This is a genomic window from Streptomyces sp. NPDC052016 (genome assembly GCF_044548445.1).
Lineage (GTDB): Bacteria > Actinomycetota > Actinomycetes > Streptomycetales > Streptomycetaceae > Streptomyces.
Genome location: NZ_JBIUBX010000012.1, coordinates 108334 through 165471 on the forward strand (window position 1 = coordinate 108334; position 57138 = coordinate 165471).

The 57138-nt window shown below is 73.5% G+C and carries 51 protein-coding genes (1 of these 51 only partly in view); 26 read left to right on the forward strand and 25 right to left on the reverse strand.

All coding sequences use genetic code 11. The features are described from left to right. Window positions 1–265 precede the first annotated feature (265 nt). The gene (locus ACIHAR_RS16915) at window positions 266–1516 is read left to right on the forward strand and encodes a M14 family zinc carboxypeptidase (RefSeq protein ID WP_400020049.1); all 1251 of its coding nucleotides are present in this window, start codon (window positions 266–268) and stop codon (window positions 1514–1516) included. Between the two features lie 79 nt (window positions 1517–1595). Here ACIHAR_RS16915 and ACIHAR_RS16920 read toward each other — a convergent pair whose 3' ends face one another. The 3 genes from ACIHAR_RS16920 to ACIHAR_RS16930 all read right to left on the reverse strand — a co-directional run bounded on the left by ACIHAR_RS16920 (window position 1596) and on the right by ACIHAR_RS16930 (window position 4061). Further along, the gene (locus tag ACIHAR_RS16920) at window positions 1596–2045 is read right to left on the reverse strand and encodes an SSI family serine proteinase inhibitor (RefSeq protein ID WP_365470782.1); all 450 of its coding nucleotides are present in this window, start codon (window positions 2043–2045) and stop codon (window positions 1596–1598) included. Next, entirely contained in the window at window positions 2042–3364 is a 1323-nt protein-coding gene (locus tag ACIHAR_RS16925) for a M14 family zinc carboxypeptidase (protein WP_400020051.1), read from the reverse strand. Before ACIHAR_RS16925 ends, ACIHAR_RS16920 begins: the two co-directional genes overlap by 4 nt. Before the next feature lie 145 nt (window positions 3365–3509). Continuing rightward, window positions 3510–4061: a DUF1707 and FHA domain-containing protein gene (locus ACIHAR_RS16930; protein ID WP_365470776.1), complete on the reverse strand. Its 552-nt coding sequence runs from the start codon at window positions 4059–4061 to the stop codon at window positions 3510–3512. Window positions 4062–4216: 155 nt separating this feature from the next. Between ACIHAR_RS16930 and treZ the strand changes: the two genes are divergently transcribed. Further along, a complete protein-coding gene (treZ, locus tag ACIHAR_RS16935) occupies window positions 4217–5962 on the forward strand; it encodes a malto-oligosyltrehalose trehalohydrolase (protein WP_400020053.1) in 1746 nt (581 codons plus the stop codon). A 21-nt stretch (window positions 5963–5983) separates the two neighbouring features. On the opposite strand, the gene ACIHAR_RS16940 is transcribed toward treZ, so the two are convergent. Together ACIHAR_RS16940 and ACIHAR_RS16945 are read right to left on the reverse strand one after the other, a co-directional pair. Next, complete coding sequence (locus tag ACIHAR_RS16940) at window positions 5984–6955, reverse strand: aminoglycoside phosphotransferase family protein (RefSeq protein WP_400020055.1); 972 nt, start codon at window positions 6953–6955, stop codon at window positions 5984–5986. A gap of 48 nt (window positions 6956–7003) precedes the next feature. Further along, window positions 7004–8131 (reverse strand): M24 family metallopeptidase, encoded by a 1128-nt coding sequence (locus tag ACIHAR_RS16945; RefSeq protein ID WP_400020057.1) that lies wholly within the window; start codon window positions 8129–8131, stop codon window positions 7004–7006. Between the two features lie 178 nt (window positions 8132–8309). Here ACIHAR_RS16945 and ACIHAR_RS16950 point away from each other — a divergent pair, with 178 nt between their 5' ends. Further along, window positions 8310–9065, forward strand: coding sequence for a metallophosphoesterase (locus ACIHAR_RS16950; protein ID WP_365470764.1), 756 nt, complete (start codon window positions 8310–8312; stop codon window positions 9063–9065). Between the two features lie 9 nt (window positions 9066–9074). Here ACIHAR_RS16950 and ACIHAR_RS16955 read toward each other — a convergent pair whose 3' ends face one another. Both ACIHAR_RS16955 and ACIHAR_RS16960 read right to left on the reverse strand, forming a co-directional pair. Then, the gene (locus ACIHAR_RS16955) at window positions 9075–9638 is read right to left on the reverse strand and encodes a PDZ domain-containing protein (protein WP_400020059.1); all 564 of its coding nucleotides are present in this window, start codon (window positions 9636–9638) and stop codon (window positions 9075–9077) included. A 538-nt stretch (window positions 9639–10176) separates the two neighbouring features. Continuing rightward, entirely contained in the window at window positions 10177–11043 is an 867-nt protein-coding gene (locus tag ACIHAR_RS16960; RefSeq protein WP_400020061.1) for a LysR family transcriptional regulator, read from the reverse strand. A 93-nt stretch (window positions 11044–11136) separates the two neighbouring features. Between ACIHAR_RS16960 and ACIHAR_RS16965 the strand changes: the two genes are divergently transcribed. After that, on the forward strand, window positions 11137–11871 hold the full coding sequence (locus ACIHAR_RS16965; protein WP_365472783.1) for a hypothetical protein: 735 nt from the start codon (window positions 11137–11139) through the stop codon (window positions 11869–11871). A gap of 4 nt (window positions 11872–11875) precedes the next feature. On the opposite strand, the gene cyc2 is transcribed toward ACIHAR_RS16965, so the two are convergent. Next, entirely contained in the window at window positions 11876–14200 is a 2325-nt protein-coding gene (gene cyc2 / locus ACIHAR_RS16970) for a germacradienol/geosmin synthase Cyc2 (RefSeq protein ID WP_400020064.1), read from the reverse strand. A gap of 152 nt (window positions 14201–14352) precedes the next feature. Between cyc2 and ACIHAR_RS16975 the strand changes: the two genes are divergently transcribed. After that, complete coding sequence (locus ACIHAR_RS16975; protein WP_400020066.1) at window positions 14353–15138, forward strand: alpha/beta fold hydrolase; 786 nt, start codon at window positions 14353–14355, stop codon at window positions 15136–15138. Then, entirely contained in the window at window positions 15135–16397 is a 1263-nt protein-coding gene (locus ACIHAR_RS16980; protein WP_400020068.1) for a cytochrome P450, read from the forward strand. Before ACIHAR_RS16975 ends, ACIHAR_RS16980 begins: the two co-directional genes overlap by 4 nt. 7 nt (window positions 16398–16404) lie before the next feature. Here ACIHAR_RS16980 and ACIHAR_RS16985 read toward each other — a convergent pair whose 3' ends face one another. From ACIHAR_RS16985 to ACIHAR_RS16995, 3 genes are all read right to left on the reverse strand, one after another. Continuing rightward, the gene (locus tag ACIHAR_RS16985; RefSeq protein ID WP_400020070.1) at window positions 16405–17589 is read right to left on the reverse strand and encodes a damage-control phosphatase ARMT1 family protein; all 1185 of its coding nucleotides are present in this window, start codon (window positions 17587–17589) and stop codon (window positions 16405–16407) included. 106 nt (window positions 17590–17695) lie between these two features. Next, complete coding sequence (locus tag ACIHAR_RS16990; protein WP_365472768.1) at window positions 17696–18346, reverse strand: ScbR family autoregulator-binding transcription factor; 651 nt, start codon at window positions 18344–18346, stop codon at window positions 17696–17698. A 76-nt stretch (window positions 18347–18422) separates the two neighbouring features. Continuing rightward, a complete protein-coding gene (locus ACIHAR_RS16995; protein WP_400020073.1) occupies window positions 18423–19319 on the reverse strand; it encodes a ScbA/BarX family gamma-butyrolactone biosynthesis protein in 897 nt (298 codons plus the stop codon). A gap of 180 nt (window positions 19320–19499) precedes the next feature. Here ACIHAR_RS16995 and ACIHAR_RS17000 point away from each other — a divergent pair, with 180 nt between their 5' ends. Then, a complete protein-coding gene (locus ACIHAR_RS17000; protein ID WP_365472762.1) occupies window positions 19500–20147 on the forward strand; it encodes a ScbR family autoregulator-binding transcription factor in 648 nt (215 codons plus the stop codon). A gap of 117 nt (window positions 20148–20264) precedes the next feature. Here ACIHAR_RS17000 and ACIHAR_RS17005 read toward each other — a convergent pair whose 3' ends face one another. Then, entirely contained in the window at window positions 20265–22073 is a 1809-nt protein-coding gene (locus tag ACIHAR_RS17005) for a S8 family serine peptidase (RefSeq protein ID WP_365472759.1), read from the reverse strand. 365 nt (window positions 22074–22438) lie between these two features. On the opposite strand from ACIHAR_RS17005, the gene ACIHAR_RS17010 reads away from it, so the two are divergent. After that, complete coding sequence (locus ACIHAR_RS17010; protein WP_400020076.1) at window positions 22439–23389, forward strand: lytic polysaccharide monooxygenase; 951 nt, start codon at window positions 22439–22441, stop codon at window positions 23387–23389. 37 nt (window positions 23390–23426) lie between these two features. Here the strand turns inward: ACIHAR_RS17010 and ACIHAR_RS17015 are convergent, their stop codons facing one another. After that, window positions 23427–24065, reverse strand: coding sequence for a Tat pathway signal sequence domain protein (locus ACIHAR_RS17015; protein ID WP_400020078.1), 639 nt, complete (start codon window positions 24063–24065; stop codon window positions 23427–23429). A 739-nt stretch (window positions 24066–24804) separates the two neighbouring features. On the opposite strand from ACIHAR_RS17015, the gene ACIHAR_RS17020 reads away from it, so the two are divergent. The 7 genes from ACIHAR_RS17020 (at window position 24805) to ACIHAR_RS17050 (ending at window position 31721) form a co-directional block, all read left to right on the forward strand. After that, window positions 24805–25473, forward strand: coding sequence for a DUF6230 family protein (locus ACIHAR_RS17020; protein WP_365463334.1), 669 nt, complete (start codon window positions 24805–24807; stop codon window positions 25471–25473). Continuing rightward, the gene (locus ACIHAR_RS17025) at window positions 25470–25895 is read left to right on the forward strand and encodes a DUF6114 domain-containing protein (RefSeq protein ID WP_365463331.1); all 426 of its coding nucleotides are present in this window, start codon (window positions 25470–25472) and stop codon (window positions 25893–25895) included. Before ACIHAR_RS17020 ends, ACIHAR_RS17025 begins: the two co-directional genes overlap by 4 nt. 524 nt (window positions 25896–26419) lie before the next feature. Further along, entirely contained in the window at window positions 26420–27436 is a 1017-nt protein-coding gene (locus tag ACIHAR_RS17030; RefSeq protein WP_365463328.1) for a substrate-binding domain-containing protein, read from the forward strand. 120 nt (window positions 27437–27556) lie between these two features. Next, entirely contained in the window at window positions 27557–30349 is a 2793-nt protein-coding gene (locus tag ACIHAR_RS17035) for a nitrate- and nitrite sensing domain-containing protein (protein WP_400020082.1), read from the forward strand. 11 nt (window positions 30350–30360) lie between these two features. After that, window positions 30361–30795, forward strand: coding sequence for a roadblock/LC7 domain-containing protein (locus tag ACIHAR_RS17040; protein WP_400020084.1), 435 nt, complete (start codon window positions 30361–30363; stop codon window positions 30793–30795). A 1-nt stretch (window position 30796) separates the two neighbouring features. Then, entirely contained in the window at window positions 30797–31153 is a 357-nt protein-coding gene (locus tag ACIHAR_RS17045; protein ID WP_400020086.1) for a DUF742 domain-containing protein, read from the forward strand. Then, entirely contained in the window at window positions 31140–31721 is a 582-nt protein-coding gene (locus ACIHAR_RS17050) for an ATP/GTP-binding protein (RefSeq protein ID WP_365463316.1), read from the forward strand. Before ACIHAR_RS17045 ends, ACIHAR_RS17050 begins: the two co-directional genes overlap by 14 nt. 8 nt (window positions 31722–31729) lie before the next feature. On the opposite strand, the gene ACIHAR_RS17055 is transcribed toward ACIHAR_RS17050, so the two are convergent. Next, window positions 31730–32146, reverse strand: a complete 417-nt coding sequence (locus ACIHAR_RS17055) for an ankyrin repeat domain-containing protein (RefSeq protein ID WP_400020089.1) — start codon at window positions 32144–32146, stop codon at window positions 31730–31732. A 224-nt stretch (window positions 32147–32370) separates the two neighbouring features. On the opposite strand from ACIHAR_RS17055, the gene ACIHAR_RS17060 reads away from it, so the two are divergent. Beyond that, window positions 32371–33741, forward strand: a complete 1371-nt coding sequence (locus ACIHAR_RS17060) for an AbfB domain-containing protein (protein WP_400020091.1) — start codon at window positions 32371–32373, stop codon at window positions 33739–33741. 14 nt (window positions 33742–33755) lie between these two features. Here the strand turns inward: ACIHAR_RS17060 and ACIHAR_RS17065 are convergent, their stop codons facing one another. Further along, complete coding sequence (locus tag ACIHAR_RS17065; protein ID WP_400020093.1) at window positions 33756–35633, reverse strand: aromatic amino acid ammonia-lyase; 1878 nt, start codon at window positions 35631–35633, stop codon at window positions 33756–33758. A gap of 10 nt (window positions 35634–35643) precedes the next feature. Beyond that, complete coding sequence (locus ACIHAR_RS17070) at window positions 35644–36600, reverse strand: ABC transporter substrate-binding protein (protein ID WP_365463304.1); 957 nt, start codon at window positions 36598–36600, stop codon at window positions 35644–35646. Between the two features lie 292 nt (window positions 36601–36892). On the opposite strand from ACIHAR_RS17070, the gene ACIHAR_RS17075 reads away from it, so the two are divergent. The 6 genes from ACIHAR_RS17075 to ACIHAR_RS17100 all read left to right on the forward strand — a co-directional run bounded on the left by ACIHAR_RS17075 (window position 36893) and on the right by ACIHAR_RS17100 (window position 43900). Then, complete coding sequence (locus tag ACIHAR_RS17075) at window positions 36893–39985, forward strand: ATP-binding protein (protein WP_400020096.1); 3093 nt, start codon at window positions 36893–36895, stop codon at window positions 39983–39985. After that, window positions 39982–40458, forward strand: a complete 477-nt coding sequence (locus ACIHAR_RS17080; RefSeq protein ID WP_365463298.1) for a roadblock/LC7 domain-containing protein — start codon at window positions 39982–39984, stop codon at window positions 40456–40458. The genes ACIHAR_RS17075 and ACIHAR_RS17080 overlap by 4 nt, the downstream gene beginning before the upstream one ends. Before the next feature lie 48 nt (window positions 40459–40506). Continuing rightward, on the forward strand, window positions 40507–40947 hold the full coding sequence (locus ACIHAR_RS17085) for a DUF742 domain-containing protein (protein ID WP_365463295.1): 441 nt from the start codon (window positions 40507–40509) through the stop codon (window positions 40945–40947). Beyond that, entirely contained in the window at window positions 40934–41533 is a 600-nt protein-coding gene (locus tag ACIHAR_RS17090) for an ATP/GTP-binding protein (RefSeq protein ID WP_365463292.1), read from the forward strand. The genes ACIHAR_RS17085 and ACIHAR_RS17090 overlap by 14 nt, the downstream gene beginning before the upstream one ends. Before the next feature lie 108 nt (window positions 41534–41641). Then, window positions 41642–42055, forward strand: a complete 414-nt coding sequence (locus ACIHAR_RS17095) for a RidA family protein (protein WP_388748564.1) — start codon at window positions 41642–41644, stop codon at window positions 42053–42055. A 213-nt stretch (window positions 42056–42268) separates the two neighbouring features. After that, a complete protein-coding gene (locus ACIHAR_RS17100; protein WP_400020099.1) occupies window positions 42269–43900 on the forward strand; it encodes an alpha/beta hydrolase in 1632 nt (543 codons plus the stop codon). Between the two features lie 43 nt (window positions 43901–43943). Here ACIHAR_RS17100 and ACIHAR_RS17105 read toward each other — a convergent pair whose 3' ends face one another. The 7 genes from ACIHAR_RS17105 to ACIHAR_RS17135 form a co-directional block, all read right to left on the reverse strand. Then, on the reverse strand, window positions 43944–44612 hold the full coding sequence (locus tag ACIHAR_RS17105) for an ABC transporter permease (RefSeq protein WP_365463283.1): 669 nt from the start codon (window positions 44610–44612) through the stop codon (window positions 43944–43946). Then, a complete protein-coding gene (locus ACIHAR_RS17110; protein ID WP_365463280.1) occupies window positions 44609–45298 on the reverse strand; it encodes an ABC transporter permease subunit in 690 nt (229 codons plus the stop codon). The genes ACIHAR_RS17105 and ACIHAR_RS17110 overlap by 4 nt, the downstream gene beginning before the upstream one ends. Further along, window positions 45295–46425, reverse strand: a complete 1131-nt coding sequence (locus ACIHAR_RS17115; protein ID WP_365463349.1) for an ABC transporter ATP-binding protein — start codon at window positions 46423–46425, stop codon at window positions 45295–45297. The genes ACIHAR_RS17110 and ACIHAR_RS17115 overlap by 4 nt, the downstream gene beginning before the upstream one ends. Before the next feature lie 135 nt (window positions 46426–46560). Beyond that, on the reverse strand, window positions 46561–46959 hold the full coding sequence (locus ACIHAR_RS17120; RefSeq protein WP_400020102.1) for a hypothetical protein: 399 nt from the start codon (window positions 46957–46959) through the stop codon (window positions 46561–46563). A 510-nt stretch (window positions 46960–47469) separates the two neighbouring features. Beyond that, a complete protein-coding gene (locus ACIHAR_RS17125) occupies window positions 47470–48189 on the reverse strand; it encodes an FAD:protein FMN transferase (protein WP_400020104.1) in 720 nt (239 codons plus the stop codon). Between the two features lie 22 nt (window positions 48190–48211). Further along, the gene (locus tag ACIHAR_RS17130; protein ID WP_400020106.1) at window positions 48212–48913 is read right to left on the reverse strand and encodes an FMN-binding protein; all 702 of its coding nucleotides are present in this window, start codon (window positions 48911–48913) and stop codon (window positions 48212–48214) included. A 19-nt stretch (window positions 48914–48932) separates the two neighbouring features. Further along, a complete protein-coding gene (locus ACIHAR_RS17135) occupies window positions 48933–50270 on the reverse strand; it encodes a ferric reductase-like transmembrane domain-containing protein (protein ID WP_400020108.1) in 1338 nt (445 codons plus the stop codon). Between the two features lie 152 nt (window positions 50271–50422). Between ACIHAR_RS17135 and ACIHAR_RS17140 the strand changes: the two genes are divergently transcribed. The 4 genes from ACIHAR_RS17140 to ACIHAR_RS17155 all read left to right on the forward strand — a co-directional run bounded on the left by ACIHAR_RS17140 (window position 50423) and on the right by ACIHAR_RS17155 (window position 55568). Then, complete coding sequence (locus ACIHAR_RS17140) at window positions 50423–51112, forward strand: response regulator transcription factor (RefSeq protein WP_365463265.1); 690 nt, start codon at window positions 50423–50425, stop codon at window positions 51110–51112. Continuing rightward, window positions 51109–52557, forward strand: coding sequence for an ATP-binding protein (locus ACIHAR_RS17145; RefSeq protein WP_400020111.1), 1449 nt, complete (start codon window positions 51109–51111; stop codon window positions 52555–52557). Before ACIHAR_RS17140 ends, ACIHAR_RS17145 begins: the two co-directional genes overlap by 4 nt. 689 nt (window positions 52558–53246) lie before the next feature. Beyond that, window positions 53247–54317: a serine hydrolase gene (locus ACIHAR_RS17150; RefSeq protein ID WP_365463259.1), complete on the forward strand. Its 1071-nt coding sequence runs from the start codon at window positions 53247–53249 to the stop codon at window positions 54315–54317. Window positions 54318–54539: 222 nt separating this feature from the next. After that, a complete protein-coding gene (locus tag ACIHAR_RS17155) occupies window positions 54540–55568 on the forward strand; it encodes a YbhN family protein (protein WP_400020113.1) in 1029 nt (342 codons plus the stop codon). 21 nt (window positions 55569–55589) lie between these two features. On the opposite strand, the gene msrB is transcribed toward ACIHAR_RS17155, so the two are convergent. Further along, complete coding sequence (gene msrB / locus ACIHAR_RS17160) at window positions 55590–55997, reverse strand: peptide-methionine (R)-S-oxide reductase MsrB (RefSeq protein ID WP_365463253.1); 408 nt, start codon at window positions 55995–55997, stop codon at window positions 55590–55592. A 22-nt stretch (window positions 55998–56019) separates the two neighbouring features. Further along, window positions 56020–57138 carry the 3' portion of a UDP-N-acetylmuramate--L-alanine ligase gene (gene murC, locus ACIHAR_RS17165; protein ID WP_400020115.1) on the reverse strand. The gene runs 270 nt beyond the window's last position, so only the last 1119 of its 1389 coding nucleotides appear in the window; its start codon lies off the right edge, out of view; it ends in the stop codon at window positions 56020–56022.

Here is a 57138-nt window from a genome sequence, read left to right on the forward strand (position 1 = left end):
CCGGCGGGACGGTGGAGAACCGCTCGAGGACGCGGCGAACCGATCGGAGTCCGTGTCCTTGCCGCACGGCGGCACCATGGCGCCCGGGCCCGAGCCGGAGGCTCGCCCGAGCCTGCGCCTGGGCAGCTCCGGCGGGTGGTCACGCGGACGGGGTCCGTCGTGGGTGCTTCCGGGCGCCCCCGGAAGGCTCCCCCAGCGCGTTCTTGACAGGGCGTGGCGTCCGTGGGGTACTGCGGATTGCGAAGGCCGGGCGGACATGACGGGGGTGAGTCTCCTGCCTGAGCAGCGCTACCCCACGGTGACCGAACTGACCGTCTCCGCGCGGGCATTGACGGCAGTGCAACCCGGTCTGTGCGCGCTGCGGCAGGTGGGGCTCTCCCGTGCGGGGCGGCCTCTCCACCTGCTGTCCGTGGGCCGGGCCCGCCGTGCCGTGCTGGTGGTCGCCGGGGCCCACGCGAACGAACCGGCCGGCGGTCCGACGCTGCTCGCGCTCGCGGAACGGGTCGTGCACGAGCGGGAGTTGAGGGACGGCGTGTCCTGGCACTTCCTGCTGTGCGCGGATCCCGACGGCGCGAGCCTGCACAGGGCGCCTGCGCCGCGCAGCCTGCTCGACTACCACCTCGGCTTCTTCCGCCCCGCGGGCCCGGAGCAGCCGGAGTGGTCGCCCGCCGTCCTGCCGCCGGACCGTCTGCCGCCCGAGACGCGCGCGCTGACCCGCGTCATCGACGAGTTGCGGCCCTACCTCCAGGTGACCCTGCACGGCACCGACCTCGGCGGCAGCTGGGTGCAGTTGACGAAGGACATACCGGGTCTCGCCGAGCCGTTCGCCAAGTCCGCGGCACAGCTGCACATCCCCGTGGAGACGGGTGCCTCGGACGCGGCGGGCTGGCCGGCGTCCGGTCCCGGTGTGCACGTGATGCCGGAGCCGGGGGCCGGGGCTGCGTACCCGAGCATGCCGGACGACGCACGGCACAGCACCTGGTACCACGCCCACCGCTACGGCGGGCTGACCGCGGTCGTCGAGGTGCCGATGTGGGCGAGCGACATGGTGGACGACCCGGCCCCGCACCCCGCCCCGGCGGCGGCGATGCGTCGCCTGGCGCACCGGCTGGTGCGGGACACGAGGGAGGTGGAGCGGGTGCTGACGGAGGCGCTGCCACGCCTGGAGGGGGTCGACGGGCCGCTGCTGAGAGCGGCCCGGTGGGGGCTGGAGCTGGTGCCGGGCCTGGCCGCGGACCTGACCCGCACCCCGCCGGCCGACACCACGATGGCGTACGTCGGCAGCGTGGACGCCTTCGCCCGGCGGGTGCCGCTGCGGGCGGCGGCGATGCTGCGGCGGGTCCTGCAGGAGTGCGACGACCACGCGGCTCCCCGTCTGGAGCACCTCGTCGAAGTCTGGAGCGAGGCCTTCGCGGAACGTTTCCGCGCCCGCTGGGTGCCCGTGGAGCACCAGGTGGAGCACCAGTCCCGCACGGTCGTGGCGGCGGCACTGCACGCGCGCGAGGAGACGGCCTGAGCGTGCCGTACGGCGGCGTACGACGGCCTACGACGGCTTCGGGCACGCCCGGGCGTGCCCGAAGCCGCACCGCCGGGGCTCAGCCCGCGGGCTGGGCGGGCGGCCGCGCGTCGTCGAGGGCGAACACGGCGCCCGTCTCCGCGCGCATCACGCAGGGGTTGGCGAAGGTCTTCGTGTACTCGACGAGGCGGCCGTTCCACTTGCCGCTCGCCTGGGCGGTGACCGGGGCGTACACCAGGGAGCAGATGCCGCCCTTCGGGGAGATGGCACCGATGTCGCCGCCCGCCGCCGTGAGGTCCGCGCAGGCCTCGGCGGCGCGGGCGTGGCCCTGGGGCGGGTCGCACAGAAGCAGGATGCCGCGGGTGACGCCGGAACGGGCCTCGCCCTCGGTGACCGTGATCCCGAGCCAGTTGCCGGGCAGGGCGCTCCGGGGCGCGGTGGCCTGGGCGGGGGTGACGGCGGCGGCGAGGACGAGGGCGGTCGCGGCGGGCAGGACGCCGAGAAGATGAGGTGTGGGGAAATGTCTCATTCCCGGTGCATCGGCACGGCGGGCTGGGTTCCCCAGTCCGACTCACCCGATCGTGCGGGTCCGGACGGGTGCCGTCCGGCGAGCTCGAAGGCGGCGAGCACGACGCGCGCCTGGTACTCCACCTGGCGGGCGACGGGGATCCAGCGGGCTCCGCAGCCGTCCTCGTAGTCGGCGCACCAGGTGTCGATGAGCCCGTCCAGCTCCGGCAGCGCGCCGGCCGGGTCGCGGCCGGCGCCGGAGACGAGCTGGTGCAGCAGGCCGGCCGTCCGGACGGCGATACGGCGGCCGGCGATGCGCAGGGCGGCCAGGTGGGCGGTGCTCAGCGGCGGCAGCGGGTGGGCGGGGTCGCCGGCGTCCGGGTCCCAGGCGTCGGCGAGGCCGGGGCACACCAGCAGGTAGTCGTCGACCGGGGCGAGCAGGTGCGCCGCGTCGGGGGCGCCGGCGAGATGGGGACGCACGCGCGCGAGGACGCGTTCGAGGACGTGGGTGTCGTGCCGCAGGGTCTGACTGACCGTGCGCAGCGCCGTGTCCCGGTCGTCGGGCGGGGATCCGTCCTCGACGGCGGCGACGCCCCACATCGGCGCCTCGACGACGGCGGTGACCGTGCCGTGCCGGTGCGGGTGGTACCAGGTGGACTCGACGGCGGCCTCGGTGATGGCGGCGGCCAGGTCGCGCGGGCGCGGCGGCGGGATCCGGTAGACGGCGGGTCCGAGCCGGGGCCAGTACAGGGTGTCGTAGGGGCCGAGTTCGCGGGGGATGCCGAGGCGGGCCGCGGCGTGGGCCATGCGCTGGTCGAGTCCGGGCAGGTCACGGGTGAGTTCCACGAAGCCGCCGCCGACGTCGACGCCATGCAGCGAGCACTGGAAGAAAGGTTTCAGTTCGTCCAGGAGGCCGAGCAGCGCCCGGGTCTCCGGCAGTGCGGCGGCCGCCGCGCCCTCGGGCAGCCATTCGGGCTGTTCGAGGAAGCCGGGGCGGAAGAACCGCCGGAAGTAGCGGCCGAGGGTGTACGGACCGGACAGCCAGCCCTCGTTGCGGCGCAGGCCGTCGGGGTCGAGGCACAGCAGCAGGTTCCAGGTGGCGTCGGCGCCCTCGGTGAGGCGGGGGTCGTCGAGGAGCCGTTCGGCCAGCCGCAGGACGGTGGCGCCGCCCACCGGCTCGTTGGCGTGCGGCCCGGCGACGACGAGGGCCTGGCGGGTGCCGTGGCCGACGGAGAGCAGCCACAGGGGCGTGCCCGCGCGGGAGGACCCGACGCGGCGCAGACGGGCGTCCCCGGGCCGGCGGGCGACGAGCGCGGCCGCGCGGGCCACGAGTTCGTCCACGGTCGGGTAGCGCAGGAGTGGCGTCAGAGCACACCTCCGCGTCGAAGGCGCCGTCGGTTCACCAGGTGTGTGCGGTGTACGCACAGTGAGTCATGGCGCGGGAGGTACGTCAACACCGCCACGGACGGCGCGACTTGGCCCGTGATCAGTTCTCGGAGAGACGGAACGCCATCCGCCCGAAGGCGACCTGGTCGCCCTCGCGGACGACCGCGGCGCCGATCACGCGACGCCCGTTCACGGTCGTGCCGTTGGTGGAGCCGAGGTCGCGCAGCACCCACATGCCGCCCTGGCGGCTGAGTTCGGCGTGCACGCGCGAGACGCTCTCGTGGGTCAGCCTGAGGCCGCTCGCGGGGTCCCGGCCGATGCGCAGGGCGTGCTCGGTGCCGGGGTGCGGCAGCATCAGCTTGGGCAGCCGCTCGGCCTGCCAGGCGCGCCGCAGCCGGACGGTGAAGCCGGAGACCGCCTCGACGGTGCCGAAGACGGCACGGGAGAAGCGGCTTTCCCTGGGCAGGTCGGCCGTGAGCACGGCGAGTTCGTCGGAACGGCGCGCGGCGAGCGCCAGCTCCATGCGCCGGATGAACGTGTCGTGCGACAGGCGGCCCATGGCGACGCCGTCACGGAGCACCTTCAGCGCCCTGTCGCGCTCCGCGTCCGACAACCGCGCGGGGTACGTGTTGAACTCGAAAGACGACGTCACGCTCGTGATTGTCGGTCAGTGAACCCCGGGTGTCCAGAAAACGGGAAATCCGTGCTCCTTCCCGCGCGTGCCCGGGTGTTCACCGGCACATCGATCCGGTTTGGAGCACGATGGGACGGACTACGTCACGGTGAGCAGACGAAGGGGAACCGTCCGTGCAGTTCGAGGTGTGGGCACCGCAGGCCGAACGAGTGACGCTCCAGTGCGACGGCACCACATGCGCGTTGGAGCGTGACGGCGAGCGGGAGGGATGGTGGACCGGCGAGGCCGAGGCCGCGGACGGCTCGCGGTACGGCTTCGCGGTGGACGACGGCCCGGTCCTGCCCGACCCGCGCTCGCGCCGCCAGCCGGACGGCCCCGACGGTCTGAGCGCGGTCGTCGACCAGAGCCGGTACGCGTGGCGCGCCGAGTGGTCCGGGCGCCCGTTGCAGGGCGCGGTCCTGTACGAGCTGCACGTAGGCACGTACACGCCCGAGGGCACCCTGGACGCGGCGGCCGGGCGGCTCGGGCACCTCGTGGAACTCGGCGTGACGCACGTGGAGTTGATGCCCCTGTGCCCCTTCCCCGGGCGGCACGGCTGGGGCTACGAGGGTGTGTCGCTGTGGGCGGTGCACGAGCCGTACGGCGGGCCGGAGGCCCTGAAGCGTTTCGTCGACCGGGCCCATGAACTGGGGCTCGGGGTCGTCCTGGACGTCGTGCACAACCACTTGGGCCCGTCCGGCAACTACCTGCCCGCCTTCGGCCCGTACTTCACGGACACGCACCACACGCCGTGGGGCTCCGCCGTCAACCTGGACGCGCCCGGCTCGGACGAGGTGCGCGCGTACCTGCTGGAGAGCGCGCTGGCGTGGCTGCGTGACTACCGGCTGGACGGGCTGCGCCTGGACGCGGTGCACGCGCTGGCCGACACGCGCGCGTACCCCTTCCTGGAGGAGCTGTCGGCGGCCGTGGACGCCCTCGCCGTCGAGACGGGCCGGCCGCTGTTCCTGATCGCCGAGTCCGACCTGAACGACCCGCGGCTCATCACGCCCCGCCGGGAGGGCGGCCTCGGTCTGCACGCGCAGTGGAACGACGACTTCCACCACGCCCTGCACACCGCGCTCACCGGCGAGTCCCAGGGCTACTACGCCGACTTCGCGCGCGATCCGTTCGCCGCGCTCGCCAAGACCCTCACCGGCGGCTACTTCCACGACGGCACGTACTCCAGCTTCCGGGGCCGCCACCACGGGCGTCCGCTGGACCGCGCCCGGCTGCCCGCGCACCGGCTGCTCGGCTACAGCCAGACCCACGACCAGGTCGGCAACCGCGCCCAGGGCGACCGTCTGGCGGCCTCCCTCTCCCCCGGCCTGCTGGCCTGCGCGGCCACCCTGACCCTGACCGCGCCGTTCACCCCGATGCTGTTCATGGGCGAGGAGTGGGGCGCGGGCACCCCCTGGCAGTTCTTCACCGACCACACCGACCCCGAGCTCGCGGAGGCCGTACGGCGGGGCAGGCGGCGGGAGTTCGCCGCGCACGGCTGGGCCGAGGAGGACGTGCCCGACCCGCAGGACCCGGCGACCCGCGAACGCTCCTGCCTGGACTGGTCCGAGCCGCAGCGCGAGCCCCATGCGCGCGTGCTCGCCTGGTACCGCCGTCTGATCGCCCTGCGGCACGCCCAGGCCGACCTCACCGACCCCGACCTCGCCGACCTCAAGGTCGCGCACGACGCCCCGTCCCGCTGGCTGGCGTTCCGGCGCGGGGACGTACGGGTGGTCGTGAATGTCGGCAAGGAGCCGGCGGCGATTCCCCTGGGCCCGCGTCCCGCGCGCGTGCTCGCGGCGTGGGAGCCGGTGGAGGCCCCCGGGCCGGACGGCCTGCTGCACGTGCCCGGGGAGGCGTGCGTGGTGCTGGAACAGGAGTGAGGGGGATCGGCCTCGCAGCCCCTACTCCTCCTCCGCCGCGTCCTCCCGTAACTCCGTCACCCGCTCCAGCAGGATCGCCTCCCAGGCCCGCCGCAGCTGGGTGCGCAGCAGGGGCAGGGGGGCGGTGCCGTGGCCGTCGAGGCGTTCGGCCAGGTGGACGACGGTGTCGCAGCGGGCGAGCCAGAGGCCGCGCAGGCAGGGGCGGGCGCCGTAGCCGGTGAGGGTGGCGGCCCGGACGGCGGCGCCGGAGCCCACGGCGAGCGCGAGGCCGGCGATGTCCTCGGCGGGGTCGCCGAGGACCGCCCCGGTCCAGTCGAGGACGCCGCGCACCCGGCCGTCGGCGCTGACGACGAGGTGTTCGCCCCTGAGGGAGTGGTGGACGAGGACGGCGGCGGCGGGCTGGGCGGCGAGCTGGGCCGCTCCGGGCGGGGTGAGCTGGTGCAGGCGGGCCGGGTCGAACTCGTCGGCCGCGGCGAGGCGTTCGGCGGCGGCCACGGCCATGCGGCGCAGGGCCTCCAGGGAGCGGGGGGCGGCACGCGGCACGCCCAGGGCCTCGGCCTGACGGGGCGGCACCTCGCGCAGTCCGCCGAGCAGTCCGGCCAGGTCGGCCTCGCCCACGGCGGACACGTCGTGCTCCTCGCCGGTGCCGCCGGGCACCTTGGTGTCGAGGGTGTAGGTCAGGCCCGGGGACCACTCGCCGTGCGCGACGCTCGTCGGCACGGCGACCGGGATGTGCGGTCGGACGAGGTCGCGCAGCCGCAGTTCGCGGCGCTGCCGGACGGCCGCCTCCCGGTCGGGGGCCAGCCGCAGCACATGGCGGGTGCCGACCCACCACGTGCGCTGCTCTCCGCCGCCCTCGCGGACGGGCCGCACGTCGAGTCCGGCGGCGCCGCCCACGCCGTTTCGGCCCCTGGCGCCCTCCTCGCCCTCCTTCAGGAGCGCACGGACCAGTCGGCGGACGGTGTCCGCGGTGGGGGTGGGTGCCTGGGTCATGGTCGCGCCGTTGCCGTTCGGGGTGGGTGCCGGGACTCCTCGGGTGTCTCAGTCCACTATGACCATCTCGCGGGTGGTGTCGTTGAGGCGGCGGCCGCCGTCCTCGGTCACCGTGACGATGTCCTCGATACGGACCCCGAAGCGGCCGGGCAGGTAGACGCCGGGCTCGACGGAGAAGCACATGCCGGGGACGAGGGGCTGCTCCTCGCCCTCGATCATGTAGGGCGGCTCGTGCGTGGTGACGCCGATGCCGTGGCCGGTGCGGTGGATGAAGTACTCGCCGTAGCCGGCGTCGGCGATGACGGCGCGGGCGGCCCGGTCGACCTCCTGGCAGGCGACGCCGGGCCGTACGGCCCGGAAGCCGGCCTCCTGGGCCTCGCGCACCAGGTCGTGGACCCGGCGCTCCTCGTCGGTGGGTTCGCCGACGTGGACGGTGCGCGAGGTGTCGGAGCCGTAGCCGTCCTTCAGGCCGCCGAAGTCGAGGACGACCATGTCGCCTCGTCGGATGACGCGGTCGCCGACCTCGTGGTGGGGGTTGGCGCCGTTGGGTCCGGAGGCGACGATGGTGAAGTCGACCTGGGAGTGTCCGAACCGGCGCAGCAGGTCGGCGAGGTCCGCGCCGACCTCGGACTCCCTGCGGCCGGCGAAGGCGACCTTCCTGATCTCCTCGAACGTCGCGTCCGCGGCCGCTCCCGCGGCGGCCATCAGCTCCAGCTCCGCGGCGTCCTTGACGGCGCGCAGCATCGGCAGGGCCTCGGTGAGGGAGGCGTAGGAGCTGCCGGGCAGGGCGTTCTGCAGGCCGAGCAGATGCATCGCCCAGGCGTTGTCGCTGACGCCGAAGCGTCCGCGGGTGTCGAGGAGGGCCGCGGCGGCGGCGTAGGGGTCCTTGCCGTCGGTCCAGTCCCGCAGGGTGAGCGCCGGGGCGCCGGCCGCCTTGGCGGCGTCGGGCGCCTCGAGGGTGGGGACGACGAGGACCGGATCCCGGCCGGGGGCGAGGACGAGCAGGGTGAGCCGTTCGGTGACGGCGGTGGGTGCGTAGCCGGTGAGCCAGACGAGGTCCGGGCCGGGCGCCACCAGGAGTCCGGCCAGTCCCGCCTCACCGGCCGCGCGAGCGGCCCGCTCCATGCGGGCCCGGTAGTCGTCGGCGGTGAAGGGCGCGGGCGTGCTGCCGGTCATCCGGGCCTCCCTGACGGGCTTCTGCGGGATGTGGTGACTACGGGCAGCATCCTGCCCGGACAGCCGGGGCGGCGCGAGCCGATTGACGCCGGTTAATGGTCGTGGATTGCCAATCCATTAACCCTGGTGCTTGTATCCATCTGCAGCACCAGCCGTCACACCAGGAAGGCCGAGAACCGTGCTCGTACTCGCCCACATCAGCGATCTGCACCTGGACGGGACCGCCCGGGCCACCGAACGGGCCGAACGGGTGCGCGACCGGCTCTGGAACCTGCCGGGGAGGGTGGACGCGCTGCTCGTCACCGGTGACATCGCGGACCACGGGGCGGAGGCGGAGTACGAGGAGGCCGCGCGCATCCTCGGCCTGCGCGGCGCCGACGCGCCGTTCCCGGTGCTGACCTGCCCCGGCAACCACGACAGCCGCGCGCCCTACCGCAAGGCGCTGCTCGGACTGCCGGCCGCCGACGGGCCGGTCAACAGCGTCCAGGTCTTCGACGGCGGCGCGGTGCTGATGTGCGACTCCAGCATCCCCGGCGAGGACGCCGGTGAGCTGACGGACGACACGTACGGCTGGATCGAGGAGACCCTCGACGAACTGGACGGGGAGGTGCCCGCGCTGCTCGCCCTCCACCACCCGCCGGTGACCCTGCACCACCCGCTTCCCGACTCGTACCGGCTGCGCGATCCGGGCCGGCTGGCCGCCCTCCTGCAGCGCCGGCCGGAGATCGCGGGGATCATCACGGGCCACGCCCACTCACCGGCGGCGACCGGCTTCGCCGGGCGGCCGCTGGTGGTCGGGCCGGGGGTGACGTGGACCCTGCGGCTGCCCTGGGAGGGCGAGCAGGTGGCCGACCGGGAGGCCCCGGTAGGCCTGGCCTTCCACGTGCTGGACGACGAACGGCGGCTCACGAGCCACTTCCGGGTGGCCGTCTGACCATCACGATCAGGTGACGACTCCGGGCACGACCACCAACTGCTGGTACCCGCCCCCGCGGTGCCGCACGGTCAGCACCACCTCCCGGCCCGGCCGGGCCCTGTCGACCGCCCGCGCGAGATCCGTCGCCGAGTCGACCCGGGTACGGCCGAACATCAGCAGGACGTCACCCCGTACCAGGCCGGCCGAGTAGCCGGGCCCGGGAACGTGGACGGCGACGATCTTGGCGCCGGCCTTGTCCGCGTCCACGGCCTCGACCCCCAGGGTGGCGCCGGCGGAGTCCCCCGCCGCGGGCGGGGCCGGCGCGGACGGGCTCGGGCGGGCCGCAGCCGCCGCTCCGGCCTGCCGTTGCAGCTCGGCGAGGCGGCTCATGCCGATCACGGTCGCCCCCACGGTGCCGATCCCGACGCCGGCCAGGACCAGGACGGTGCCGACGAACAGGCCGAACAGCAGGGTCGTCAGCCGACGGCCGCGCCGGCGGGCGGCGTGCGGGCGCCGGGCAGGGCCGCCGGCCCGACCAACGCCGGCCTCCTGACCGGGCAGGGGCTTGGGACGCAACGCAGTCTGTTCCATGGATCGCCTCCGGCTGGTGCCCTACCCGGCACACCGGCGCACCACGAGCCACGAACGAGTGAGACTGACAATGGGTCAGAGACGGTACGCGCGCCCCACCCCCACCGAAACGAACCACGCCAACGCGGCACAGCCCGGACGCACCCTCACCCGCCACGCACGGAGCGAACCACGGCGCCGCAGCCACCCGGCACGCTCCCGCACCCGCCAACGCACCGGAGCGGCCATGGCTCTGCGGCGCAGCCGAAACGCTCCGGCAGCCGCCCGCGGCGGGGAGTGGGTCGTGGCGGTGCGGCGCAGCCCGTCGCGTAGCGCCGCACGGCCAAGGGCAACCAATTCCGGCAAGCGGCCGTACGCCCAACCGGCGACGGGATCGCCGCACCGCCACGACCCCGACCCACCCACCGGGGCGAAGCGCGCCCAGCCACCGCCGCCACGCGCAAACCCACCCACCACCGCCACGCGCAAGCCCACCCACCGCCGCGAAGCGCACCCCGCCCACCACCCACCGCCCACCGCCCCCACGAGCCCACCACCTTCACCCCCGCACCGACAGCGCCCCCACCAACACCCCCGCCGCCCCGCTCGGCGCCCCCACGTGGACGAGTTCCACCCGATGGACGACCCGCGGCTCGATGAGGGGGACGGCGACCGCTCCCGGAACGTCGGTCGACACAGAGCGGGGCAGGAGGGTCAGACCGTGCCCCGCGGCGGCGAGGGCGGTCAGCACGCGGACGTCGGTGCCGTCGTAGCGCAGGGCCGGCCGGAAGCCGTGCCCGCCGTTGGCGGCACGCAGGTGGGGCACGGGCAGGCCCGTGTCGGGGGCGTCGATCCAGCGGGCGTCGGCGAGGTCGCCGAGGCGCAGCCCCGCGCGCCGGGCGAGGGGGTGGCGTGCGGGCAGCACGACATGGACCGCTTCCTCGCCGACGCCGTACGTGGTCAACGGCGCGACGTCGGGAAGACGGAGCGGGTCATTGGGCGCGGCCAGCCCGTCGACGAGGCCCAGGTCGGCGGTGCCCGCGGCGACGGCGGCCGGCACCGCGTCGCGGGCGAGGACGCGCACGGTCACCCCGGCGGGCGGAAGGGCGGCGAGGGCCGCGGGGGTGAGTGCGGTCGGCGAGGTGGCGAGCGTCAGGCCGTACGCGGGCGCGGCGGCCATCCGGGCGACGTCCGCACGGGCCGCCTGCAGGCGCAGCAGCAGCGGCCCCGCGTGTTCGAGGAGGCGCTCGCCGGCCGCCGTGGGGGCGACGGGGCGGCGGGTGAGCAGCGGCGTGCCCAAATCCTGTTCGAGTGCGGCGATGTGCTGGGACACGGCCGACTGGGTGTAGCCGAGCTCGCGCGCGGCTTCGGAGAAGGAGGCGCGACGGGCCACGGTGACGTAGGTGCGCAGGAGATGCGGGTCCATGCTCCCAGCGTCCCAGGCCGCATCAGTTCTGCTGATCGAGGGTGCAGAAATCATCGTTGGACGTGAAGCACGGCCCGCTCCGAGGATGAGGGCATGACCGACAGCGCAGCTCAGATCGCCAAGGTCGCCCTCGTCGGCGACCGTTCCCCCAACGTCGTCTCGCACAGCCGCGTCCCGCTCCTCATGGAGGCCCTGGCCACCCGGGACCGGCTGGTCCTCGACGCCTACTGGATCCCCTCGCGGGACGCCGAGGCCGAGGACGCCGTACAGGGCTTCGACGCGGTGTGGGTGCTGCCCGGCAGCCCGTACCGGAGCGAGGCCGGCGTGCTGAACGCGATCCGCACCGCCCGCGAGGAGGGCATCCCCTTCCTCGGCACCTGCGGCGGCTTCCAGCACGCCCTGCTGGAGTTCGCCCGGAACGCGTGCGGGCTCACGCACGTGGCGCACGCCGAGAACGACCCCGACGCCGACGACTTCCTCATCGAACCCCTGGCCTGTTCCCTGGCCGGCCACGAGGACACCGTCCTGCTGGAGCCGGGCTCGCTCGCCCACTCCCTGTTCGGCGCGGAGCGCACGGTGGAGCGCTACTCCTGCCACTACGGCCCGTCCCGTCACCTGGACACCCTGCGCGCCCACGGCCTGCGGTTCTCCGGGCGCGACGCGGCGGGCGGGGTGCGGATGACGGAACTCCCCGGCCACCCCTTCTTCCTGGCCTCCCTCTTCCAGCCGGAGCTGTACGGCGACGGCTCGCGCCCGCACCCGATGGTGCGGGGGCTGGCGCGAGCCGCCGTCGAGCACGCCGCACGCCGCTCGGCGCAGCTCGTCTGAGACGTCAGCCGACCCGCGGGGCAGGGACCCCCGGCCCCGCGGGGACACTCGGCACCGTCAGGACCCCCGGCCCCGCAGGGACCCCCGGCGCCACCGTGACAGCGGGCCCTGCAGGGACCCCCGGCGCCACCGTGCCCCCCGGCACCGTCAGGGGCCCCGGCGGCCGGTCCGGGAGGAACCCGTGGGCGCGGCGGGCCAGGTAGCCGGGCTTGTAGCGGTCGACCTCGCGGTGCCAGTTGAGGATGCCCGCCAGCCAGTTCCGCAGGTCGGCGACGTATCCGCCCATGGCCTCGCGGCCTTCGGCCGACAGGTCGAAGTCGTCGTAGAGCACTGGCAGTTCGTGGGCGACGACGTGCTCGAACTGCTGCATGCGCTGGGTCATCAGGTCGTGGACGATGCCGAGCGCGGTCGGGTAGTCGCAGCCGAAGAAGTTCTGTACGACGAGGACCGCGTTGTGGATCTCGCCCTCGTACTCGATCTCCTTCTGGTACGAGAAGACGTCGTTGATCAGGCAGGCGTAGTCGATGGCGGCGTTCTCCAGGGAGCGGACGGGGCCGCTGCGGTAGAGGTCCGGCGGGACGGCGGGGCCGTGGCCCATGCGGCACAGGCTCAGGGTGAGGTCGGAGCCGAAGGTGGCGCGCCGCATCTCCAGGTAGTCGACCGGGTCGGGGATGCGGTTCTGGAGCTGGTTGGACAGTTCCCACACCCAGCTCTCGGTCATGGTGTCGACCGCGTCCCTGAGCGTGCGTTTCTGCTCGGTGGTCATCTCCGCCGTGGTGCGCGCCCACAGATCCGTCAGCGCGCGTTCCATCGCGTTGGCGGGGACGACGGTCGCCTCCTCGCCGTCGACGGGCATGCACGACGACAGCCGGGCCGTGGTCAGCCGGGCGGCGGCCAGGTCCCGGCGGTGGCCGTAGACGAGCGGGTAGTAGTCGTCGCCGTAGGTGCCGAAGGCGAGCCAGGCGGCACTGAGGTCGAGGGCGTCGGGGGTGGCGTCCGGGTCGAGGCCGGCCGAGCAGAGCGCGAGGTCGCACGAGGCGAGCTTGTCCTCGTCCCACACGCCCTCCGCCAGCATGCCCGTGCGACGGGTCCACTCGACGAGGTGGCGCCGGGCACGGTCGAGGTGCGGGCTCAGCTCCACCTGGAAGGGCATGTGGAAGTCGGGCAGCAAGGAGGGGCCGACCTTCCGGTACGGCACGTGTGTGTAGGGGCGCAGCCTTCCCTGCCGCCCGAACGGCGCGGCGGTCGCCCCCGTGGCGGCGGCCGACGCCAGCAGCGCGCCGACGTCGACGGCGGAACACCCCGGGCCGGTCGGTGCCCGCCAGGGGGACGTGGTGGTGGCGCCCTCGTTCATGTAGCGGCTGGAGCGCATGTGCCACTCGTGGCCGCCGGACTGCCAGTCCTGAAGTCCCTTGGTGTAGGCGGCGACCGCGACGACCTCGTCGGGCCTGAGGCCCTTCTCCAGGGCCAGCGCGGGCACTTCGGTGAGGGCGGTGTGCTCGAACTGGTGGAGGCGGGAGGTGAGGATGTCGTTGACGGCGTCGGCGGCTTCCTGCGTGGTGCAGCCGAAGAACTTCTCGAGGACGAGCACGCCGTTGCTGTTCTCGCCCTCGTCCTCGACCTCCCGCTGGTAGGAGAAGAGGTCGTTGCGCAGGTGGACGGCGTCGGAGAAGGTCTCCATCAGCACCCTGAGCGGCCTCGACCCGGCGACGGCGGCGGGGACTTCGGCGGTCGCGTACTCCACGAGCCCGGCCGACCAGGGGGCGCCGCCCACCTTGCGGCGCATCTCGATGTACTCGACGGGGTTGGCGATCCGCCCCTCGTTGATGTTGGACAGCTCCCACATCGACTCGTTGAGCAGGTGCTCGGTGGCGACGGCGAACCGGCGGCGCCAGTCCTCCGACATCGCCGGCACGGTACGCGCCCACAGGTCGGCGAGGCCCGCCTCGACGGGGTTGCGCGGCTCGGGCACGGGAGTCGACGTCTCCAGCGGCATGAACAGCGGCAGCCGGTCCAGGTGGGCCTTGCCGGCGGCGCGGTCCGGGGTGCGTTTGAACATGTCGAGGAAGTGGTCGTCGAAGAAGAACACCCACACGTACCAGTCGGTGATCAGCGACAGGGTGGGGCCGTCGCAGTCGGGGTGGGTGTAGGCGCAGAGCAGGCCGTAGTCGTGCGCCTCCAGGTCGGCCTGCTCCCAGATCCCGGATCCCTCCAGCATCCCCATCTCGCGCGCCCACGCCGTCGAGTGGGCACGGGCCTCGTCGAGGTGCGGGTTCAGCCGCGCGGGATACGGCATGTAGAAGTGCGGGAGTTCGAACGGCTGCGTCATGGCCGGGCCCTACCCCCGGTACCCGACGGCCATCCGCGGGGCGGCACATGATCACACCATCGCGTGAACCGGCGGGGATTCGGCGGCCGCACGGCGTGCCGAGCGGCTGACGCACCCTTGCCGGGCCTCGCGTCACCGGCCACCGTGGTCGCATGACCTCCTTCGTGCTCCCTCATGAGCTGCACGGCGACGGCGCCCACAAGGTGTTCGCGGTGCACGGCTGGTTCGCCGACCGTTCCGCGTACGCGCCGGTCCTGCCCGACCTCGACCGTACGGCCTTCCAGTACGCATTCGTCGACCTGCGCGGCTACGGCGCGGCCCGTGACGCCGACGGCGAGTTCACCACGGCGGAGGCCGCGGGGGACCTCGTCGCGCTGGCCGACCGGCTGGGCTGGGAACGGTTCTCGGTCGTCGGGCACTCGATGGGCGGCGCGATCGGGCAGCGGCTGCTCGTGCGGGCCCCGCACCGGCTGCGCCGGCTGGTCGGCGTCTCCCCGGTGCCCGCGTCGGGGCTGGCGCTGCCGCCGGACCAGTGGGAGCTGTTCGCGGACGCGGCGCACAAGCCGGAGAACCGGCGCGCCATCCTCGACGTCACGACGGGCGGACGACGCCCGGCCGCCTGGCTGGACCGGATGGTCGCCCGCTCCCTGGAGGTCAGCGACCCGAAGGCGTTCCGCGCCTGGCTGGACTCCTGGGCCGGTGAGGACTTCCACGGCCGCGCGGAGGGGGCGACGGCGCCCGCGCTGGCCGTGACCGGCGCCCTGGATCCGGCGCTGTCGGCCGCTCTGATGCGGGAGACCTGGCTGCGCTGGTACCCGCGCGCCGAGCTGTACGAGCTGACGGCCGCCGGACACTACGCGATGGACGAGACGCCGCTGGAACTGATCGCGGTGGTGGAGGACTTCCTCAGGGCCGACGGCGAGGGCGGGCCGGTGTGACCGTGAGCGCGGCGCCGCCCGTCCCCGACGTCTTCGACCCCCGCCGGTACGCCACCGGCGTGCCGTACGGCGCCTACCGGGTCCTGCGCGATCACCACCCGGTGGCCTGGCAGGCGGAGCCGGAGGTGCTGGGCTGGCCCGCCGGCCCGGGGTTCTGGGCGGTGACCCGGCACGCGGACGTCGTGCGGGTGCTGAAGGACTCGGCGACGTACTCGTCGTTCCTCGGGGCCACGCAGATCCGTGACCCGGACCCGGACGACCTGCCGTTCATCCGTCGCATGATGCTCAACCAGGACCCGCCGGGCCACGGCCGGCTGCGTCGGCTGGTGAGCCGGGCCTTCACCCCGGGCCGGGTGGACCGTTTCACCCTCGTCGTCGCCGAGCGGGCCCGCGCGCTGTGCGCCGGCGCCCTCGAGCGGGCGCGCGCGGGGGACGGCACCGTCGACCTGGTGGACGCGGTCACCGACGACTACGCCCTGCTGAACCTCGCGGACCTGCTGGGTGTGCCCGGGGCCGACCGGGGGCTGCTGCTGCACTGGACGCGGCGCGTCATCGGCTACCAGGACCCGGACGAGGCCGGTCCCGGCGTACGCGACGCGGCGGGGCGTCCGGTGAACCCGCGGTCGCCCGCAGCCCTGCGGGACATGTTCGCGTACGCCCAGCAGCTCGCCGCACACAAGCGGCGGCATCCCGCCGACGACGTCATGACCGCACTCGCCCACGACGCCGAACTCGCCGACGCCGAGCTGGAGATGTTCTTCTTCCTGCTCACCGTCGCCGGGAACGACACGGTGCGCAGCGCGGCGCCGGGCGGTCTGCTGGCGCTGGCGGAGCACCCGGCGGAGTACGGCAGGCTGCGCGCCGGGCGGGTCGACGTGGACTCGGCCGTCGACGAGTTGCTGCGCTGGCACCCGCCCGTGCTCACCTTCCGCCGTACCGCCGCCCGGGACACCGAGCTGGCCGGGCGGCGGATCCGGGCCGGGGAGAAGGTGGTCGTCTTCCACGCCGCCGCCAACCGGGACGAGCGGGCCTTCACCGACCCGGACCGGCTGGAGCTGTCCCGCGGGCCGAACCCGCACGTGTCCTTCGGGGACGGGCCGCACGTCTGCCTGGGCGCCCACTTCGCCCGGCTCCAGCTGCGGGTGCTCTACCGGGAGGTGCTGAGGGTGCTGCCCGTGCTGCGGACCGCGGGGGCGCCCCGGCGGCTGGTGTCGAACTTCATCAACGGCATCAAGTCGCTCTATGTCCAGATCGACTGAAACTGCGTCACGTCCGCACCTGGATCAGTGCGTGCGTGCCGCCCGTGCGCCACCGCTGCCCCTCGGCGGCCACCAGCGCGGCCTCGGTGTCCGCGGACAGGCCGGTGATCACGTCGGACTTCAGGGTGCGCAGGGCGGCGACCGGGCCGGGGAAGTACGCGGTGACGTCCGCGAAGGGCGTCGTCGGCGGCCAGAGCCGGTCTCCCACGAGACGGCGGTAGTTGAGGTCGCCCTTCACGATCGTGAGCGTGGCCGAGCCGAACTCCGCGCGCAGGTCGTCCGGCATCTCCGCGTACGGGAGCGGGGCGGCGGCGAAGGGGTGGGCACGGACGGTGAGGGTGCCGTCCGCCATCGCCGACCACAGGTGGCGGCCGTACCCGGCGGCCTCGCCGGGCGCGGCCGTCAGCCGGCGCAGCGCGTCGACGACGTCGGCCGTCGTGGCGTCGGAGACGTAGTACGGGTACGGCTTGACGTGCAGGACGACCCGGCCGATCCGGCCGTGCGCCAGGAGATGGGCGGCGAGGAGGAGGTCGGGGATCAGTTCGCGGCCCGCGTTGTCGGCGACCACGCACAGGGTGCCGGTGGCGCCCGCGGAGGCCGGCAGCAGCGAGCGGAGGGCGTCGCTGTCGTCGGCGACCAGTCCGGGCGCGGCGTCCCGGTCCTCCGCCCCGGCGTCGGACAGCCGGAAGCCGAGGTCCGCCCGGTTGCCCCACAAGGATCCGTGCAGCAGGGCGTGGGCCTGCTGCTCGGCGGGGCGGGAGGCGAGGCCGTCGAGGGCGGCGAGTTCCCCGTCGGTCTCGGGGGCGTCGAGTTCGGCGAGCTTGAAGGGGCGGAAGGGGTCGATGCCCTGCCAGGGTCCGGGGCCGAAGTAGCCGACGGCGTGCAGGAGCCGGCGGTAGAACCAGCTCTCCGACCACAGCCAGGGCACCTCGAACCAGGACCGGCCCGCGTACGCGTCCATCCCCCAGGCCTGCCACCGGTCCCGGTCGTGGGCGCCGGCGGGCAGCGGTTCGATCACGCCCTCGGTGCAGCTTTCCAGCAGCGCGTCCAGGGCGCGGTGGATGTCGGGGCCGTACGGGAAGGCGTCGCGTACCTGCCGGATGATCGCGGGGTGCCGTTCGGTGAGGACACCGTGCGGGAAGGAGCCGGGCCGGTCGCCGAGGATCACGGGCGGGGCGGGGGTGTCGGGCATGCGGCTCACGGTAGCGCGAGGGCGTACGACGCCCCCGGCGCACAGGGCCCCGGCGTCGGCCCCCGCTCACGCCGGCCCAGGGGGGAGCGCCCTGGTGGTCGCCGCCTCACACCGCCGCCATGATCTCCCGTTCCAGCCGGGCCGCGAGGCTCAGGTAGCGCGGCCGGCGCGGTACCGGGACGAGTCCGCGGATCAGGACGCGCCACATCTCGGCCATACGGCGCGGGAGGCGCCCGTTCGGTTCGCGGGAGCGGCCGACCACACGGGTGCCGACGAAGAAGCAGACCAGGGAGTGCGCGACCGCGTCCACGTCGACGTCCGGATGGATGTCGGCCTCCTTGACCGCGCCCACCAGCCGCCGGGACACCAGGTCCAGCCACTCGGTGAACGGGTGCGGTACGGGCGGCCGGACCGGGACCCCGCCGGTGGCGAGCCGCAGGCCGGCGCGGGCGATGGGCCCCTCCACCGACAGCCGGGTGATGCCGAAGGTGAGGCGCATCAGGGCTTCGAGGGAGGGATAGCCCCGGTCGTCGATCTCGCCGGCGACGCGGCGCGAGGCCTGGGACTGCAACTCCATGATCGCGTGGGCCAGGTCTTCCTTGGCCGCGAAGTGGAAGTAGAGGGCGCCCTTGGTGACGTGGGCGTGCTCGACGATGTCACTGAGGCTGGTCGACTCGTAGCCGTGCCGGTCGAACAGGTCGGCCGCAGCCGTGATGATCGTCGCGCGGGTCTGTTCGGCGCGTAACTGCCTCGCCATCGACTGGACTCTCCCGGGCCGGTAAAGAACGGGTCGTGCCGTTTGTTTCTTACCCCCCGTACACAATAGCTCACCGTCAGGCGGTCCGGACGAGGCACTCGAAGACAGTGGACTCCCCTTGTCCTCCGGCGACTTGCACGTCGGCGCCGTGCTCTCCCTTCGCCTCGATCCAGACGGGTTCGTCCAGTTCTGCGTACCGGTGGAAGTGCGCGTGGTACGCAACAGGCCTGCGTCGGCCGCCGGTTGTCAGCCGTGCCGCCTGGCGGGCGGCCTCCAGCAGGAGCATCCCGGGCACGTGGTCCAGTGGATGGTCGAAGAAAACGGGGTGTGCGGTATCTACTCTCAACTGCCAGCGAGCGGGGCGGTCGGTGGCGGCGAGGACCACGTCGGAGGGCAGGGCGCGGCCGACGTCACCGGGGGGCAGGCCGGGCGGGACGGGTATGGCGGTCACGGTGTCCGGGGCGCGACCGCCGCGGAGCCTGCGGTACACGGGTCCGCTGACGCAGGTGAAGGCGACGTCCGCGGTCGCCACGCGCTCGCCCTCGCGCAGGACGTGCGCCGTGTAGCGCGCGGCGGCGGGGCGAGGACCGCGGTACTGGACGTCGGTGAAGACGAGCCGTACCTCCGGCTCGGCCGGCAGCGGACCCACGTCCAGCCGCCCCGCGGCCGTGCTGACCTGGAACTCCTGCAGCACGAACTGGTGGTCCAGCGGTACGTCGTACTCCGCGTGGGTGATCAGCGTGCCGCTCTGGCGGATCGTCTCGACGACGAGCAGGGGGTCATAGGCGGACCAGTCCGGCGACACGTGTAACCCGTGCGCCCGGGGCCACTGGGCGGAGACCGAGAAGCGGTCGTTCCCGGTGCGCCGCCAGCCGGTGAGGAGCGTCTCGGCGACGGCGGCACGGTGGACGAGTTGGCGTGGCACGGTTGCCGTCAGGGTCGGAGCATCGGCAAGCTGCCGCGGTCGAGTCATGTCTCTCCCTACGGTCGCCCGAAGGCCACGGCAGACGGCGAACCGCCCGCTCCGGTGAGCGTTAGAGTACGAGGCGACCGGTTTGTTTTCAATGAGATCAGTCGACGGCATCCTATGATCGGGTCCAACCCGCCTGACGATCGCGGGGATCGGCCGACTCGGCGCCGTGAAGGGGCTCTTATGGCGAAACAGGAGCGCGCGATCAGGACGCGCAGGGCGATCCTGGAGGCGGCCGGCGCGGTCTTCGACGAGCACGGCTACACGTCCACCACCATCGCCATGGTCCTGGAGCGCGCCGAAGTCACCAAGGGCGCCCTGTACTTCCACTTCCCGTCGAAGGAGTCCCTCGCCCAGGCGGTGCTCGACGAGCAGGTGCCGTTCGGCGCGGTTCCACCGCAGCCGTGCAAGCTGCAGGAGATCGTCGACATGACGTTCGTGGTGGGTCAGCGCCTGCTGGGCAACGCGCTGTTGCGGGGCAGTGTGCGGCTCGCGGTGGACCAGGAGACGCCGTCCGGTGTCGACCACGGCGAGCCGTTCCGGCAGTGGGCGCAGCGGCTGAACGGGCTGCTGGAACTGGCCCGAGAGCGCGGCGAGTTGCTGCCGACGGTGAAGCCGCGGCAGACGGTGGAGCTGCTGGTCGGGGCCTTCACCGGGATCCAGCTGATGTCGCGGGCGCTGACCGACCGCGCGGACCTCGCCGAGCGGCTGTCGGTCATGTGGGCGCACATCCTGCCGAGCATCGCGGTCCCCGGTCTGCTGCCCGCCCTCGACGCCCGGGCCGACCGGGGCGAGCGGGTGCTGGCATCGCTGGAGCGCGCGGCCTCCTAGAACGACGCGAGGCGGGCCGGCCGGTGTCCGTCCCGCGCGGCCTCGTTGGACGCACGAGGCGGGCCGGCCGGTGTCCATCCACACCGGCCGGCCCGCCCGTTCGTACGGCGGCGACGACTAGAAGGTCAGCTTCCAGCTGTTGAGCCGGCCCGTGTCCTGCGCGGCCACGTCCTGGACGCGCAGCTTCCAGGTGCCGTTGGCGACCTCGGCCGAGGCGTTCACCGTGTAGGTGGTGATGACGTTGTCCGCCGAGTCCGAGCTGCTGGAGGCCTTCAGACGGTAGGTCGAACCGTCCGGCGCCACCAGGTCGATCACCAGGTCACCGCGGTAGGTGTGGGTGATGTCCACGCCGACCTGGAGGGCGGAGGGCGCGTTGCCGGTGCGGCCGGTCACCGCGATGGAGGACTCGACGGCGGAGCCGTTGTCCGGGATGGAGACCGCGGTGGTGCTGGTGAAGGTGGTGCCCCCCGTGGAGCCGCCGGAGCCGCTCACCGCCTGCACCGTCCTGGTCGCGTCCGCCAGACCCGCGCCGCAGCCGCCGGAGCAGGCTCCGGGCAGGGCACGGGCGTTGGCCTTGATGGCCGACTCGATCTGCGCCGGGGTCAGCGCGGAGTTCGCCGACTTCATCAGCGCCGCCAGACCCGCGATGTGCGGGGTGGCCATGCTGGTGCCCTGGTAGTAGGCGTAGTTCTCGGTGGACGGCGTCCTGGTGCCGGAGTTCAGCGTGGAGAGGATGCCGTTCGCGGTGCCGGTGCTGGTCTGGCCGCCGGGCGCCGAGATGTCCACGAGGGAGCCGTAGTTGGAGTAGGACGCCTTCGCGCCGGTGCGGTTGGTCGCGGCGACAGAGATGACGTTGCTGCAGTTGCCCGGCGAGTGGTTCGCGACGTTGTCGTTCTCGTTGCCGGCGGCCACGACGACGGTGGTGCCGCGGTTCACGGCCGCGTTGATCGCGCTCTGGGTCGCCGAGGTGCAGGCGCCGTCGCCGCCGAGGCTCATGTTGATGACCTTGGCGACGTTGGAGTTGGCGGGCACGCCGGAGACGGTGCCGCCGGACGCCCAGGTGATGGCGTCGATGATGTCGGAGTCGTAGCCGCCGCACTTGCCGAGGACGCGGACCGGGGAGATCTTCGCGCCGTAGGCGATGCCCGCGACACCCTTGCTGTTGTTGGTGACGGCGGCGATGGTGCCGGCCACATGGGTGCCGTGCCAGGAGGAGTTGGAGGCCGGGATGCCGGCGCCGCACTCGTTGGCGTTGTACCAGTCGCCCGGGTCGGCCGGGTTGCTGTCACGGCCGTTGCCGTCGACCGCGACGGCGGTGTCGGCGATGAAGTCGTAGCCGCCGACGATGTTCGCGGCGAGGTCGGAGTGGGCGACGTAACCGGTGTCGATGACGGCGACGGTGACGCCGGTGCCGGTCGTGGTGTTCCAGGCGCCGGGCACGTTCATGCCGGCGGTGGCCTCGAACAGGTCCCACTGCTTGGCGTACTCGGTGTCGTTCGGGTCGGCCTTCGGCGTGTTCAGGCGGTCCGGGACGACGTAGGCGACCTGCGGGTCGGCCTGGTACCGGGCGACGACGTCGGCGACGTCCGCCTTGGTGAGGTCCTCGCCCAGGTCGACCAGGGCGGCGCCGGTGCCGAGGCGGCGCTGGAAGTCGAGGTTCTCGCCGGCCGCCTTGCCCTTGGCGGTGGCGTCGGCCTCGGCGGCCGTGTTCGACGTGGCCTCGGTGGCCCCGGACCTGTAGCCGACGATGAGGCGCTCGGCCGGGGTGCCGGGGGCGGCCTCGGTCTGGGCGGCCGGGACGGCGGCGGCCTGGGGCGCGCCGTCCTGGGCGACGGCCACCGAGGCGGTCGAGGCAGCGGTGAGGAGGGCCGCGGAGACCGCGGCGGCGGATATCAGCTTCCGTCTGACGGCGGGTGAGGTGCGCAAGGGCGTGCCTTTCGTGGCCGACTCCGGGCAGGGCGGAGCAGCGGTCGATTCGCTTCGTCATCGAAGCGGCGGGGGGTGAATCGAGGAGCAACGCAGTGGCCGGCCAGGCGCGATGCCGACCCCGGAGGGGTTACCTGTGGGTCAGCTGTGGTGGAACGATAGGCAAAGGAACAGTCATTCGGATACAGGGGAAACCCTCGATCGGCCCTCGATCCCGGCCGGAAACACACCCTTGCCGGCGCGGACTCGACAGCAAGTGCCCCGATTTGCTCCCGTGACGTCCGGTGCGGGGTGTACTGAACGCGCCGGGCCGGTCCTGCGTACTGCCGGGAGACCGTTCCGCGCCGGCCGAGGAGACGTCCCCGATGCCCCGCACCACCGCAGTCCGCACCGCCGCCCTGACGGCCACCGCGACCATCGCCCTCAGCCCGCTCCTGGGACTGTGGGCGGCGGGACCCGCGCTGGCGCACGGCGCGCCCATCGATCCGGACAGCCGCGTCCACGGCTGCTCCCCCGACGGCGGAGCTCCGGCGAGGTCCGCGGCCTGCCGGGCGGCCGTGGCGGCCAACGGCGGTCCCTTCACCGCCTGGGACAACCTGCGGGTCGCGAACGTGAACGGCCGCGACCGGCAGACGATCCCCGACGGGCAGTTGTGCAGCGGCGGTCTGCCCGCCTACCGCGGCCTCGACCTGGCCCGCGCCGACTGGCCGTCGACCCGGCTGACGCCGGGCGGGACCCTGCGGATGTCGTACGTTTCGACGATCCCGCACAACGGCACGTTCAGGCTGTACCTGACGAAGCGGGGATACGACCCGTCGCGGCCTCTGACCTGGTCCGATCTGCCGGCGCGGCCGTTCGCCGAGGTCAGGGACCCGGCACTGACGGACGGCGCCTACCGCATCACCGCGAAGCTGCCCACCGACCGGACGGGCCGTCAGGTGCTGTACACGATCTGGCAGAACAGCAGCACGCCGGACACCTACTACTCGTGCTCCGACGTGGTGTTCCCGGAGGCGGCGCCGTCGTCGGCCGCCCCTTCGCCGGCCGCCTCGGCGTCCGCGGCGGGTGGGACGCGTGAGCGGCCCTCGGCCAGCCCGTCGGGTACGGCCGCCTCGACGGCGGCCGTCGCCTCGGCGGGGGCCGACGTGGGCGCGGGGAGCCCGCCGGCCCGGGCCGCGGGCACGGCGAGCACCCCGGTGGCGAAGGCCACCGGGGCCGGTTCGAAGTCGTCCGCGCCGCTCGTGGCGGGCGGCGCCGCGGCGGTGCTGGTGCTCACCGGCGGCGCCGCCCTGGTACTGCGCCTGCGGCGGCGCTGACCCCTGCGTGCCCCCTTCGGCTCGAGAGCCGTAAGGGCTAGTTGACGATGACCGGGGATCCGCCGGAGGTCACCGGTGCGTACTTGGCGGAGAAGAAGGCGTTGGCGAAGCAGAGCGACGAGCCGGACAGCTTGGTGAACGGCTGGCCGGAGAAGGCGATGCTGTTGTCGGCGTTGCTCGCCGTGCCGGTCAGAGCGGGTCCCTCGTAGACGCAGTTGACGCTGCCCAGCAGGGTGCGCAGGACCACTGTCGTGCGGATGTTGGAGCCGGCGGGCGGCGAGACGGTGAGGGCGCCACCGGAGGTGACCGCCGCGGTGTAGGGGAGGTTGTTGACCGTGATGCTGGTGACGCCGAGCACACCCAGGACGTTCGAGGTGCAGTTGGTGAAGGTCTGGCCGGTGAGCGACTCGGTGGCGGTGCCGGGCGCGGTGGGGTTGGCGGTGACGGTGGCGGTGAAGCTGGACGACGCGCACGAGACACCGCTGGTGCCGGTGGCGCTGGAGTAGAACGTGGCGGAGGTGCCCTGGGCCAGGGAGGCGACGAGGACGTCCCCGACGGCGACGTCGCCGTTGGCGGTGGTCAGGACCGCGGGGTCGGCCGCCGAGGCGGGGGCGACCGCCGTCAGCGAGAGGGCCGCGACGGTACCGGCGGCGGCGACGAGAAAGCGGATGCGCATGCGGGTGCCTCTTTCCTGAAGTGGGGGTTGGTGCGGGGGAGTTGGTGAAGCGTGAGGGGTCGACCGAGCGATGGGTCGTGGAACGTGGGGAGCAGCGAGACGCGATCGGCGTCCACCGGTGCCGGCCCGTGACGCCTTCTCCGTACGCGACGGGCCGGCAGCGCAAGGGGCGTCGAACACGACCGGCAGGGGGAAGCGGTCGTGGGCGGCGCCGTGGAGGGATCGGAAGCGGGGCACGCGTCGGCCCGTGCTGGATGCCCGGGCAGGTGTACCCGTACTGGCGGGAGGTCCGGCCGCCGGTGGCCGACGGCCGGACCCGGTCCGGGAGCGCGGTGAACGCTCACCGCGCGACGGATCCGGCGCCACGGATCCGGGCTGAGTAACGAGAGTTGTAAACCTGAGGATCCGTCAGCGTCAAGGACCCGTAAGCAAGTTGGTGGCCGCGGGGGGCTTTGCGCGAAGGGGGCCGGGAGCCGGTCGGCGAAGCGCTCCGGGGGACTCCCCTCCGACCGGTCGGCCCAATGGATCACAGGCGGCACACATCGAACACCCTTTTTCCACATCCGCCTTGACCCCCCGGTGTAACCATCGGTAACTTCCTCGTTGGCTACTGCCGCGTAACGAGAAAGCCCTTGCGATTTCCGGGAGTCGCGAGGAGGCGTGCGCGACAGTCGCTGTCCGCGCCAGGACAACGTGCCGCTGAAGCCCACATCGCATGACTATGCCCCTGGGAGCAGACATGGCCTCGTCCCCGGACGTCTCGCCGTCCGCCGACAACATCCCCGAGAACACGGAAAGCGGTTCAGCAGAAAGACGCGGCCGGGTCCGGCTGCGCCGCGCCGCCGTGATGGCGGTGCCCGCGACGCTCGTCGCCGCCGGACTCGCGGTCCTCACCGCCCAGGGAGCGCTGGGCGTGCAGTTCGCGATCTCCGGAATGCCGTTCGTGGTCACCGCCGACAAGCTCGAAGGCGAGGGCTTCGCGCAGTTCGGCTCGCTGGACCACATGATCGAGGACAGCCCCAACCAGGGCGACACCGGCGGTCAGGTCCTGGTCGTCACCTCGGTGGTGAAGTCGGGCAAGCTCACCAACCTCTGCCAGAGCGTCGACCTCGGCGGTATCCAGCTCGTCCTCACCGCCGGCGACAAGGGCACCAAGGTGGGGGTGGAGAACCTGGCCATCGACTCCGACGAGATCACCGGCAACGCCGCGTTCAACAACATCGAGATCGGCCGCGACGCCAGCACGTTCGACAAGGTCGACACCCGCGGCCTGCCGGGCGTCTACGGCCAGCAGGCGGACAAGGTCGTCATCACCGACCTGTACCAGCACAACTACGCCGCCACCGCGGCCGTTTTCAAGCTGCCCGACCTGCACATGAGGTTCGGCGGCAAGGGTTGCCCGCAGTGAACCGCTTCCGGCGGTGGAGAGGGCGCCGCCCCTTCCCGGGCGGGCTGCTGCTCGCCCTGGGCGGCGCGGAGATCCTCGTGACCATGAAGGCACCCCTGCCGGTCATCCTGCACATCGGTATGCAAGGGCTGGCCGGTTACCTCCTGCCGACCCTGATGGTGCTGATCGGGCTGCTGATCCTGTTCAACCCGTCCCAGCGCCTCTTCTACTCGATCATCGGTGTGCTGCTCTCCCTGGGCACCTGGCTCACCTCGAACCTCGGCGGCTTCCTCGTCGGGCTGCTCCTCGGCGTCGTGGGCAGTTGCCTCGCCTTCGGCTGGCTCCCGGACCAGGAGCCGCGCCGCAGCCGCCGACGGCGGCGCGAGGAGACGCGGTCCGCCGCGGAGTCGCTGCCGCCGGCCGCGGCGGGAGAGCCCGCCTGAGGCAGGGCCGCACGGCTGACGTGACCTCCGCCGGCCGGATGCGGCGACGGGGCCGGGGCGATCCGCGCAGGAGCGGGCGTACCCGGCCCCGGCGCTTGCGCGCCGCAGCCCACGGACAGGGACACCGCTGGGTACACCGACGACGACCCGCTCGTGCTCGCCCTGCCCAGGGACCGGCCGACCGGCCCGCCGGAGGGCCGCACAGCGCACCCGGAGGCGGACACGCGGGAGCCGGCGGGCGTCCTGCCCCTCCGCCCGGTGCGGCACAGGGCCAACCGAGCGTGCCTTCCGGATGCGTTGACGACCACTCAATTCGCCTTGCTGGGTGCGGGTCTCGTGGCCAGGTCGGTCCGTTCCGCATCACAATGCGGCAGCAACACCTCACCCCTGTGGTTGTTCACTTGACTGCCAGCGGTCACACACGGTTGGCTCCGAGCCGAAGCTTCTCGCCGGCGCACACCCCGACGCTCCGGCGGCGCTCGCCCCCTCCCCTGCTCTGCCGCACAGCGAGGTGCAGCCTCCCCATGAACGCCCCCCTCCCCGCTCCCCCTTCGCCCGGCTCCCCCGGACCGACGCGCCTGGCCGCCCTCGCCGCCGTCTGCTGCCTCCTCCTGGCGGGCTGCTCCGGCGCCGCGTCGTCCGGCGCGGACGACGCGGAGGCGGCGGGGCGTTCGGGCGCCCGGTTGAAGGTCGCCCTGGTCACCCACGGCGGGGAGGGCGACGCCTTCTGGGAACTGGTCCGCAAGGGCGCCGAGGCGGCCGCCGCCAAGGACGGTGTCGACCTCACCTACGCGAGCGACGCCGACGCCGCCGGACAGGCCGAGCTGGTGCGGGACGCGATCCGCGACAAGGTGGACGGCCTCGCGGTGACCCTCGCCAAGCCGCAGGCGATGAGGGGCCCGGTGGCCGAGGCCCAGGCGGCCGGCATACCCGTGGTCGGCCTCAACTCCGGCATCGACGCCTGGCGGTCCGCGGGACTGCTGGAGTACTTCGGCCAGGACGAGAGCGTCGCGGGCCGCGCCGTCGGCGACAAACTCGACGCCCTCGGCGCCCAGCACGCCCTGTGCGTCATCCACGAGCGGGGCAACGTCGCCCTCGAGGCGCGCTGCGCGGGCGTGAAGAAGGCCTTCGCCGGTGAGACCGAGATGCTTTACGTCGACGGCACCGACATGGAGGCGATGACCGCCGCCGTGACGGCCCGTCTGCGGCAGGAACCCGGCATCGACGAGGTCGTCGCCAACGGCGCGCAGTACGCGCTCGCCTCGGTGAAGGCGGCCGGGAAGGCGGGCAGCAGGGCCGAGGTCGCCACCTTCGACCTCAACAAGGACCTGGTCGACGCCGTCGGCGACGGCAGAGTGCAGTTCGCCGTCGACCAGCAGCCGTACCTCCAGGGCTACCTCGCCGTGGACGCGCTCTGGCTGCACCGGACCAACGGCAACGTCAGCGGCGGCGGGGTGGCCCCCGTCCTGACGGGCCCGGCCTTCGTCACGAAGACCAACGTCGCCGAGGTCGCCCGCTTCGCCGCCGACGGAACCCGCTGACCGGGCGCTTCACGCCGGTGCCGGACCTCCTCGCTCCCCGTGCTCCCCGGCGCTCCCCGGCAGTCCCGGCCTCCCGATCCTCCGCCCCCGCTCCCCGCCGAACGCCCCCCTAGGACGACCATGTCTCCACGGACAGATGCCCGGCGCCGCCGTCTCGGCTCCATACGTCTCTCCCTGATCCTCCTGGCGCTGGTGCCCGGCGTCACCCTCACCGCCATGTGGAGTGTGACGACGATCCAGATGTTCTCGGAGGGGCTACGGCTGCGCGCGCAGACCGAACTGAGCCGCTCGACCGGTGCCATGGGCACCGAGGCGACGCTCGCCCTGCAGCGGGAGCGCAGCCTTTCGGCCGTGTGGCTGGCCACGCCGGACGGCTCCCGGGCCCCGTTGGAGGCGCAGCGCGAGAAGACGGACGCGGCGGTCGCCAAGCTGGTCGCACGGGCGGACGACATCCAGCAGGCGCCCGCCCGCGTCCGCGAACGGATGTACTCGGTGGTCGCCTCCGTGGGCAGCCTGGAGTACTACCGGGGTCAGGTGGACGACCCCACCGACATCACCGCCGCGCAGGCCCTGGACCACTACACCTCGATCATCGACGACCAGATCCACGCCTTCCACGAGCTGTCACAGGTCGACGACGGCGACCTGACCTCCCAGGCCGGCCCGCTCGTCGCCCTCGAGCACGCGGCCGAGCTGGTCTCCGAGGAGGACATGTACCTCACGCTCGCCGGGCCCGCGCGGCGGATGGACCAGAAGGAGTGGGTCACGTTCGCGGAGACGGTCGACGCGCGCCGCTGGCTCGTGAAGGACCAGATCGTCCCCTCGCTCACCGACTCGACGAAGACGCAGACCGAAAGGATTCTGCGGAGCAGGGCATGGCAGACCCTCGAGTCCGTCGAGGACAAGGTGCTCGCGGCGCGGACGGACCGGGGCGAGAACGGCGACGTACGGCTGCCCGACGTCCAGAGGGAGTGGCGGGCCGCGCTCGTCGAGGTTTCCGACCAGTACTCGGCGCTGATCCGGCAGCAGACCGCGGAGCTGCTCCAGCGCAGCGCGGACGAGGCGCGCGGGCTGCTGATCAAGGCCGGCGCGCTGAGCGCCGGAGGGCTCGTGGCGCTGCTGCTGTGCGTCGGGATGTCCTGGCGGATCACCCGCTCGCTGTCCCGGCGGCTGCGCGGCCTGCGGGTGGCGACGCTGAGTCTGGCGCACGAGCGGCTCCCGGAGGTGGTGGCGCGGCTCGACCGGGGAGAGACTGTCGACGTGGACTCGGCGACTCCGCCGCTGGACTACGGCGGCGACGAACTCGGGCAGGTGGCCGAGGCGTTCAACACGGCGCAGCGCACCGCCGTGCACACCGCCGTCGAACTCGCCGACACCCGCCGCGGCTTCCAGAAGATCATCCTGGGCATCGCCCGGCAGAGCCAGAACCTGGTCAACCTCCAGCTCAGCAAGCTCGACGCGCTGGAGCGCCGGCACCAGGACCCCGAGGTGCTCGAGGGCCTGTACGAACTGGACTCCACGGCGAGCCAGTTGCGCCGCTACGAGGAGAACCTCGTCATCATCAGCGGCGGCCGGCCCGGCCGCAGCTGGTCGCAGCCGGTCGCGCTGGTCGACATCCTGCGCAGCGCGGTCGGCGAGGTCGCCGAGTACCAGCGGGTGGAGGTGCACACCGAGGAGGAGGTGTCCATCGCGCCGCCCGCGGTGGCGGACGTGATCCACCTGCTGGCCGAGCTCATCGACAACGCGACCTCCTACTCGCCGGCGCCGAGCCCGGTGTGGGTGCGGGCCACGCTGGTGGCCAAGGGCCTGGCGATCGAGGTCGAGGACCGCGGCCTCGGTCTGTCCGAGGAGGACTACGCCTCGTTCAACGCGCAGTTGGCGGTGCCCCCGCAGTTCGACGTGGTGGCACTCGCCGACGACCTGCGGCTGGGCATGTTCGTGATCGCCCGGCTGGCCACCCGGCACGGCATCGCCGTGACCCTGCGCCCCTCGCCGTACGGCGGGACCACCGCGATCGTGCTCGTCCCGCACGACATCGTGGTCCGCGAGACACCCGGCTCCGAGTCCCCGGTGGCCGGGGTCCCCCGCGCGCCGGGGACCTCAGCGTCGCCCGCGCCGGGAGCGGACCGCGCGTTGGCCGGACGGGCCGCGTCCGGGGCGGAGCGGGAGGCGCCTGGCAGGACGTGGGAGGCGTCCGGCCCGACGCGGGGCGGCACCGGCGCGGCGCAGGACACCCCGGACGTGGAACACGGCAGGACCGGCCCGGAACCGCACGGGCCCCTCCCCGTACGGCGCCCCTCCGCCCCGGCGCCCGACCCGTCGACCGCCACGGGCGGTACGTCGCACCCGGCGCACACCTCGACGATCACCGACGAGGCCCCGTTTCCGGCGGACCCCTCGTCGGCGTCCGCGGGTCCACCGTCGGCCTCCGCCGCCCACGTGTCCGCCCCCGCCCCGGACGAGCCCGTGACCGCGGCCGACGCGTCCGTTCCCGCCCCGGACGGGCCGGGCGCCGCGGCCGACGGGCGCGGTGCGGGTGTCCGGCCCGGCGACGCGACGGCGGACGAGGCAGCGGGCACGACGGCAGGCGCGACGGCGGCCCGGACCCCGGCGGGAGCCGCCCGGCCCGGCGGCCTCGCCCCGCTGCCCCGCCGGGTCCCGCAGACCAGCCTCGCCGACGAGTTGCGCGAAGCCCCCGGAACCGCCGAGGACGACGGCTTCCCCGACGACTTCACCGCGGAGCGCGCGGCCTCCTCCCTCGCCGGCTTCCAACGCGGCACGCTCCGGGCACGCGACGACGCCGAAGCGCCGCCGTCCGGCCCGGAGGACGCGGCCGCCCCGCCGGCCCCCGGCCCGCCGGTCACCGCCGCGGGCACCACCCCGACCTCGACACCGCCCGCCGACCGCTCATGAAGGACACCGCCATGACACACTCCGTCCCCGCCACGAACACCCAGCTCGACCAGTTGCTCTCCGGCCTCGTGGACCGGGTCGCCGACGTGAACCAGGCCGTCGTGCTCTCCGAGGACGGGCTGGTGGTCAGCAAGTCCCTCGGCTTCCTGCGCGAGGACGCCGAGCGGCTGGCGGCGACCGCCTCCGGCCTGATGAGCCTCAGCAAGGGCGTCAGCATGGACTTCCGCGGCGGGCCGGTGCGCCAGGCGCTCATCGAGATGGCCAACAGCTACCTGATCCTCACCTCGGCCGGCCCGGGAGCCCACCTCGTGGTGCTGGCCGGCTCGAAGGCGGACGTCGGCGTGGTGGCGTACCAGATGAACATGCTGGTGAAGAAGATCGGCGAGCACCTCAGCGCGGCGCCGCGGACCGGTGTCGGTCCCGCCCCGCGCACCCTCGGCGGGTGAGGTGGGCGCGGGCGACGAAGCGGGCCGGCTCGTCCGGCCGTTCACTCTCACCGGGGGGCGGACCCGGCCCAGCCGCTCCGACTTCACGCTCATCACGACGGTGACCGCGGTGGACCCGCCGCCCGAGCGGGCCACGCGGCCGCAGCCGGAGCACATGAGGATCCTGCGGCTGTGCGCCCGGCCGCTCGCGGTGGCGGAGGTCGCGGCCTGTCTGGACCTGCCGGTGAGCGTGGCCGTCATCATGCTCTGCGATCTGCTGGAGGCGGGCCTGATCACGGCCCGGCCGCCGCGTCCCGTCACCGGTACCCCGGATTTGGAGCTGCTGCAGAAAGTGAGGGACGGCCTTGGCCGGATCTGACCCCACCGCCGCGACGGTCGCGGCGCCCGACACGGTGAAGATCCTCGTCGCCGGCGGTTTCGGCGTCGGCAAGACCACCATGGTCGGCGCGGTCAGCGAGATCGCGCCGCTGCGCACGGAGGAGCCGCTGACCGTCGCCGGGCTGGACGTCGACGACTTGAAGGGCATCGAGGAGAAGCGGTCCACCACCGTGGCCCTCGACTTCGGGCGCATCACCATCGGTGACGACCTGGTCCTGTACCTCTTCGGCGCCCCCGGCCAGCAGCGGTTCTGGTTCATGTGGAACGACCTGGCCGTCGGGGCCCTCGGGGCGGTGGTGCTGGTCGACGTGCGCCGGCCGGAGTCCAGTTTCGCCGCGATCGACTTCTTCGAGCGCCGGGGCATCCCGTTCGTGGTCGGGGTCAACGGCTTCCACGGACAGCACCCCTATCCGGCCGAGGCGGTCCGGGAGTCGCTGGCGCTGCCGGCGGACGTGCCGGTGCTGCTGTGCGACGCGCGGGAGCGGGAGTCGTGCCGGGACGTGCTGATCGCGCTGATCGACCGGCTGATCGCGCAGGTCGCTTCCTGACGGTGCCGTCAGCGGGCTCCCGCGGCGCGCAGCACGGCGGCCGTCTCCGGGTGCGGTCCCGCGTCGGCCCACTCCAGCGGCGTCCTCCCGGTGCCGTGGTCCTCGCGGAGGTCGGGGTCGGCGCCGTGGGCGAGGAGGGTGCGGACGGTTTCGGTGTGGCCCCAGCAGGCGGCCGCGCACAGGGGGGTGCCCTCCGAGCCGAGGCCGCCGCTCTCCGCGTCGGGCGGGGCGCCCGCCGCGAGGAGGCGGCGGGCGGTGTCGGCGGCGCCGTTCACGCAGGCCGCGTACAGCGGGGTGTGGCCGTCGGTGTCGGCCTTCCCCGGGTCGGCGCCGGCGCGCAGCAGCGCGTCGACGTCCCGGCCCTCACCGAACATCGCCGCCGCGACGAGACGCCTCGTCAGTTTCTTCTGCCGTCTTCTGTTCACGGCCGCCGAGACTAGAGCCTCCCCGCCAGGCGGGTCGCCGCAGTTTCTTCCGGGCCGCGCGCGGGCCGCAGGCGGAAAACCGCCAAGCGTGTCCCGGTGATTGACCTGTTCCCCTCGTGCCCCTACCTTCTGACCGATTCATCGAACCGCGTTCGAGATATCGACATCCCGGACGCCTCCCCACACCGCCATGCGCCCAACGGCCCGCACCCCGTGGAGAGCACATGACCCCCGACCCGTCCCGCCGCCTCTTCCTCGGCGCGGCAGCCTCCGTCCCCCTGGCCCTGACCCTGGGCACCCCGGCCGCCCACGCGGCCGACTCGGCGTACGTGATGGCCTACTTCACCGAGTCGACCAGCCTCGGCCTCGGCACCGACTACGGCCTCCACCTCGCCGTCAGCACGGACGGGCTGCGCTGGATGCCGCTGAACCAGAACAACCCGGTGGTCACGCCCACCGAAGGGGCCGGCGGCCTGCGCGACCCGTTCATCCTGCGCAAGCAGGACGGCACCTTCGTCGTCCTCGCCACCGACCTCAAGGGCACCGACTGGAGCTACAACAGCCAGTACATCCACGTCTGGAACTCGGCCGACCTGCGCACCTTCACCGGCTACCACCGGCTCAAGCTGCACGACATGACCACCCACAGCTGGGCGCCGGAGGCGTTCTGGGACGCGGGACGCGGCCAGTACGGGATCCTCTACTCGTCGGTCAACTCCAGCGGGCACAACGTGATCATGGTGAACTACACCACCGACTTCGTCACCGTCTCCGCCCCGCAGGTCTTCTTCGACCCCGGCTACGACGTGATCGACGGCAATCTGACGGTGGGCGTCAACGGGGTCAACTACCTCTACTTCAAGAAGGACCAGACCCTGGTCGGCGCGAAATCCACCACCCTCGCCCCGGGGAGCTTCACCCCCTTCAGCACCGGCGTCGCGCACGGCGGCACCGAGGCGCCGACGGTGGTGAAGTCTTTGACGTCCGGGACCTGGTACCTCTGGGGGGACACCTACACCCCCAACGGCGTCTTCTACGCCTGGCAGAGCACCGACCTCGCGGCCGGCACCTGGACCGCGCTCGACCAGCGCCTGTACACCCAGCCGGTCAACTCCAAGCACTGCGGCATCCAGCCGATCACCTCGACGGTGTACGACAACCTGGTCGCCAGGTGGGGGGCGCCGGCCTGGAACCGGCTCAAGTCGTACAACTACCCGGGGCGCTACGTCCGCCACGCCAACTACGTCGCCAGGATCGACACCTACCCCTTCGACCTCTACACCGACGCGCAGTGGAAGCTGGTCCCGGGCCTGGCCGACGGCTCGGGCGTCTCCTTCCAGTCGGTCAACCACCCGACCCGCTACCTGCGCCACTACAACTACGAAGTCCGGCTGGACGTCAACGACGGCACCTCGACGTTCGCGGCGGACGCGACCTTCCACCGTACGGCGGGGCTGGCGGACGCCAGCTGGTCGTCGTTCCGGTCGTACAACAACCCGACCCGCTACCTCCGGCACGCCGACTACGTCCTGCGCGTCGACCCGGTCGCGACGGCGACCGACCGGCAGGACGCCACGTTCCACGTCGGCTACTGAGCCGGCCTCGGCGCTCACAACTCCGCGAGCGTCGGCAGCAGTTCGGCGGCCGCCCGCACGTCCTGCGTCAGCGGGCGGTCGTCGACACCGTCGGGGAGGGCGGCGTCCGCCACGGTGAGAACGGCGGTCCGCGGCCGCGCCGGGTGCATGCGCAACGCCCTGACGGCGGTGACGAGTTCACAGGCCAGGACGGTGGCGTAGGCGTCCGTCGCGCGCAGGGTCTGGCGGGCGGCCTGGCCGGCGAAGCTGGCGGCCTCCTCCAGGCCGCGCGAGAGGACGGCGTGCCCGGTGGAGGCGGGCGCCGCGCACGCACGCACCTCGGCCAGGGCGGAGTGGGCGGTGTACTCCAGGATCATCGTGCCCGAACTGCTCGCGGGGCCCGCCGCGAGGAACGGGGTCAGGCCGGTCAGCCCCGGGTCGCCGAGCGCGGTCAGGCGGGCGGTGGAGAGCTGAGCGGTCTGCAGCAGGGCGAGGTTCGCGGCCTCCAGGGCGAGGCCGAGCGGCGCGGCGAAGAACCCGCCGTGGTGGTAGGCCCCCGTGCCGTCAGGGGCGACCAGCGGATTCTCCGAGGGGCAGTTGATCTCCACCTCGACGACCTCGCGCAGCCTCTCGGCGGCGTCGAGGGCGCAGCCGTGGACCTGGGGGAAGGCGCGGAAGCCGTAGGGATCCTGGATACGGCGGCCGGGGCCGGACGGCCGGTCGGGCAGCCCGAGCAGCCGCCGCACCTCGCCGGCCGCGCGGGCCGCGCCGGGGTAGGGGCGCAGGGCGTGCACGGGCGCGGCGTACGCCTCCGGCGAGCCGGAGACCGCGGCGAGCGAGAGCGCGGCCACGGCGTGCGTGGCCCGCAGCAGGACGTCGAGCGCGTGCCGGCCGAGCGCGGCCTGGGCGAGGGCGAGGGCGTTGCTGCTGAGGAGGGCGAGGGCGTCGCCGGGGCGGAGCGTGACGGGCGCGGGGAGGCGGTCGGACGGGACGCCGGCGGACGTCGGCGCCGGGGCGCCGCGCCGGCCCTCCGCGCCGCGGGCCGGTCCGGTGGCGGGCCCGCCACCGCCCGACCGGCGGCTCGGGGCGCCGCTCCGCCCGTCGTCCGCCCGCGACGCCGGCCCGTCGACCACCCGGGGGTGTTCACCGACCTGGACGCCGAGGTCGGGCCTGGTCCGCGATCCGGCCCCCGGTCCGCCACGGCCGCCGCCGACGGCGCCCGCGGCGGGCCGGCCGTCCGGATCCGTGCCCCGGTCGCCGGCCCGCCGGTTGTCCAGCCAGTCGTACAGACCGGCGGTGGACCGGCCGTCCAGGAGAGCGTCCGCGCCGTCCGGGTGGGCGCCGGGCTCGCGTCGCCGCCGGGTGGTCACCTCGCTGTCCAGCCAGGGGCGTTCGCCGATCAGGGTGAGGCCGGTCTGGGCGAGGGCCGTCAGGTCGCCCGTGCCGATGCCGCCGTACTCGTTCACGGCGGGGTGGACGCCCAGGCGGAGGGCCTCGATGAGGGCGTCGACGAAGGCGGGCTGGATGCCGGAGCCGCCGGCGAGGAGCTGGTTGACGCGGATCGCGAGCATCGCGCGGATCTGGCGGGCGGGCAGGAGGGCGCCCGCGCCGCCTGCGTGGCTGCGCAGGAGCCGCAGACCGTGCGCGGTCTCGTCGTCGGCGTCGACGGTGACCGCGCGGTGGGCGCCGACACCGGTGCCGCGGCCGTAGAGCCGGCCGGCGGCGGCCAGCCGCTGGGCGGTGCGCCAGGACCGTACGGCCCGCTCGCGGGCCTCGGGGGCCACGGCGGGCACGGCCGCACCGTCGGCGAGCGCGATCAGCTCGCCGACGGTGAGGGAGGTGCCGTTCAGGACGACCCGGGTGGCCTCCGGGGCGGGAGGCGGCGGGGCCGGTCCGGGTGCTGTCGGGTCCACCGTGCGGACGTCAGTCCAGACCGACCGACTTCAGCCACGCCTTGGCGACGTCCAGCGGGTCCTTGCTCTCCAGCTGCACCTGGGAGTCGAGGTCCAGCAGGGTCTTGGTGTCGAGCTTGGCGGAGACGGCGTTGAGCGCGTCGACGCCCTCCTGGGGGAGTCCGCTCTTGTAGACCAGCGGCGTCACGTTGGCGAAGCCGAAGAGGTTCTGCGGGTCCTGGAGGACGACGAACTTCTCCTTGGTGATGGTCGGGTCCGTCGTGAAGATGTCCGCGGCCTGCACGGTGTTCTTCTTCAGCGCGGCCTGGGTCAGCGGGCCGCCGGCGTCGAGGGCCTTGAAGGACTTGAACTTCAGGCCGTACACCTCCTCCAGGCCGACCATGCCCTGGTGGCGCGTCTGGAACTCGGGCGAACCGCCGAGGACCAGTTCCGGGGCGACGTCCTTGAGGTCGGCGAGCGTGGACTCCGCCGTGAGGTCGTACTTCTTCGCGGTCTCCTGGTTGACGGTGACGGAGTCCTTGTCCTCGGCGGGCGAGGACTCCAGCAGCGTCAGCTTGGAGTCGAGCTTGGCCTTCACGGCCGCGTTGACCGCCTCGAGCGACTTCTGCTCGGCCTTCGGGTCGAGGTAGGCCAGCAGCGAGCCGTTGTACTCCGGCAGCACGGTGATGGAGCCGTTCTTGAGCAGGCCGTACGTGGTCTCGCGGCTGCCGATGTTCGGCTTGTAGGACACCTTGATGCCCTTGGCCTTGAGGGCCTCGCCGTAGATGTCGGCGAGCAGGATGCTCTCGGCGAAGTTGTTGGAGCCGACGACGACGGTGCTGCCGTCCGCCTTGCCCTCGGAGAGCGGGTCGGAGGCGTCGTCGGAGGAGGAACATCCCGCCAGCAGGGCCGTCATCGCGGCCAGCGCGAGGGCCGCCGCACCGGGGTGGTTCCTGAGGGACCTGCTGCTGTGGGCGTTGGAAGTCACGGTTCCCGTTCCGGGCTCTGGAGGTCGATGAGGAAGGAGGAGAAGGATGAGGAGGCGCCGAGTCCGAACGCCCTGGACTGATCCAATCCACCCTCTTCTCGGTCAGTCAAGTGTCGCTGGGTTACCGATTGGCTTCTATTCGTGGCCAGTTGTGTTCTGATCAGGCTTCGCTTCGTAATGGATTCTTGACTTGGGGCGACGCCCTTGGCCGCACACAGAAGCGATATCGTCACGGCAGTTGACGTCGGTCACACGGCGCGTACGCCTGCAAGACGCCCACGAAGGAGGCCCGGTGTCCACGAAAACGGTGGACGCGCCCGCCCGCCCGGCACCCTCGACCGGCTCGTCCGTCCGCCGGGGCCTGCGGCGCTTCGCCGACCGGTGGCCCTTCCAGCGCAAGCTCAACGTCATCGTCGGCGTTCCGCTGATGGTGATCGCCCTGCTGCTGACGTACCTCATCGTCGACCTGGTGCAGGAGTCCAACCGCGCCGAGGCCGCCGCCCAGCTGGTGCGGGACAGTACCGACGTCGCCGAGCTGGTCGCCGCGGTGCAGGCCGAACACCAGCAGGCCATCCTCCTCTCCGTGCGGCACGAGGCGTCCTTCGACGGCGGCACTCCCTCCACGTCCGCGTACCGGGTGGCCCAGCTCGACGTCGACAGCCACGTCCAGAAGGTGCGCGAGACCTTCGGCGACCGGCTGCCGGCCGGTGCGGCGCAGGCGCTGCGGGAGGTCGAGGGCCTCGCCGGTCTGCGGGACACCGTCGAGCAGGGCTACCTGCCCGCCGACAACATCGACCCTGCGTACTCGGGCGCCGCCGACGGTCTCATCGACGGACTCGGCCTCGACCGCAACTCCGCGCTCGCCACCACCTTCACCGGCAACCTGCTCGACTCGCTGCTGCGCGCCGACGCGGCCCACGGCGCCTTCGAGACCGGGGTCTTCTCCGCGAGGACCGGCGACAGCAACGCCCTCATCGAGTTCACGGGCGCGGTCGGCTCCCACCGGCTGTACGTCTACCAGGCCGAGCGCTTCTCCCGGTTCGCGACCGAGGCGCAGACCGACGAGTTCAGTGGCATCGAGCACAACTCCGCCATGGCCACCATCGGCCAGAACTACGCCGAACTCGCCGTGGACCCCAGCGCCTTGCAGGCCGACTCCACCGCGGAGATCCGCACGGCGCTGCAACAGGCGCTCGCCTCCTACCACCACTACAACCAGCAGGCCGAGACGCGGCTGCGGATCACCGCCTCCCTCATCGACCAGATCGCCGACCGGGCCGACGCCGCCGCGTCCGACGCGGAGTGGCGCGCGGGCCTGCTGCTGAGCCTGGCCCTGTTCGGCTTCCTCGTCTGGATCGTCCTCGTGGTGCTGGTGCGCCGCTCCGTGGTCCGCCCGGTGCTGGCCCTGACCGGCGCCGCGCAGGAGGTCGCCGACGTCGCCGGGCGCGAGCTCGCCCGGGTCGCGGACGACGACGCCGAGGAGAGCGGGCCGCCGCGGCTGCGCGAACTGCCGGTCACCGCGGACGACGAGATCGGCGAGCTCGCCGAGGCCTTCAACAACGTCCAGACCACCGCGGCCGCGCTGCTGGAGCGCCAGGTGCTCAGCCGGCGCAACGTCGCCGAGATGTTCGGCAACGTGGGACGCCGGGTCAGCAACCTGACCACCCGCCAGCTCGCACTGATCGACTCCGTGGAACGCGGCGAGACCGACCCCGCACTGCTCGAACGCCTCTACTCCATCGACCACATCGCGGTCCGTCTGCGCCGCAACGCCGACAGCCTGATGCTGCTGGCCGGCATCCGCGAGACCGTCCTGGACGCCGGTCCGACGGCGCTGACGAACGTGGTGCGCGCCGCGCTCGGCCAGATCGAGGGCTACCAGCGGGTACGGCTGCACGCCGGCACCGAGATCATGGTGGAGCCCGACATCATCGGCGACCTGACGCTGATGCTCGCCGAACTCCTGGAGAACGCCGTGTCGTTCTCGCCCGAAGGCAGCCCGGTCGAGGTGGGGGTCGACTCCGACGACGACGGAGCGACGATCACCATCGCCGACCACGGCCTGGGCATGAGCGCCGAGCGCCTCGGCGAGGAGAACGCCCGTCTGGTCCGCCGCGAACGTCTCGACCTCGTCCCGACGAAGGTGCTCGGCCTGTTCGTGGTCGGCGCGCTCGCCCGCCGCTGGGACGTCGACGTCACCCTCTCCCGCACGCCCGGGGGCGGTGTGACGGCGGAGGTGTCGATCCCGTCCGCGCTGCTGCTGACGCCGAGCGGGACGGGGCTGCCCGGGACCGGGGCGACGGGCGTGACCGCGTCGGCCCCCGGCGCTGTCCCGTCCCCGGCGGCGCGGGCCGCGCTGCCCGCCTCCGCCTCCTCCTCGGCCGGCCCGTCCCCGTCGGTCTCCGTACCGCCCGAGGAGGCGGACGCGCAGGAACCGGGCCCGCTCCCCCGCCGGGTCCCCCGGCGCGCGTCGACCGACGCCGAGGGGACACGGCCCGAGCCGGACCGGGCACACGGCCGCGACGAGGCGGAGGCGGTCGGCGCCGAGGCGGAGGCGGCCCACGCCCGTACCGAGGCGGACGCGGGTGAGCCCGGACGGCCCCGCGCCGTTACCCGCACGGACACGGCCGAGCCCACGGCCCACGTCCACGGCACCGACGACGACGCCGACTCCGACTCCGACGGCCTTGGGGCGCACCCGGCGGCGCCGGAGGCCGGTGCCCCCGCACACCCCGCCGAGGGCGCCGGGAAGACCGGGGCCGGCCCCGCGACGTCGGCCGCCCCCGGCCCCGGCGCCACCGGCGATTCCGCCGCTCACGCCCATGGCAGGGACGCCCCCGCCCCGCCCGCCGACAGCGCCCGCGACAGCGAGGCGCGCACCGGCCGGCCCGCGCCCACGGCCCGCGCCGGGACGGACACCGCGCGGACCGGCTTCCCGGCCCGCCGCACCGCGCTCCCCGGCGCCGCCGGCGCCGTCGCACCTCCCGCCGGCGGTGCCGACTCGAGCGGCGGGGCACGGCCGCTCAGGCGCCGGGTCCGGGGGGCCACCCTGCGGACCACCGCCGAGGCGGCCGCGCGGCAGGCCGCGCGCCACACCGCGCGCCCCGCCGACGCGGACGCCGTGCGCAGCGCGCTGGAGGAGTTCGAGGCGGCCGTGGAACGCGCCCACCGCGACACCGGCGGCGGCACAGGGGAGCACCCGCTTCCCCCCACCCCTCGGGCCGCCGAGCGGAACGAACCGAACGACCGGAGCGAACCGAACGACCGGAGCGACCGGGACCACCCGGACGACCGCAACGACCGCAACGACCACGGGAACGACCGGGACGACCACGGGAATCCCTCGCACCACCAGAACCACCTTCCGGAAGGAGCCGAGCAGTGAGCACGTCGACAGGTGCAACTCCCCCGGGAGACGCCACGCCGACCGATCTGCGGGCCGCCGCAGCCGACTTCACCTGGCTGCTCAACCGTTTCGCCACCGAGACCGCGGGAGTGGTGGACGCCATCGCGGTGTCCTCCGACGGCCTGCTGATCGCCGTGTCGGAGCTGCGCGAGCACGCCGACTCCGAGCGGCTCGCCGCGATCGTCTCCGGCATCACCAGCCTGGCCGCGGGCGCCTCCGGCAACTACGGTCTGGGCGGCCTGAACAAGGTCATCATCGATCTCGAGGGCGGCCACGTCCTGGTCTCCGCGATCGGCAGCGGCGCCGTGCTCGGCGTGGTCACCGACAAGGAGGCCAAGCTGGGCAACATCGCCTACGAGATGACCGTCTTCGCCAACCGCGCCGGCGCCGCGCTCAGCCCGCAGCTCGTGCTGGAGCTGAAGAACAGCGTCGGCGCCACCAGGTCGCGCTGACCGCCGTCGCCGTAGAGACCGCCGGTCCAGAGAGGGAGCGAACCACCGATGGCGGACGGCCGCACTCCGCGCGGCGCCGGCGAGGACGGCGCCGTACCGGTCGGCCCGGCGTCCGCCGTCCGGCCCTTCCTGGTCACGGCCGGCCGGGTGGCGGGCGCGGACGCGGCGTCGTCGGGCCGGACGATGCCCGTCGAGACCCAGCTGGTGGCCACCACCGCCGGGATCGACGCACTCGACCGGCTCTCCTTCGAGCAGCACGACATCGTCGCCGCCTGCCGGGTGCCGCAGTCGATCGCGGAGATCGCGGCACGGCTGCGGCTGCACCTGAACGTGGTGCGGGTCCTCGCCGAGGACCTGCGTGCGGCGGGGCAGCTGTCGGTGCACGTGCCCGACACCGGCGCCACCCACGACGCGTCCGTCCTGCGCAGGCTCATCGATGGCCTCCGCGCCATCCCCGACTCCCGGGGGGTACTCCGTGACTCCGACTGAAACGATCGTCCGGCAGACCGCCGGGCAGGCATCCGTACGGCCGCCGCTGCCGGTGAAGCTGGTGATCGCGGGCGGCTTCGGCGTGGGCAAGACCACCGCCGTCGGCTCGATCTCCGAGATCGAGCCGCTGACCACCGAGGCGGCCATCACCGAGGTCGCGGCGGGCGTGGACGACCTCAGCCACACCCCTCGCAAGACGACCACCACGGTCGCGATGGACTTCGGCTGCATCACCATCGACCCGACCCTGAAGCTGTACCTGTTCGGCACGCCCGGGCAGGAGCGGTTCGGGTTCATGTGGGACGACATCGTGGAGGGGGCGGTCGGCGGGCTCGTCATCGTCGACACCCGCCGCCTCGACGACTGCTACGCCGCCGTCGACTACTTCGAGCACAAGCGGATGCCGTTCGCGGTGGCCGTGAACGCCTTCGACGGCCACGTCGAGCACACCCTGGACGAGGTCCGCTGGGCCCTCGACGTCTCCGACGGCGTCCCGGTCCTGGTCTTCGACGCCCGCGAACGCGGCTCCGTGCGGGACGCGCTGCTGGTGGTCCTGGAGCAGGCGCTGGCGCGGACGGAAGGGTGACGCGGGGCGCGAGGAGCGACCGCGCGCGTGATCGGCGGCGGTGACGCGGGGACCCGGAGGGCCGGCGGACGGGGAATAGCCCTGATCCGCACGGGAGTTGATCGTGGCATGAGCCTCGACGAGCGTACGATCACCAATCCGCCGACCCTGCACGATCCCACGCCCTTCGGTTACAGCCACGCGGTCTCCGCCCCCGGTGAACTCGTCTTCATCGCCGGGCAGTACGCCTCCGACGCCTCCGGCGCGCCCGTGCCCGGCGACTTCGCCGCCCAGGTGGAACTCGCTTTCGACCGGCTGGAGTCGGCGCTCGCCGGGGTGGGTCTCGGCCTGCGGCACGTCGTCCGGCTGGGCTCGTTCGTCGTCGACCACGACCCCGGCAAGCTGGCGGCCCTCGGCAAGGCGCTGCACGCGCGGTTCGGCGAACGGCTCCCCGCGCAGACCCTGAGCGGAGTCGCGTCCCTCGCCCTGCCGGGCATGCTGTTCGAGGTCGACGCGGTCGCCGTCCGCCCCGCCTCCCTCTGAGCGGACGGACCGGGGTCGTGTCTGCGGCGTGATCCGCACGACAGGCCCCGGGTCCGGGGAAGGCCGCGGGGTGCCCGGCCCGGGCGGGCCGGTGTGGCCCATTCGGGTGCGGCCGGCTCGCGGGACCAGGCCGGACGCGGTCTGGTGGTCACGGATGCGTGCCGGCGTCCGGTGTCGGTCGGCGCCGGGCGCTCGGCCGTGAAAGGACGTGGCATGCGAATATCTGGTCCCCCCGGCCGTCAGAGGAGGGGCGCCGCGGTCGCCGCCGTGGTGCTGACCTGCTCGACGGCGCTGACCGGGTCCCCCTGCGCCGCGGCGGGCGGGGGGCCTGCCCCCGCGGTGCCCGCGCCGAAGCTGGACTGGGCGCCCTGCGCCCAGGACAGGACGTACGACTGCGCGACGGCGACGGTGCCGCTGGACTACGCGAAGCCCGGCGGACGCAGCATCGAACTGGCCGTGGTGAGGCGGAAGGCCTCCGACCCCGGGCGTCGCATCGGCACCCTGTTCTTCAATCCCGGCGGCCCCGGCGGACCCGGGTCGGTCCAGATGCCGCAGATGTACGAGCTCTTCCCGCGCGAGGTGCGGGAGCGTTTCGACATCGTCAGCTGGGACCCGCGCGGGGTCGGCAACAGCACGGCGGTGAACTGCTTCGCCGACGCTGCGGAGGCCAGGGCCTGGACCGCGAGCCGTCCGACCGGGTTCCCGGTGGGCGAGCGGGAGCGGAAGTCGTGGATCGACGCCTACCGGGAGCTGGGCCGGGCCTGTGAACGGCGTGATCCGGAGCTTCTGCGCCACGTCTCGACGGCCGACACCGCCCGCGACCTCGAGCAGCTCCGCCGGTCGGTGGGCGAGTCGCACCTCACGTACATGGGGATCTCCTACGGCACGTTCCTCGGCGCCACCTACGCCAATCTCTTCCCGGACAAGCTCCGTGCCATGGTGCTCGACAGCAACGTCGACCCGTCGGCGTGGACGGACGACGGGTCACGGCAGCCCGTGCTCCCCACGATGCTGCGCCTGGGTTCGGACCGTTCGGCGGCCGCGACGCTCGACCGTTTCCTGTCCCTGTGCGGGGCCGCCCCCGTCGCGCGCTGCGCGTTCTCGGCCGGCAGCCCACAGGCCACCCGGGACAAGTTCGACGAGCTGATCCGGCGCCTGAAAGCCCGTCCGGTGGAGGCGTGGACCTACGCCCGGGCCGTGGCGGACGCGGTGAGCGGCCTGTACGTCGTCCACCCCGGATGGACGGACCTGGCGGGCCGGCTCCAGGAGCTGTGGCAGGGGCGCGTTCCGGCGGCGCCCGCCGCGCCGGCCGCGAAGCCTCCGCTCCCGGTCCCGTACCTGGGCGAGGAGCAGGGGGCCGCCGTGATCTGCGGCGACAGTCCCAATCCTCGTGATCCCGGCGTCTTCGCCGCGCTGGAGGAGGCCGGAGCCGCGCGTTCCGGCGACGCGGCGCGCTACTGGACGTGGGCCGCGCAGCCGTGTTCCACCTGGCCGGCGGCGCCCGCCGACCGATACGCCGGACCGTGGAACAAGCCGACGGCGCACCCGGTGCTGCTGGTCGGCACCACCTTCGACCCGTCCACCCCGTACGAGGACGCGAAGGCGATGTCCGAGAGACTGGCCGACGCCCGGCTGCTCACCCACCACGGCTACGGACACACCGCGCTGCTCAACCCCAGCCGGTGTGTCAACGACCACGTGAGCCGCTACCTCGCCGACGGCGTCCTGCCGCCGAAGGGAGCATCGTGCGAGCCGGACGCGCCGCCCTTCCGGGCGCCCGAGCCGCGCGGCGGCGTCGCCACCGGCGGGGGCGGGACGGCGGGCGCCGTGAAGCACTCCGCGTGACGTGACCGCAAGGCCCCCACACCGGCGGGCGGCCGACGCGCCGTCAGGTGCTCCTGCGCACCCCCGGCGACACGGCCACCCTGGTCACCGCCCAGAAGACCGCGAGCGTCGCGAGGGCCATGAGGGCGACCAGGGTGGCGCCGCCGACGACCTTCTCGTAGTCGCGCTGGTAGAGCCCGTCGACGATGTAGCGGCCGAGGCCGCCCAGGCTGACGTAGGCGGCGATGGTGGCGGTGGAGACGATCTGGATGGCCGCCGAGCGCAGTCCGCCGAGGATCAGCGGCAGGGCGACGGGCAGTTCGACGCGCAGCAGGATGCCGGTCTCGCGCATGCCCATGCCGCGGGCGGCGTCCACCGGGGAAGGGTCGACGGAGCGGACGGCCTCGTAGGTCGTCACCAGGATGGGCGGGACGGCGAGGACGACGAGCGGGATCATCACCGGCAGCATCCCGAATCCGAGCAGCATGGTCATCAGCACCAGCAGGCCGAAGGTGGGCAGGGCCCGTCCGGCGGTGGCGATCAGGGAGAGGACGTTCCCGCCACGCCCGTAGTGGCCGGTGACCAGGCCGACGGGCAGCCCGATGACGGCGGCCAGGGCGAGCGCCTGCAGGGTGTACCGGACGTGCTCCCCCACCCGGGTGGGGATGCCGTTGTAGCCGTGCCAGTGGGCGCCGTCGCTGAAGAAGGCGTTGACGAAGTGGAGTACGTTCACCGGGCTGCGTCCTTCAGGGCGGCGGGCTCGGGCCTCTCACGGCGTGTGCCGCTCGGCATCCAGGGGGTCAGCAGGACGCGTACGCCGACCAGGAGGGCGTCGGCGAGGATCGCCAGGACGCCCATGGTGATCACGGCGTTCCACGCGAGTTCCGGGCGGTTGTAGATGGTCGCGTCGTGGAGGAGGTTGCCGAGGGCGCCCTGGTTGCCGATGAGGGTGCCGACGCTGACGAGGGAGATGCTCGACACGGTCGCCACGCGCAGTCCGGCGATGATCGCGGGTACCGCGATCGGCAACTGCACCTGGACGTAGCGCCGTACGGGTCCGAAGCCCATGGCGGTCGCGGCGGCCAGGGTCTCCTGGGGCACCGCGCGCACACCGTCGACGATCGCCGGGACGAGCACCACCAGGCTGTAGACGGTGAGCGGGATCATCACGGTCAGCTCGGTCTGGCCGGTGTAGTCGATCAGCACGACGAAGAAGGCCAGCGAGGGGATCGCGTACAGCACGGTCGTCACCCACAGCACGGGCGGGTACAGCCAGCGCAGCCGCACGCACAGCTGGCCGAGCGGCAGCGCGAGCAGCAGGCCCGCCAGCACCGGCAGCAGGGCCTCGCGCAGGTGCAGTCCGATCAGGCCGAGCCAGCTGTGCTGGAGGTCGCTCGGGATGTCGAAGAAGCCGTTCATCGGGCGGCCTTGGCGTCCGTGCGGCCTTCCGCGTGGGCGCCGCGGATCGCCTCGGCGATGGCCTGCTGGGAGACGACCCCGGCCGCCCGTCCCTCGGCGTCCACGGCGACGGCCCAGCCGGTGGGCGAGAGCACGGCGCAGTCGAGCGCGGCCCGCAGCGAGTCCGTACCGGCCGTGAAGGGCCGCCCGTACGGCAGGAGCCGGCCGGCGTCGATGCTCCCGGCGGTCAGGTCGCGCGGCTCGCCCCAGCCGAGGGGCTTGCCCGCGACGTCGGTGACGAGGAGGTAGGGGACGTCGGCCGCCGCACGGGCGGCGATCTTCTCGGCGCTCGCGTCGATCGCGACGACGGGCGCGGTGAGCAGGTCGAGGCCGGCGGAGGAGAAGAAGGACAGCCGCCGGATGCCGCGGTCGGCGCCGAGGAAGTCCTCGACGAACGCGTCGGCGGGGTCGGAGAGCAGCTCGGCGGGCGACGCGAACTGGGCGAGCCGGCCGCCCGTGCGCAGCACGGCGACCATCGTGCCGAGCTTGACGGCCTCGTCGATGTCGTGGGTGACGAAGACGATCGTCTTGCCCAACTCGTCCTGAATGCGCAGCAGTTCGTCCTGCAGTCCCTTGCGCACGACGGGGTCGACGGCCGAGAAGGGCTCGTCCATCAGCAGCACCGGCGGGTCGGCGGCGAGCGCCCGCGCCACGCCGACGCGCTGCTGCTGCCCGCCGGAGAGCTGGTAGGGGTAGCGCCCCGCGAGTGAGGCGTCGAGACCGACGCGTTCCATCAACTCGCGGGCCCTGGCGCGGGAGCGGTCCTTGCTCCAGCCGAGCAGCCGGGGCACGGTGGCGATGTTGTCGACGATCGTACGGTGCTGGAAGAGCCCGGCGTTCTGGATGACGTACCCCATGGACCGGCGCAGGGTGTTGACCGGCTGCTGCTGGATGTCCTTGCCGTCGAGGAGGATCCTGCCCTCGCTGGGCTCGACCATCCGGTTGATCATGCGCAGGGTCGTCGTCTTGCCGCATCCCGAGGGGCCGACGAGGACGGTGATCGAACGGTCCGGGATCTCGAGGGAGAGCCGGTCGACCGCCACGGTGCCGTCCGGGTACCGCTTGGTGACTGAATCTATCCGTATCAAAACGCCGAACACCCTCCGGGTCTGGCAATTTCCGCCCGCTTCCGGCCACATGAGTTCGGGCCGATGCGGTGCGGGCCGTTGCGGGGAGAGTCTAGACCGCTTGTGTCGCGGGGGTTTTGACGGCCGAGGGCTCGTTCACCAGATCAGAAGCCCTCCGCCGATCCGCCGGGCGTAGCGCGCGCTCGCCTCGATGCCGTCCAGTCGTCGCGCGATGTGGCCGGCGTGGTACTCGGCCGTCCGGTCGGGTGGGCATGTCTCCCGGGCGAGGACCACCAAGTGGTCCCGGACGAGGGCGATTTCGGTCAGAAAGGCGGGGATCTCGTCGGGGGCGACCACATCGCCGTGGTGAACGCCGACCAGGGCCGGGAGGAACCGCGCCCCGATCCGGCGGATCGACCGCGAACCCCAGACCGAGGTCCGCCACGACTCCGGCCCGGCGAGGTCCATGCCGTCGGGCCGGCCGTCCCGCTCCCCGGCCAGGATGTCGATCTCGCCGTCCTCCCGCACGAGGAAGACCTCGCTGCTCAGACTCATGGCCGCAGTCGACCACGCCCGCCCGCTCCCGGTCGAAGCGATTTCCGCACGGACGCCCGGCGGGCGGCCCTCCTCCCCCGGGGCGGCTGGTCCGTCCTCCACGACCTGACGTCCGCCCTCGCGGAAGGCGCCTTTCACCCGTACTGCGTCACCGCCATGGCCCCGTGCGTCGCGGCCCTCGCCGGTATCGGTGCCGTGACACTGCACCGGGCCTTCCGGGAGGGCTCGGCGGCGAGGCGGCGATGGAGGCTCCCGTCCGAAAGGAGGCGGGCCGGCGGTTCCACGGGCGGTCCGCCTTCCGCGTCCCGCCGGACGGACGGCCGCCGAGCCGACGGCCCGTCCGGCGCTCGGGGCGGAGGCCCGTTCAGGGCCGGCAGCGGGGGCCCGGGGCCGGCAGGCCCCGGGAGCGGGACGGGAAGGGGCGGCGGGGGCGAGGGTACGTCCAGGCGACCACGGCCGCGCTCCACCCGAGCACCCACACGGCCACCCACAGCACCCCCACCCCGGTGCTCACGCGGCCCCCGCCCCCGACACGGCCGGCGGGAACCCCGCGGTCCGCAGGACACGCCGCCCCGCGTCCACGGCGTACACCTCGCACCCCGCCCGTCCGGCCGCCCACGCGATCCCGTCCGCCCCCATCGCGAAGGCGGCCGTCGCGACGGCATCCGCCTCCGTCAGGGTCGCGGCGACGACGGTCACGCTCAGCAGTCCGGTCGCAGGAGCCCCCGTGCGCCCGTCGATGATGTGGTCGCCGCGCTCGTAGCGCGCGGAGGTCGCGACCGCCCCGTCGGTCAGCTCCAGCACCGTGCAGAGCTTGTCGGCGACCTCGGGGTGCCGTACACCCACCCGCCACGGACCGCCGCCGACGGCGACGTCGCCCCCGGCGTTGAGGCAGAACCGGCGCGCCCCGGCGTCCCTGAGCAGCTCCGCCGCCCGCTGCACCGACCAGCCCTTCACGATCGCGCAGGGGTCGAGGCCCCGCCCGGGCAGCCGGGCGTCGAAGGCGCCGCCGGTCGCGACCCGGTACCGCTCGCAGAGGTCGAGGACCTCGACCAGGTCGGCGCTGAGCTGATCGGCCGCCAGCTCACCCCGGCCGTACCGGGAGACCTCGCTGCCGGGCTTGAACGGGCTGAACCGCTCGTCGACCTCGCGCAGCCACGCGAACACGGCGTCCCCGGCCGCACCGGTGACGCCGGCGTCGTCGACCCGCAGCGAGACCGGGAACCCCATGACGTGTTCGACGCGGTGCACCTCAGGCGGCCGTCGCGTCGATGGCGGCCTGGAGGGACTCCCGGTAGCCGTCACTCGTGATCGTCGCCCCGGACACCGTGTCGACGTCCGCGCTCTGCGCCTCCAGCGTCTCCGCGATCAGCTCCGGCACGGCCGCCGTCGTCTGCGGGTGGTCCGGCTGCCTCAGCATCCGCACCGCGGTGATCGTGCCGCCGTCGAAGGTGACCTCGACCTGCACGTCGCCCTTCTCGGTGCTCACCGTGGTGCCCGCGACGACCTGGGAGGCGGCGGACGCGGAGGCGGACGGGGAGGCCGCGGCGGCCGCCGCCTGCTCGTCGATGGCGGCCTGGAGGGACTCCCGGTAGCCGTCACTCGTGATCGTCGCCCCGGACACCGTGTCGACGTCCGCGCTCTGCGCCTCCAGCGTCTCCGCGATCAGCTCCGGCACGGCCGCCGTCGTCTGCGGGTGGTCCGGCTGCCTCAGCATCCGCACCGCGGTGATCGTGCCGCCGTCGAAGGTGACCTCGACCTGCACGTCCCCCTTGTCGGTGGAGACGACCGTGCCCTTGACGACGGTGGAGCCGGACGAAGAGCCGGTCGAGGAGGTGGACGGCGTCGACGCGGGCGCCGCGGCCTCCGTCGTCGTCCCCGTGGACGGCTCGTAGCGCCAGACCGGGATGAGGCCCGCGACGGACAGGACCAGGACAGGCAGTGCTCGCTTCACGTTGTCTTCCTCGTCTCCGTCATCCCGCCAGGCTGAAGCGCTCGAAGTGGATCTGCTGTTTGGGTACGCCCAGCGCGCGCAGGCTGCCCAGCACCGCGTTCATCATCGGCGGCGGACCGCACAGGAACACGTCACGGTCGGTGATGTCCGGGACCAGCCGGGCCAGCTCGGCCGGGGCCAGCCTGTCGGGGACGGGCGGGCCGGTCACCAGGTGCAGCTCGGCGCCCTTGGCGTGGGCGAGGTCGCGCAGCTCGTCGTAGAGGACCGCGTCCCGGTCCGTGCCGACCCGGTAGATGACGACCGCGTGGCCGTGCAGCTCCTCCAGCAGGGCGCGGATGGGGGTGACGCCGACACCGCCGGCGACCAGGACGGCCTCCGGGCGGGTGCGGTGCATCGCGGTGAAGGCTCCGTAGGGGCCCTCGGCGAAGACGCGGGTGCCGGGCTTGATGTGGCGCAGGCCGGCCGAGCCGTCGCCGGCGGCCTTGGCGGTCAGGCGCAGGGTGCGACCGTCGGGCGCGGCCGACAGGGAGAACGGGTTGGCCTGCCACCAGCGGTCCTTGGTGAGGAACCGCCACAGGAAGAACTGGCCCGCCCGGGCGGGCAGCCGGTCCAGGTCACGGCCGGTGACGTACACGGAGACGACGTTGTCGGACTCGGGGACGACCGCCTGGACGCGCAGGCGGTGGCGCTGGTTCCGCCACAGCGGCAGCACCAGCCGGCCGGCGAACACCGCGCCGAGGGCGACGGCCCACAGGGTGTACCAGTAGCTCTTCGCGGCGGACGAGGAGGTGAAGGTCGTGCCGGCGGCGACCTGGTGGGTGAAGGCCAGCACCACGGCGACGTACGTGTACAGGTGGACGAAGTGCCAGGTCTCGTAGGCGAGCCGGCGGCGGGCCCAGCGGGCGGAGACGGCGCCGACGACCAGGATGATCACCGTCGCGACGACCGCGCGGAGGACGCCCTCGACGGTCTCGGCGAGGTCGACGAGCTGGCTGACCGGGTCCATCGAAGAGGACTCGGCGTAGCCGAGGGTGATGAACACGACATGCCCGACCAGGGTCCACAGCAGGAGGAAGCCGGTCCAGCGGTGCCAGTTGGTGAGCCGGTCCATGCCGATGCGGCGGTCCAGCCAGGGCAGCCGGGCGACCAGCAGCAGCTGGAAGGCCATCAGCAGGGCGGCGTACAGGCCGGCGAAGCGGCCCAGCACGACCAGGGCGTTGGAGGCGAAACCCGCCTGAACGGCGAAGAGGGTCACGACGGCCGCGTTCGCGGCCAGCACGGCGTACAGGCCGGTGCGGGCCACTACTTTGGGACGTATCGCCGTGGGGGGTACGGGAGGCGACTGGACGGTCGTCACGGACGGAAACTCCTTGATCGGGTCCTCAGGACACCGAGCTTGGCCGTACGGAGCTGTCGAAATCCTGTCGTACAACTTTCAAGAGCATATCGATGTGTCCGTGAGGGCACCGGGGCCCTCCCGCCGGGGGGCGCGTGCCGCACTATGAGCGGGTGGAAAAAGTACGACTCCTCGTGGTGGACGACGACCCGCCGATCGCCGATCTCGTGGCGACGGTCGCCCGCTACGAAGGCTGGGACGCGGTCACCGCGAACTCGGGCGAGGAGGCGCTGCGCCGCGCCGCCGAGTTCCAGCCGGACATCGTGGTGCTCGACCTGATGCTGCCCGACGTCGACGGCTTCGGCGTGCTGGACCGGCTGCGCCGCTCCGGGGCGATGGTGCCGGTGGTGTTCCTCACCGCCCGCGACGGGGTGGCCGACCGGGTCGCGGGGCTGACCCGGGGTGGTGACGACTACCTGGTGAAACCGTTCGCGGTGGAGGAGCTGATGGCCCGGCTGCGGACCGTGCTGCGGCGCAGCGCGGGCCCCGCCTTCCAGCGGTCGGTCCTGCGGGTGGGCGACCTGACCATGGACGAGGACACCCGTGAGGTGCGGCGCGGCGAGAGCCTGCTGACGCTCACCCCCACCGAGTACGAGGTGCTGCGCTACCTGATGCGCAAGTCACCGACCGTGCTCACCAAGGCGCAGATCCTGGACCACGTGTGGGAGTACGGCTTCGGCGGCCGCTCCAACGTCGTGGAACTGGTCGTCAGCCGGCTGCGCCGCAAGCTGGACGCGACGGGCCGGCCGCTGATCCACACCGTGCGCGGGTTCGGGTACGTGATCCGGCAGGCGCCCGAGTGATCGGGCGGCTGCGGCGGACGTACCGCGGGATGCGGCTCGGGACCCGGCTGGCGCTGGGTCTCGGGGTGCTGTCGCTGGTGGTGTTCGCCGTCGTCGGCACGGCCCTGACGACGTACATGCGGGACTACCTGTCGTCCCAGCTCGACACGCAGCTCGCACAGGCCCAGATCGCCCAGTCCAAGAGCATCGCGGACTACGGCACGCTCTCGGGCAAGAAGTACTACAGCTGGTTCTACGCCGTGTACGACGTGTCGGACGGCACGGCCGATCTCCGCAGGCCGGAGGACCCCGCCGACCTGCCCGCGGACGTCGACGACTTCACCGACCTGGCCCGGGCGCAGACCACCGCGCACACGGAGCTGCTGCGCACCGAGCACCTCAAGGGCGCGGGTGAGTACCGGCTGCGCGCCTGCGAGGTCGAACCCGGTGTGGTCCTGGTCAGCGCCGCGCCCATGGACGGCATCGAGGACACCGTGGGTCAGCTGATCACGGTCCAGGTCGTCGCCTTCGGGCTGGCGCTGCTGGCCCTCGTGGTGTCGGGGCGGGGGATGCTGCGGCGCGGCCTGAAACCGCTGAGCGACATGGCGCGCACCGCACGCGGCATCACCTCGCACGACCTGACCGACTCGGGACGGCTGCCGGTGCGACACGACGGGCGCGGCGGCGGGCCCGAGGTCGAGGAGCTGCGCACCGCGTTCAACACGATGCTGGAGCACATCGACGCGTCCCTCGCGGTGCGGGCGGAGGCGGAGCAGCGCCTGCGCCGCTTCGTGGCGGACGCCTCGCACGAGCTCCGCACCCCCCTGATGTCCGTCCGCGGCTACGCCGACCTCTTCCAGTACGCGGCCGCCAACGCGCCCGAGGAACGCGACAGGCACCTGGCGCGGCTGCGCGCCGAGGCGGCCCGCATGGGCTTCCTCCTCGACGACCTGCTGCTGCTCGCCCGCCTGGACGCGGCGGAGGTCGAGACGCCGCTGCGGAAGGCGGACACGGACCTGGTGGAGCTGGTCGAGCAGGCGGCCGACGCGTTCCGCGCGAGCCACGCCGGCCATCCGCTGACGGTGGCGCCCGGTCCGGCGTCGGTACGGCTGCGGGCGGACCCGCAGCGCATCCGGCAGGTCGTGGACAACCTCCTCACCAACGCCGCCGTCCACACCCCGGCCGGCACCCCGGTGTCCGTCGCGCTGTCGGTCACCGCGCACACGGCGGCCGTGCGCGTCGCCGACGAGGGGCCCGGGATCCCGCCCGGCGACCGGCAGCGGGTCTTCGACCGTTTCTACCGCGTCGACAAGGCCCGCAGCCGCGACCGCGGCGGCAGCGGCCTCGGCCTGGCCGTGGCCCGCTCCCTGGTCGAGGCCCACGGCGGCACCCTCGCCCTGGACGCCACCCCGGCACCGACAATCTTCACCCTGACCCTGCCCCTGCCCCGGGACGGGAGCGGGTGACCGACCGAGGCCGCGGGCCGGAGACGGGTGACCGACCGAGGCCGCGGGCCGGAGGCGGGTGACCGACCGAGGCCGGGCCGGAGACGGGTGACCGACCGCGGCCGCGATCCCGGAACGGACGACCGGCCAAGGCCGCGAGCCCGGAACGGGTCACAGGCCGAGGCGGTGGCCGCGAGGCCCGGAGTTCGCCGCGATGCCGCCGACCAGACGCACCCGGACCGGCATCGCGCCGGTGGTACCGAGCCCGGCAGTACGGCCACTCCGCCAGGGCGTGCCGGCCGGGGCCGGGTGACCGGCCGCGAGCGCGAGCGCGGGTGTGACGTTCGCCCGAGCCGCACCGATCGGGGCCCCGAGCGGGCACCGCCCCGGTGGACGGACCCGACGGTACGACCACTCCCCCAGAGCGGCACCGGGCCGGGGCCGGGTGACCGGCCGAGACCGAAGCCGCAGCCGCATGGCCCCGAGCTCGCCTCGGCCGCACCGACCAGGCACCCCCGGACCGGCACCGCACCGGCGAACCGGGCCCGGTGGTACGGCCACTCCGCCAGGGCGGTACCGGACCGCCGCCGGGTGACCGGCCGAAGCCGGGGTCGCGTGACCCGGCGGTACGGCCACTCCGCCAGACCGCCGCGACGTGCCCGCGTGCCGTGGACCTTTGAGCCGTTCGGGCCGCGGGTACGGTCCCGTCCGTGCCTTATGTACTGGAGAACGCCTTCACCGCCGCCGACCCCTGGAAGGGCGTCGACGCCGACGCGCTGACCCGGGCGGTGCGGGCGCAGGCGCAGCGCCCCATACCCGGGATCGAGGACATGGGGGCCTACCTGGCCGCCCAGGTGTCCGACGCCTCCCACCGTGACGTGATCGGCCCTCTCCTCGACGGCGGCGGCGCGAGCGGAGTCGTCGTCCGGCGCGGCACGGTCCTCGCCTCGTGGGGCGACCCGACGCGGGTGGAGATGGCGTACAGCGCGACGAAGAGCGTGCTGTCGCTGGTCGCCGGCATCGCCCACGACGACGGCCTGCTGCGGCTGGACGAGCCGGTGTCCGCCTCGGTCGACCTGCCGCAGCTCGCCGGCGCCCACGGACGGGCCGTCACCTGGCGGCACCTGCTGGACCAGACGAGCCAGTGGGTGGGCACCCTGTGGTCCAAGCGCACCTCCGCCGACGTCCGGAGCACCCGCGAGGGCACCGGGTCCCGCGGCGGCCCGCCCGGCACGGGCTGGGCCTACGACGACGTCCGGGTGAACCTCACCGCCCTTGCCCTGACGGTGCTGACCGCCCGCCCGCTGCCCGAGCTGCTCCGCGAACGCGTGATGGCCCCCATCGAAGCCTCCACCTCCTGGTCCTGGCACGGTTACGACACCTCGTACGCGGAGGTGGCAGGCGTCCGCCTCCCTGTGGTGTCCGGCGGGGCGCACTGGGGCGGCGGCCTGTGGATCAGCGCCCTGGACCTGGCCCGCATCGGCCAGCTGTGCCTGCGCGGCGGCGCCTGGAACGGCAAGGAGGTGATCTCGGCCCGCTGGGTCGAGGAGCTGTGGACGCCGTGCCGGGTGAAGCCGGAGTACGGCCTGTCCTGGTGGCTCAACGACACCCGCGCGGTCTGGCCCACGGCCCCCGCCACCGGCCGGTGCGCCCGCGGCAGCGGCGGCGCCCACCTGTTGTGGGTGGATCCGGCGCGTGATCTGGTGATCAGCTCGCGGTGGGGGGCGGAGCCGGACCGGCTGCTGCGCGAGGTGTCGGGGGCGGTGGCGGAGGCGGCCTGAGGCCGAGGGGGCGCCGGCGCGGGCGGGATGAGCGGCGGGGCGTCTGGGCAGAACTCTCACAGCCCCACCGCACCGCAGTCGCCCCTCCGCCCGCACACCGTCGGCTCCCGGACACCGCACCTCACACCGGAGGGGAACCTCTCCCCCGTTCCCTCCCCCGCCCAGGGGCCGATCCGTCACCCCGCCGCGCCGCGGAGGTGACGCGGAAGGACGACGTGCGCCGTGTCCCTGCTGCCGCTCGACGGTCCCGCCGCCCCGCACGCCCACGCGGACGACCGCCACCCCGGGACCTCCCCGGCCGCCCCCGAACGCCGCCCCCTCGCCGCCCCCGTCCGCCGTGCGCTGAGCCTGTGCCCGCTCCTGCTGCTCGGGATCTGGGCGGCGATCGACTGGCACGCCGTGCGCGACGGCACCGCCCGCCTGGCCACCGCCGACCCCTGGTGGCTGCTGGCCGGGCTCGTGTTCACGGGCCTCGGCTGGGTCGCCGCCGCCTGCGTCCGCCAGGGCGCGATCCCCGACCGGCTGCCCAAGGGCCTGCTGCTCGCCTCTCAGGTCGCCGCCGGCGCGGCGAACCACCTGCTGCCCGCGAGCATCGGCGCCCACGCGGTCACCGTCCGCTTCCTGCAGCGCCAGGGTGTCCCGCTCCCCCGGGCGACGGCGTCGATCGCCCTGTACTCCCTGGTCAGAGCCCTGGCGAAGACACCGTTGCTGCTGGTCTTCGTGCTGGCCACGCCGGCCGCCATGCCGCCCGCGGACATCCTCCCGGAGGGACGGACGTTGCTGCTGGCCGTCGCCGGCCTGCTCCTCGTCCCCGCGGTGGCGGCCCTCCTGCCGACCCTGATCCGCCCGCTGCGCCGACCGGCCCTGAACTTCGTCCGTACGGCCCTCACCGACGCGCGCCACCTGCACACACGCCCGAGCCGGTTTCTGCCCCTGTGGTGCGGGGCGGCCGCGGCCCCGCTGCTCCAGGCCTGCGTGGTCGCCTCGGTCGGCACGGCGCTCGGCGTCCCGCTGTCCTGGCCCCAACTGGTCTTCGCGTTCCTCGCCGCGAGCACCGCGGCGGGCGCCGTCCCGGCCCCGGGCGGCATGGGCCCGATCGACGCGGCCCTGATCCTCACCCTGGCCGGTTACGGCGCCCCCCTCTCCCTGGCCACCGCCACGGTCATCGGCTACCGCGTCCTGACCGTGTGGCTGCCGCTGCTGCCCGGGATGCTGGTGCTGTCGGCGCTGGTGCAGCGGAAGGTGCTGTGAAGGGGGGCCGTGCGCGCGGCGTCAGCCCTCGTCGGGCGTCAGCCGCAGCGAGATGCTGTTGATGCAGTACCGCTGGTCCGTCGGGGTGGGGTACCCCTCGCCCTCGAAGACGTGGCCCAGGTGCGAGCCGCACCGTGCGCACCGCACCTCGGTGCGCACCATTCCGTGCGAGCGGTCCTCGATCAGCTCCACCGCGTCGCTGTCCTTCGGGTCGAAGAAGGACGGCCAGCCGCAGTGGGAATCGAACTTGGTGTCGGAGGTGAACAGTTCCGCGCCGCAGGCCCGGCAGGAGTAGACGCCCTCGGTCTTCGTGTCGGTGTACTCACCGGTGAAGGCGGGCTCCGTCGCGGCCTGGCGCAGCACGGCGTACTCGGCCGGGGTCAGCTCGGTCCGCCACTGCTCGTCGGGCTTTTCGACGTCGTACGACATGAGGGCCAACCCCTTACTTCGGTTACTTCTGTGCGAGACGGTCCAGGATCCGCGGGCCGAGGTCGGTGACGTCGCCCGCGCCCATGGTGAGAACCAGATCGCCGGGCCCGGTCATTCCCGCGATGACCGAGGGCACCTCGTCCTTGTCGTGCAGCGGCGTCACCTCCGCGCCCGCCGCGCGGGCCGCGTCGATGATCAGCTCGCTGGTGACGCCCGGGATCGGGTCCTCGCGGGCCGGGTAGATGTCGAGGACGACCGAGGCGTCCGCCAGGGCCAGCGACTGCCCCATCTCCTTGCCCAGCTCCTGCGTCCGGGAGAACAGGTGTGGCTGGAAGACGACCAGGATGCGGGCGTCGCCCACCGCGGCGCGCATGGCCTCCAGGTCCGCCGTCATCTCCGTGGGGTGGTGCGCGTAGGAGTCGACGACCTGGACGCCCGCCTGCTCGCCCTTCAGCTGCAGGCGTCGCTTGACACCGGTGTAGGCGGCCAGGGCGGGGGCCAGTTCGTCGGCCGGGATCCCGAGGGCCGCGCCCGCGGCCAGGGCGGCGACGGCGTTGTGCGCGTAGTGGCGGCCGGGCACGGAGACCGTGAAGGTGAGCTCCCGCCCGTCCAGAACCACGGTGACCAGGCTCTTCAGCCCCTGCGCCTCGACGGCCAGCACCCGCACGTCGGCGTCCTCGGCCTCGCCGTACGTCACCACCCGCACGCCCTCGACGCGCCGGGTCAGCTCGCGCGCGCCCTCGTGGTCGGCGGAGATCACCAGCTTGCCGCCGGGCACGATCTTGCCGGCGAACGTCTCGAAGGACTCGTAGATCTCGTCCATGGAGGCGTAGTTGGCGTGGTGGTCGAGCTCCACGTTGAGGACGATGGCGACCTCGGGCGCGTACTTGTGGAAGCTGCGGTCCGACTCGTCGGCCTCGGCGACGAAGATCTCGCCGTCACCGTGCAGCGCGTTGGAGCCGGGTGCGTCGAGGTCGCCGCCGATCGCGTACGAGGGGTTCAGGCCGAGCTCGCTCAGCGACACCGCCAGCATGGAGGTCGTGGTGGTCTTGCCGTGCGTACCGGCGACCGCGATCGGCCGCAGTCCGTCCATCAGCCGGGCGAGGGCGTCCGAGCGGTGGACGACCGGGATGCCCAGCTC

Bases quoted from the DNA above. Each gene is read 5' to 3' on its own strand.
- ACIHAR_RS16975 (WP_400020066.1), top strand. From the start codon at position 14,353: ATGACCTCCTTCGTGCTCCCTCATGAGCTGCACGGCGACGGCGCCCAC.
- ACIHAR_RS17125 (WP_400020104.1), bottom strand. From the start codon at position 48,189: ATGGGGTTCCCGGTCTCGCTGCGGGTCGACGACGCCGGCGTCACCGGT.
- ACIHAR_RS17000 (WP_365472762.1), top strand. From the start codon at position 19,500: ATGGCGAAACAGGAGCGCGCGATCAGGACGCGCAGGGCGATCCTGGAG.
- ACIHAR_RS16920 (WP_365470782.1), bottom strand. From the start codon at position 2,045: ATGAGACATTTCCCCACACCTCATCTTCTCGGCGTCCTGCCCGCCGCG.
- ACIHAR_RS17060 (WP_400020091.1), top strand. From the start codon at position 32,371: ATGACCCCCGACCCGTCCCGCCGCCTCTTCCTCGGCGCGGCAGCCTCC.
- cyc2 (WP_400020064.1), bottom strand. From the start codon at position 14,200: ATGACGCAGCCGTTCGAACTCCCGCACTTCTACATGCCGTATCCCGCG.
- ACIHAR_RS17095 (WP_388748564.1), top strand. From the start codon at position 41,642: ATGAGCCTCGACGAGCGTACGATCACCAATCCGCCGACCCTGCACGAT.
- ACIHAR_RS17085 (WP_365463295.1), top strand. From the start codon at position 40,507: ATGGCGGACGGCCGCACTCCGCGCGGCGCCGGCGAGGACGGCGCCGTA.
- ACIHAR_RS17010 (WP_400020076.1), top strand. From the start codon at position 22,439: ATGCCCCGCACCACCGCAGTCCGCACCGCCGCCCTGACGGCCACCGCG.
- ACIHAR_RS17100 (WP_400020099.1), top strand. From the start codon at position 42,269: ATGCGAATATCTGGTCCCCCCGGCCGTCAGAGGAGGGGCGCCGCGGTC.
- ACIHAR_RS17030 (WP_365463328.1), top strand. From the start codon at position 26,420: ATGAACGCCCCCCTCCCCGCTCCCCCTTCGCCCGGCTCCCCCGGACCG.
- ACIHAR_RS16965 (WP_365472783.1), top strand. From the start codon at position 11,137: ATGACCGACAGCGCAGCTCAGATCGCCAAGGTCGCCCTCGTCGGCGAC.
- ACIHAR_RS16955 (WP_400020059.1), bottom strand. From the start codon at position 9,638: ATGGAACAGACTGCGTTGCGTCCCAAGCCCCTGCCCGGTCAGGAGGCC.
- ACIHAR_RS16995 (WP_400020073.1), bottom strand. From the start codon at position 19,319: ATGACTCGACCGCGGCAGCTTGCCGATGCTCCGACCCTGACGGCAACC.
- ACIHAR_RS16985 (WP_400020070.1), bottom strand. From the start codon at position 17,589: ATGCCCGACACCCCCGCCCCGCCCGTGATCCTCGGCGACCGGCCCGGC.
- ACIHAR_RS17120 (WP_400020102.1), bottom strand. From the start codon at position 46,959: ATGAGTCTGAGCAGCGAGGTCTTCCTCGTGCGGGAGGACGGCGAGATC.
- ACIHAR_RS16960 (WP_400020061.1), bottom strand. From the start codon at position 11,043: ATGGACCCGCATCTCCTGCGCACCTACGTCACCGTGGCCCGTCGCGCC.
- msrB (WP_365463253.1), bottom strand. From the start codon at position 55,997: ATGTCGTACGACGTCGAAAAGCCCGACGAGCAGTGGCGGACCGAGCTG.
- ACIHAR_RS17015 (WP_400020078.1), bottom strand. From the start codon at position 24,065: ATGCGCATCCGCTTTCTCGTCGCCGCCGCCGGTACCGTCGCGGCCCTC.
- ACIHAR_RS16945 (WP_400020057.1), bottom strand. From the start codon at position 8,131: ATGACCGGCAGCACGCCCGCGCCCTTCACCGCCGACGACTACCGGGCC.
- ACIHAR_RS17020 (WP_365463334.1), top strand. From the start codon at position 24,805: ATGGCCTCGTCCCCGGACGTCTCGCCGTCCGCCGACAACATCCCCGAG.
- ACIHAR_RS17110 (WP_365463280.1), bottom strand. From the start codon at position 45,298: ATGAACGGCTTCTTCGACATCCCGAGCGACCTCCAGCACAGCTGGCTC.
- ACIHAR_RS16940 (WP_400020055.1), bottom strand. From the start codon at position 6,955: ATGACCCAGGCACCCACCCCCACCGCGGACACCGTCCGCCGACTGGTC.
- ACIHAR_RS17040 (WP_400020084.1), top strand. From the start codon at position 30,361: ATGACACACTCCGTCCCCGCCACGAACACCCAGCTCGACCAGTTGCTC.
- ACIHAR_RS17035 (WP_400020082.1), top strand. From the start codon at position 27,557: ATGTCTCCACGGACAGATGCCCGGCGCCGCCGTCTCGGCTCCATACGT.
- ACIHAR_RS16990 (WP_365472768.1), bottom strand. From the start codon at position 18,346: ATGGCGAGGCAGTTACGCGCCGAACAGACCCGCGCGACGATCATCACG.